This window comes from Giesbergeria anulus (genome assembly GCF_900111115.1).
Lineage (GTDB): Bacteria > Pseudomonadota > Gammaproteobacteria > Burkholderiales > Burkholderiaceae_C > Simplicispira > Simplicispira anulus.
Map to the genome: position 1 here is coordinate 570,745 of NZ_FOGD01000002.1, position 56,719 is coordinate 627,463.

Sequence of the window (56,719 nt, forward strand, 5' to 3'; positions counted from 1 at the left end):
TTTCCAGAAAGTCGATGTGCTCTTCGGTGTCATCCAAGATTTTTTGCAGCAGGTCACGCGAGACGTAGTCGCGCACGCCCTCACAGTAAGCAATGCCCTCTTTGACTGTAGCCTGTGCGCCTTGTTCTAGGCGCAAATCGCAGGCCAAGATTTCTGGCACTGTCTCGCCCACTTGCAGCTTGCCCAAGTCTTGCAGATTGGGCAGACCATCGAGCATAAAAATGCGGTCCATCAGCCAATCGGCGTGCTTCATCTCGCCAATCGACTCAGAGTGTTCTTTCTTGGCCAGCTTGTCAAAACCCCAGTGCTTGAGCATGCGGTAATGCAAAAAGTACTGGTTAATGGCAGTCAGCTCGTTTTTGAGCTGGGCTTGCAAATGGCCGATGGCTTGGGTGTCACCCTTCATAGTGCGCTCCTAATGGTTAATGGTGATAGATAAGCTTGTATTGTGCAGCGTACGCATAAAACGTGCAGCATAGTAAAAAGGTATCGAATCCATCAAAGCAATCGATTGGATGGGCCTGATGCTTTGGGCCATACTTCGTTCTGTCTTCAGTTTCAACACCCTAAAGGAAACCGCAATGTCCCTGATTAACACCCAAGTCCAACCCTTCAAGACCCAAGCTTTTCACAATGGCAAGTTTGTCGAAGTCAGCAATGAAAGCCTCAAGGGCCAGTGGTCGGTGCTGATTTTCATGCCCGCTGCTTTCACTTTCAACTGCCCCACCGAAATTGAAGACGCCGCTGACAACTACGCCGCCTTCCAAGCCGCTGGTGCCGAGGTGTACATCATCACTACCGACACCCACTTTAGCCACAAAGTCTGGCACGAAACCTCCCCCGCTGTGGGCAAAGCCAAGTTCCCACTGGTGGGCGATCCTACCCACACCCTGACCAACGCTTTTGGCGTGCACATCCCTGAAGAAGGCTTGGCACTGCGCGGCACCTTCATCATCAACCCCGAAGGTTTCATCAAGACTGCCGAAGTCCACAGCAACGAAATTGCCCGTGACGTGTCGGAAACCCTGCGCAAGCTCAAGGCTGCCCAGTACACCGCCGCCAACCCCGGCCAAGTGTGCCCCGCCAAGTGGAAAGAAGGCGCTCAAACTATCGCTCCGTCGATTGACTTGGTGGGCAAGATCTAAGTCGGCCTGCGCCGCACTTCGTTTCTCACCGTGAAGACGCCCAGGTGCCTGGCGCCTGGGTTTTTTTTACCCAAAATTTCGATTTTTCAGGAGTTTTTTCATGCTTGACGACAATCTCAAAGCCCAATTGAAGTCCTACTTGGAGCGCTTGCAGCGCCCGGTGGAGTTGGTGGCCACGCTGGACGACAGCGCCACGTCGCACGAGCTGAAAGAACTGCTGCAAGATATTGCCTCCGTCTCTGACAAGGTAACAGTGGTAGAAAACAACGACGCCGATGCCCGCAAGCCCTCGTTTTTGATTACCAACCCCGGCCAAGACACCGGGCTGCGCTTTGCCGGTGTGCCACTGGGCCACGAATTTACCTCGCTGGTGCTGGCACTGTTGCAAGTGGGCGGCCACCCCTCTAAAGAAGCGGCTGACCTGCTGGAGCAAGTGCGCAATCTGGACGGCGACTTCCACTTTGAGACCTACTACTCCCTGAGCTGCCACAACTGCCCCGACGTGGTGCAGGCCCTGAATCTGATGAGCGTGCTCAATCCGCGCATCACGCACACGGCCATTGACGGCGGCGTGTTTCAGAACGAGATCGAAGCGCGCGAGATCATGGGCGTGCCCACCATCTTTTTGAACGGCCAAAAATTCGGCCAAGGCCGCATGGAGTTGGCCGAGATTGTTGCCAAAATTGACACCGGCGCTGCCGCCAAAGAAGCCACAAAAATCAGCAACAAAGAAGCGTTTGACGTGTTGGTAGTCGGTGGTGGCCCGGCTGGTGCCGCAGCGGCTATTTATGCTGCGCGCAAGGGCATCCGCACCGGCGTAGCGGCAGAACGCTTTGGCGGCCAAGTGCTCGATACCGTGGACATTGAAAACTACATCTCGGTGTCCAAAACCGAAGGCCCCCAACTGGCCGCCGCGATGGAGCGCCATGTGCGCGACTATGACGTCGATGTGATGAACCTGCAACGCGCCAAGGCTTTGGTGCCCGCTACCGAAGCCGGTGGCCTGATCGAAGTGCAATTAGAAAACGGTGCCACGCTGCGCAGCAAATCAGTGATTTTGGCTACTGGGGCGCGCTGGCGCAACATGAACGTGCCCGGCGAGGAGCAATACCGCACCAAGGGCGTAACCTACTGCCCGCATTGCGATGGCCCCTTGTTCAAGGGCAAGCGCGTAGCGGTGATTGGCGGTGGCAATTCGGGTGTAGAAGCCGCGATTGACTTGGCCGGGCTGGTAGCCCACGTCACGGTGCTGGAGTTTGCCGCCGAGTTGAAAGCCGATGCCGTGCTGCAACGCAAGCTGCGCAGCCTGCCCAATGTCGAGGTGATCTTGAACGCCCAAACCACCGAAGTGAATGGCGATGGCCACAAAGTGACCGGCGTGACCTACAAAGACCGCACCAACGATGAGATCAAGCAAGTGGCGCTGGAAGGCATTTTTGTGCAGATTGGCTTGCTGCCCAACACCGATTGGCTCAAAGGCACGATAGAACTCAACCGCATGGGCGAGATCGTGATTGATGCCAAAGGCCATACCAATGTGCCGGGCGTGTTTGCGGCGGGCGATTGCACCACAGTGCCGTACAAGCAAATCATCATTGCCACCGGCGAAGGGGCCAAAGCCGCACTGAGCGCGTTTGACCACTTGATTCGGCACTGAGCACTGTCGCTCTTTTTAGGAAGAATAGGGCTTTGAAGCGGGTTTAGCTCTGTACAATTGTTTCCTACATGCGTCGCCTGCTGCTCACTTTCCTGTTGATGTTCCTGCCGCTCCAGAGCATCTGGGCGGCTGCGTCACCCTATTGCAGCCATGAGATTGCGCCAGATGCAACGCATTTTGGCCACCATGAGCACAAGCACCATGCGGCTGCAAGACCACTAGAGAACTCATCCTCTGTGGACAATGGGCAATCCTTCCAGCCCTTGCTCTCTGGTGCTATGAGCACGGACGTGGACTGCAATGTCTGCCACGGCACAAGCAATGCTGTGTTCGCCCAGACCGACCGGCATCCCCTGTGGGTGGCAAGTGCGCCCCCTATGCTGCACACAAAGCCCGCCCTTACAGCGCCATACCCTCACCGCCCCGAACGCCCCAACTGGCTAACCCTCGCCTGAGCGGCGAGGCGGGGCCGGGCGGCCCTTTTTTTAGCGATCTTTAGTGCTGCTCCTTTGAGCAGGCTGAGTGTGCTTCGCGCACGCTCGCATCGAGCCTTGCCGATTTCAACCACGTGGCTTGCCACAGGAGAAAAATCGGATGCACCGAATCAAAAAATCACCACGACCTCATTCTTTGCTTATAGGCTTGGGATGGGTGCTAGCCAGCACAGCCGTATCTGCCCAAATACCCACTGGGCCTTGGACACTCAAGACATTGTTTGACCAGTCTTGGCAGCGCCAGCCCGAAGCACAAGCGGGCGCGCTGCGGCGCGAAGCAGCCCAAGCCATGCGCAAGGGGGCAGACGCATGGATAGCCGAGCCAGCAGTGCTGGGACTACAGACCAAAACAGACAGACCCGGCAGCAGCCAGGGCAGCCGCGAGTATGAAGTGGGCTTGGCTTTACCATTGTGGTTGCCCGGTGAGCGTGTGAGCAAGGCTGCACTGGGGGACGCAGAACTTCAGGCGGTGGAAAACCGACGCTTGGCCGCACAGCTCGAACTGGCGGCCAACGTGCGCCAATTTTGGTGGGCTTGTCAAAGAGCACAGAGTGACTTGGACTTGGCACACGAACGCTTGCGCAATGCACAGAGCCTAGCGACAGATGTGATGCGCCGGTTCAAGGCGGGCGATATGGCGCGTGCCGATCAGTTCCAAGCCGAGGCTACTGTGGCCCAAGCCGAGGCCAGCGTGGCCGAGGCCCTAGGCGCATACGATGCGGCCCAGGCTGCACTGGCAGGGTGGGTAGGCGTGCAGGGGCCATCTTGTGGTGCGGGCGATCCCACAGGTCAGGAGCCTGCCGTAGCTGTGGCCCGTGGCACCGCGTTGCTCAATCAGCACCCCGCAATCGCCCACTGGCGCGCCCAAGCCGAGGTGGCCCGCCGCGCTGCAAGGCTGGCAGCCACGCAGAGCCGGGCCAACCCCGAAATCACCGTGGCTGCCACGCGCTCGCGCGATCAAACAGGCGAGCGTTACCGACAGTCCTTTACTGTGGGCCTGCGCGTACCTTTGGGCGGAGGTGACCGTGCCCAAGCCAAAGAAGTGGCAGCCCGTGCCGAGGCGCTAGAGGCCGAAATACGCGCCCAAGTCGAGCATGACCGGATCAGCGCTGACATCGATGCCGCTACTGCGCGCGCTAAGGCGGCGGCTAGCCAGCGCGATGCCATGGCCCGCCATGCTGCGCTGGCCCGTGAAATCTGGGTATTTGTCGATAAGGCTTTTCGTCTAGGCCAGGCCGACTGGCCTACGCGTCTACGCGTAGAGCTCGATACCGCACAGGCCGAGCGGCAGTTTGCGCGTGCCCGCATCGATGCGGCAGCAGCTGTTTCCGCGCTGCGCCAAGCCTTGGGCTTGTTGCCCGAATGATGCGGCCTGCCCTGTTTATTTGAACCCCATTCATGGTTGACTATGCAAAAAAATTCTTCTTTTACCTGCGCGTTGGCGCTGGTTATGGTGTTGGGCCTTGCGCCATTGTGGGCACAGGCTGGTGAAGGGCATGACCACGGCGAGGCACCTGCGGCTGCGTCTGGCCCAGCTTTGCCACGCTTTACAGCTACCTCCGATATGTTTGAACTCGTCGGTGTGCTTGACGGCCAACACCTTGCTCTGTACCTTGACCATGCAGGCGACAACAGCCCCGTGAAGGAGGCGCAGTTAGAGCTGGACATTGGCGGCACGCGCGTGCCCATCACTCGCGTGGCGGACGGCGAATTTAAGGCCACATTGGCGGCACCACTGGCCGAGGGCGTAAGCCCAGTTACCACCACGGTGGTGGCAGGCAATGACTCCGACTTGTTGGCTGGTGAGATTGATGTGCATGGAGTAGCGCCTGCACATGCCGCACCCTCAAGCACCTTGCGCTCTAGCGCCGTGGTGGCGGGCACCGTGGGCACAGTGTTGCTGGCACTGGCCGTTGGGTGGAGCCTGCGGCGCAGCCGCGCTGCACGCCTAGGAGGTGTCGCATGAACCGCATCATGGCCTCCTCTCTTTTTATGCCGGGGCCACGCCAGCCCTGCATAGCGACTCTGCTGCTGGTCGCAGCCCTATGCACACCTTTGTCTGCAAATGCGGGCGAAGGCCATGACCACGGTGATGCCCCGCCCGCAGCCCAAGACAATGGCCCCAAGCGTCAGCCCGATGGCAGCGTGTTTTTACCCAAACCAGCACAGCGCCAACTGGGTGTGCGCACACTGGTGGTTGCCGAGGGTCAGCACCCCAAAGGGTTTGAACTGGCTGGCACGGTAGTAATGGATCCCAACGCCGGAGGCAAGGTGCAAGCAGCGCTGGCTGGGCGGCTGGAAGCTGGCCCCAAGGGCCTACCCGGCGTGGGCCAAACAGTGCGCAAGGGTGAGGTGCTAGCCTATGTAGTGCCCACAGCGGGTGCCATTGAGCGCTCCAATCAGGTGGCCCAACAGGCCGAACTGCGCGCAGCGCGCGCGCTGGCCGAACTGCGCGTAGCGCGGCTCAAGGATTTACAGGACACAGTGCCACGCAAGGATATCGAAGCCGCCGAAAGTGAACTACACAGCCTGACCCAGCGCTTAGGTGCCGTGGGTGCGGGCCTTTCTACACGCGACGCACTGGTGGCACCGGTGTCGGGCGTGATTGCCTCGGCGCATGCCGTGGCCGGGCAGGTAGTGGATGCACGCGAACTGGTATTCGAAGTGGTCGATCCCACCCGCCTGCGCGTCGAGGCACTAGCCTACGACACTGCGCAGGCCCATAGCGTGGCAGGTGCCACACTGGCGCTGGGTGGGCAGCGTGTGCCACTGCGCTTGATGGGCGCAGCGCGTAGTCTGCGTGACCAAGCGCTGCCAATCACTTTTTCCGGAAATGCGGCTGTGCTTGGCACGCTAGCACTGGGCCAGCCGGTGCGCGTGTTCGTGCAGTCTGAGGATAAGGTGGAAGGCGTGCAAGTGCCGCTGGCTTCGCTGCTGCGCAACCGCGCAAACCAGACCATTGTCTGGGTTAAAGAGTCGCCCGAACGCTTTGTACCTAGGACGGTTACTTTCGTGCCGCTCGATGGTACCTCTGTGGCCGTGACCTCAGGCCTGAAGGCGGGTGACCGTGTGGCCACGCAGGGTGCCACGCTTATCAACCAAGTGCGCTAGGGAGCCACCATGTTCAAGTGGCTACTCGAAAACAGCCTGACCCATAGGCTGCTGGTACTGATCGCCGCAGCCATGCTCATGGCCTATGGTGCCTTTACGCTCTCGCGCACCCCGGTAGATGTGTTTCCTGACCTCAATAAGCCCACGGTTACGCTGATGACCGAGGCCGGTGGCATGGCCGCCGAAGAGGTGGAGCAGCTCATCACCTTTCCGCTAGAGACCACGATGAACGGGCTGCCCGGCGTGGAGAGCGTGCGCTCCACCTCCAGTGCGGGCCTGTCGTTTATCTACGTCACCTTTGACTGGAACACGGACATTTTCCGCGCCCGGCAGATGGTGTCCGAGCGCCTGACATCGATGGAAGAAGGCTTGCCCAGTGGCGTCACGCCGCGCATGGGGCCCATCAGCTCCATCATGGGCGAGATCATGCAGGTAGCTATCCCCATCGACGTGCAGCGCAGTACGCCCATGGCTGTGCGCGAGTACGCCGATTGGGTGCTGCGCCCGCGCCTGCTGGCCATTGCTGGTGTGGCGCAGGTGATTGCGATTGGCGGCGAGGTGCGCCAATTCCAAGTGCAGCCCCACACGGCGCGCATGGCCGAACTGGGCATCACGCATGAGCAGCTTACCGGCGCGATCAAGGGCTTCTCGGCCAACACCTCTGGGGGCTTTCTGGAGCTCAATGGGCGTGAATACCTGATCCGCAACCTAGGCCGCACCTCGCGACTGGAAGACCTGCAAAACTTGGCAATTACTGCACGTAATGGTCAAAGTGTGCTGCTGCGCCAAGTGGCTCAAGTGACGTTTGCCGCTGCCATCAAACGCGGGGATGCGGGCTTTGAGGGCAAGCCAGCGGTCATTTTGGGCATTCAGAAGCAGCCCACAGCTGACACGATTGCACTTACGCGCAGCATTGAGGCTGCGCTTTCAGATTTGAAGAAATCGTTGCCTGTAGGCATAGAGGCACCACGCGTCACTTTCCGCCAAGCGAGCTTTATTGAGGCATCAATCACCACGCTGCAAGGCAAGCTCATGGGTGCCTCGGTATTTGTGGCGGTGATCCTGTTCGTGTTTTTGGGCACGCTACGGCCTACGGTGATTGCACTCACGGCTATCCCGGTGTCAATTTTCATTACAGCTCTGGTGTTCAAGTATTTTGGCTTGTCGATCAACACCATGACGCTTGGCGGCCTAGCCATTGCTATTGGCGGCTTAGTAGATGATGCGGTGGTGGATGTCGAGAACGTGCTGCGGCGTTTGAAGATGGATCGCAGCAAGCACCCCACCAAACGCCTGCACCCGATTGAAGTGGTCAAGTTAGCGTCCATAGAGGTGCGCTCGGGCATTTTGTATGCCACGGCCATTATCGTGCTGGTGTTTTTACCGCTGTTTGCACTGCCGGGCATTGAGGGGCGGTTGTTTGTGCCACTGGGAGTGGCGTTTATTGTGTCCACGCTGGCCTCGCTACTGGTGTCAGTCACGGTTACGCCGGTGCTGGCGTTTTACCTGCTGCCGCGCATGAAAACACTCGATCATGGCGATACGCGCATGGTGGCTTGGCTCAAGGCACGCTACCGCAGTGGGCTATTGGGTGTACTGGCACGGCCCCGTGCGGCCATTGCCGTAAGTACGATGGCCGTAGTGCTGTCGGTGGTGGCGGTGCCGTTCTTTCCCACCACGTTCCTGCCGCCGTTTAACGAGGGCACGTTGCTGGTTGGTATACGCCTCAATCCGGGCGTGACGCTGGCAGAGTCAGCGGCACTGGCCAGCCAAGCCGAGGTGCTGGTGCGTCAGGTGCCCGAAGTCACGCACGTGGGCCGCCGCAGCGGGCGCGCCGAGCTTGATGAACACGCCGAGGGTGTACACGTGAGCGAGTTGGACGTGGGTTTGCTGCCTGCTACCGAGCTTAAACGCAGCATGGACGAAGTGCAAGCCGACATCCGTAGCAGACTGGCGCAGATGCCAGCAGCCATTGCCATCGGCCAGCCCATCTCGCACCGTATCGACCACATGCTTTCGGGTGTGCGCTCGCAGATCGCGATCAAGCTCTTTGGCGAAGACCTCGATACGCTGCGCGGCCAGGCCGAAGCCTTACGCACACGGCTGGCTAGCATCGACGGCTTAGCTGACCTAGAAGTGGAAAAACAAGTGCTGGCACCACAGATTACCGTGCGTGTGGACTATGCTGCCGCCGCCCAATACGGCGTGCCCGTGCCGCAGGTCATGGCGGTGCTACAAGGCTTGGTGGAGGGCGAGAAGATCACGCAGATCGTGGAGGGCAGTCGGCGCTTTGCACTGGTAGTGCGCCTGCCTGAGAGTGCGCGCTCTATCGAGGGCCTTGCGCAGATCATGTTAGAGACTCCCCAAGGCCGGGTGCCGCTGTCGCGTTTGGCTGCCATTGAGGACGGCGACGGCCCCAACCAAATCAGTCGTGACGATGGCAAGCGGCGTATCGTGCTCTCGGCCAACGCACAGGGCAGGCCGCTGTCGGAAGTGGTAGAGGACATCCGCAAGGTTGTGGGCGAGACACGCCTGCCAGATGGCTACTTTGTCACGCTGGGTGGGCAGTTTCAGGCCCAAGAAGAGGCCAGCCGCTTGGTAGGTATGTTAGCTATCGTCTCGCTGGTACTGATGTTTGTAGTGCTATACACGCGCTACCAGTCGGCCACACTGTCGGCACTCATCATGGCTAACATTCCGCTGGCACTAGTGGGTGCCGTGTTCGGGCTGTGGTTATCGGGGCAGCCACTGTCGGTGGCAGCACTGATCGGGTTTATCACGCTAGCGGGTATATCGGTGCGCAACGGCATTTTGAAGGTGAGCCACTACCTGAACCTGATGCGCGTAGAGGGTGAGAACTTTGACCACAGCATGATTGTGCGTGGCTCGCTGGAACGGTTAAGCCCAGTGCTCATGACTGCACTGGTCACGGCTTTTGCGCTAGCCCCGCTACTGCTGGAGGCAGAGCGCCCAGGCACTGAGATTTTGCACCCGGTGGCGGTGGTGATCTTCTCTGGCCTGATTAGCTCAACCCTACTGGATACTTTCCTTACGCCAGCTCTGTTTTGGTTGTTTGGTCGTCGCGATGCCGAGCGGCTGCTGAACGACAAAAACGCCGAGGCTTTCTGATTTCTCCATTTTTTTCAACCTTTAAAGGATTTCTATGAAAACCAAGCATCTTCTCGCAGCTCTCGCCCTTACCGTTTCGGGCGCTGCCTTTGCCACAGGCGACCATAGTCATGCACACCAGCCCCAGCATGGCGGCATCGTGGCCGAAGCCCACGATATCGACTATGAGCTGGTGGCTAGCTCCGACACCTTGACGCTGCACCTGCGCGATCACAATAAGCCTGCCAAGACCGAGGGCGTGAGCGCCCGGCTGACGCTGCTCAATGGCACCGAAAAGTCTGAAGTCATGCTGGCCCCAGCTGGTGATGGCAAACTCGAAGCTAAAGGCACGTTCAAGGTGATTGCGGGTACCAAGGTGGCGGCGTTAATAACCCAGCCAGGCAAGAAAACCGCCAATCTACGCTTTGCTATGAAGTAAAGAACTGTTTGATGTTCAGGTGCTTGATACCGTCCATATTGAAAACTGCATGTCGGTACTCAAAACTAAAGGAACACAACTGGCGACATTGATAGAACGCCATGTGCACGCCTTTGAGCACCTGTTCCGCCACTGAGCCTGCTTCAGGCTTGGGCGCTTTCTTCTACCGGCGCTACCGTTACACCCACATGCAGGGTGTGACGGGTGCCACCGTGGATCACGCCGCGCATCGGGGCCACATCGCTGTAGTCGCGGCCCCGCGCTACGGTCACATAGTCTTCGTTGGGGCTGCCCCAGCCATCGTGGTTGTTGGTGGGGTCAAGGTCGTACCAGCCTTGGCCGGGGTGCTCGGCGTGCAAGTCGGGCAGATAGACCTGCACCCACGCATGGGAGGCATCGCTGCCAATCAGGCGCGGCTTGCCCGGTGGCGGTGTGGTCAGCAGATAACCACTCACATAACGCCCCGGCAAGCCCAAACTGCGCAGGCAGGCAATAAAGATTTGGGCAAAATCTTGGCACACCCCTTTGCGCTGGGCCAAGGCCGTCAGGGCTGGGGTATTGAGCTCGGTGCTTTGCGCCGAATAGGTGAAGTCTTGGTAAATGCGCTGCATCAATTCGCGCGCCGCATCCAGCAAAGGGCGTCCGGGGCGAAAGCTCGGTTGGGCGTAATTAACAAACTCATGGTGCCGAGGGATGTGTGGCGACGGAAAGGTGAACTCCACCGCCGGGTCGTACACCATGCCATGCTGGTAGCGCAGGCTCTCGCGCACGCTCTCCCACGTTTGGATGCTGGTAGCGGTGGCCGGGGCTTGCGTCTGGATAGCGCTGTGCGAAACCACGCGCAGTGTTTCGTGCGGGCTTTGCATCGAAAATTGGCACAAATGGTTGCCAAACACATCGGTGCGTTCAGTGCGCGAGGCCGGATGCGGGTGGATGTCCAGTTGGTGCTCTAGCACCTGCTGGCAGGCGGTATTGATGGGGCGCAGGCACAGGACGTGCTGGGCTGTCTCTACCGCTGGCTGGTAGTCGTAGCGCGTTTCGTGGGTGACTTGTAACAACATACGTTAAGCCCCTAGGCTGCGCGAAGATTCGTGGGTGTGGGTGAAGTAGCGCAAGCTAATGCCATCGGAAACGCGCCAAGTGGCCCCAGTGCAGCGCTCGAGCAATTGCGTCAGTGCGGGCAGGGGGCCTTCGTCGTCACACAACTGCGCCAGCGCCCATTGGTTGGGGTCAGGGGTCAGTGCCAGCAGGCTATCGTCGGCATCGCGTGCCAGCTTGGTCAAGCGCCCACGCAAAGTTTGCACCACCCAGCCCAAGGAGCGCGGGTTCTCACGGCTCATCACCAACAGCTCTAGCAGTGCGGCCACATCGCGGCTGCGCTGGTATTGGGCGTGGAAGGTGATGGTGCTGTCAAACAGTGCCAACACGGCCTCAAAGCCTGCTGATTCGGCCACCGCCCCAGATTCAAAGGCGCGCGCCAGTGCCATGCCCAGAAAATCGAGCCGCTCTACTTGGCGGCCAATCGACAGCAAGCGCCAGCCATCGTCACGGGTCATGCGGTCGGTTTGCTCGCCGGTCATGGCCGCCAAATTGGGGCTGACCGAATCGAGCACGCGCAGCACATCCAAGGTGGCATAGTTACCATCCACCAGATCGGCGCAGTGCTTCATAAACTGCTGCTCTGTGCGCAAAATCAAGCCCCAGTGCTCTTGCGATAGCCGCTCGCGGATGGAGGAGGCCACCTGCCGCAGCGAGCGCAGGTTAAAGCCCACGCTGGCAGTGCTGTCGGGGTTGCCCAAACCAGCCACTAAGGCACGGGCAAACACCCGCCGGGCCAACAAGGGCGATGGCACATCTGCCGGTACCAGCGAGCACGAAGCGGCCAAGCTGCCCAGCCATTTGGCCAGCGGCAAGCACGACTGGCCTGCACTGCCCAAGGTAGAGAGGGTCAGGCGCGCCAAGCGCAAGCTGTTTTCGCTGCGCTCGGTGTAGCGGCCCAGCCAGAACAGGTTTTCAGCGGCGCGGCTGGTGACTACGCGGCGGTACTGCGCCACGGTGGCCGGAGTGATGCGCTTGTTGAGCAAGGTGGTGCGATCTACTTTGTGCCCACGTTCGGCATCCACACGCACCCACACATCGGCGCTGCTGCCACCGCGTTGCAAGCTCAAGACGCTGTCTTGCGTGCTCACGATGCGCCCCAGCCCGCCGGGCAGCACGCGCCACGATTGGGCGCCATCGGTCAGGGCAAACACACGCAGCATCACCTCGCGGGGCACGATGCGCGGCGGCTTCGATTGCGCATCCCAAGTGGGCATTTGCGACAAAGGCCGCTCTTGCTGCAAGGTAAATTCTTCGCCCGACTGGTGCAAACGCTCTAGCCAAGCGGCGCGCTCGTGGGCGTCTAGGGCGCTGCATTGCAACCCAGCAAACTGGCCATGCAGCGCCGAGCCGGTGTAGGTGGGCTTGATGGCACATTGGGCCAAGTGGGAGGTGGCCGCTTGCAGTGCGGCATGTTCGCCGCACCACCAAGTGGGCCACGATGGCAGCAACAACTCCTCGTTGAGCAAGCGCCGCGACAGCTTGGGCATAAACCCAAGCAAGCCCACCGACTCCAAAAAAGCCGAGCCGGGCATATTGGCCATGAGCAAATTGCCACTGCGCAGGGTTTGCAACAAACCGGGCACGCCCAAAGAAGAGTCTGAGCGCAACTCAAGCGGGTCGCACCACGCATCATCGACCCGCTTGATGAGCACGTCCACCGGCTCTAGGCCGCGCAGAGTGCGCAGAAACAGGCGGTTGTCGCGCACCGTCAGGTCATTGCCCTGCACCAGCGTGATGCCAAGGTAGCGCGTGAGGTAGGCTTGCTCAAAGTAGGTCTCGTTGTACGGCCCCGGCGTGAGCATGGCGATATGGGCATCCGCCCCCGCTGGCGACATACTGCGCAGGCCGTCAATCAGCGCCCGGTAGCTAGAGGCCAGCCGCTGCACCTGCAAAGACTCAAACGCTTGCGGAAACAGCCGTGAGATAGACAAACGGTTTTCTAGCGCATAGCCCAGCCCCGACGGGGCCTGCGTGCGCTGCGCTGCCACGGCCCAGCGGCCATCGGGGCCACGGGCCAAGTCAAAGGCACACACTTGCAAGCGGTTGCCCCCCACCGGGGGTATGCCATGCAGCGTGCGCAAGTAGCCGGGGTGGCCCTGTACCAAAGCTGCTGGCAGCAGGCCATCGCGCAATAATTCTTGCGCGCCATACACATCGTGCAAGATGTTCTCTAGCAGGCGCACCCGCTGCAATACGCCCGCCTCAATCTGACGCCATTCGTCAGCTTGCACGATCAGCGGGAACAAATCGAGCGACCAAGGCCGCTGCGGGTTGTTGCTGTCGGCATAGACGTTGTAGCTCACGCCGTTGTCGCGAATCTGCTGCTCTAAACTGGCTTGGCGGCGGTTAAGGTCGGCCAAGTTTTGCGTGCCCGGATGGGAGAAAAATTGCCGCCAAGCGGGGGCCATCGCAGCGTCTGCGCCGTTGTCATCGGGCAGGGCACTGCTGCCACGCAGTTCATCGTAATGCCCCGGCTGGGCCGGGGCGGCCATGGACAGGGCCAGATCGGCGGTAGAGGCGGCAGGGACTGACGCCAAGGACGGGGACGGGGGGGAGAGGATCGTCACAGCAAAAGTTTTTCAGGTACAGGGCCGGGCGTGGCGTTAGCGCGTGCGGCGCAAATCGAGTGTGAACGGAAACTCGCGGCTGCCGGGCAGTTCGATGGTGGCGGGCGGCACCTGCATCACGCCGGGGGTATGCCCCATGCGGAAAAAGCGTGCCAAGCGTCGGCTTTCGGCCTCGTAGGCATTGACCGGAAAGACGTCGTAGCTGCGCCCACCAGGATGGGTGACATGGTACTGGCAACCGCCTACCGAGCGTTTCATCCAAGTGTCTAGGATATCGAAAGTCAGTGGCGCTTGTACCCCAATGCTGGGGTGCAAACTCGACGGCGGGTTCCATGCCTTGTAACGCACCCCGGCTACGTATTCGCCCGCTACACCCGTAGATTGCAAAGGCAGCGGCTGGCCGTTGCAGGTAATCACGTAACGGCTTTGGTTCAACCCGCTCAGGCGCACTTCTATGCGCTCCAGCGAGGAATCCACATAGCGCACCGTGCCCCCCGCAGACCCCTCTTCTCCCATCACATGCCAAGGCTCTAGCGCCGTGCGCAGGGTCAGCTCAATGCCCATGCTTTGCACCTGCCCCACCAGCGGAAAGCGGAACTCAAAGTGCGGCGCAAACCAAGCATCGTCAAAGGCAAAACCGGCTTGGCGCATATCGGCCAGCACATCGGCAAAGTCCATCTGCACAAAGGTAGGCAGCAAACAGCGGTCGTGCAACTCGGTGTTCCAGCGCGTGGCTGGTGCCAGATAGGGCTGATCCCAAAAACGGGCCACCAGTGCGCGCAACAGCAATTGCTGCACGATGCTCATGCGGGCGTGCGGCGGCATCTCAAAGGCGCGCAGTTCCAGCAGGCCCAAGCGGCCTGTGCTGCTGTCGGGCGAATAGAGCTTGTCGATGCAAAACTCACTGCGGTGCGTGTTGCCCGTGACGTCAATCAAGATGTTACGCAGTGTGCGATCCACCAGCCAGGGCGGCATGTCTTGGCCGAACTTTTGCCGATTGGCATGGATTTCTTGCAAGGCAATTTCCAGCTCATAGAGCTGGTCATTGCGCGCCTCGTCCACGCGGGGGGCTTGGCTGGTGGGGCCAATAAACATCCCGCTAAACAGGTAGCTCAGGCTGGGGTGGTTGTGCCAGTACAAGATCAGGCTGGCCAGCAGCTCGGGGCGGCGCAAAAACGGGCTGTCTGCTGGGGTAGCACCACCCATTACAAAGTGGTTGCCACCGCCAGTGCCGGTGTGGCGACCATCGGTCATAAACTTCTCAGCACACAAGCGCGACTCGTGGGCGGCTTGGTACAAGAATTCGGTATGCTGCACCAATTCGCCCCAGTTGTGGGCTGGATGGATGTTGACTTCAATCACGCCGGGGTCGGGGGTCACTTGCAGCAGCTTGAGGCGCGGGTCGCGTGGGGGCGGGTAGCCCTCCAGCACAATCTGCACGCCCAATTCTTGCGCCGTAGCCTCCACCGCCGTCAGCAGGTGCAGGTAGTCTTCTAGCCGTTCAAAGGGTGGCATGAATACATACAGACCACCGCCATCACGGGCAAATTGGCCGCCGTGCAAGCGTTCAGCCTTGGGGCCGTTGGCGCGCATGGGGTCGCGGGCTTCTACGCAGATGGCAGTGCGCGTGACCCAGTGCGCAGATTCAAAACGCTCAGGGGCATGGCTGGGCATGAGCGTGGCGTGCGAGGGCTGGCCTACCCCGTGTGGATCGGCGTTGCTGGCGGCATGGCCTTGGCCTTGTACGGCCACGCTGCCACCCTCGGCAAAACCGCCACCCATGCGGTGCGGCGCATACTGCGCCCGCAATTGGCTGGCCTGTGGCAAGGCGTTGCGGGCAGCAAAGGGGTCTTGCTCGACCAAGTAGGGGTAGTCGGCTTGGCTCACCCAAGGCAGGGCATCGAGCGGCAGGCGGTAGCCCATCGGGGAATCGCCCGGAATCAGGTACATACGCTCATCACGGAACGGCCACGGGCTGCTGCTCCAACGTGTGCTGTGGGCATCGGCACCGGGGTTGGCTTGCAATGGCAACACATAGCCAATCACGCTATCGAGTTTTTGATCGAACACCCGGCGCAGCCGCATCCGCTCCATCTCATCGTCAAGCCGGGAGTCAAAGGGATCAACGTTGATAGGCAAACGACGCTCGCGCCACAGGTAATACCAAGTGTCTTCATAACCGGGGGTGACGCACTGCTTGTCTAGCCCCAGCTTGCCCGTCAAGGTGTGGATAAAGCGGCTGGCATCAGCGCTGGTGTAGTGCTGGCTTTGGCGCTCATCAGCAAACAGGGCCGGGTTGTGCCAGATGGGTTCCCCATCAGCGCGCCAATAAATGGACAGCGCCCAGCGCGGTAACTGTTCACCGGGATACCACTTGCCTTGGCCAAAGTGCAAAAAGCCGCCTTGCCCATATTCGGTGCGCAGTTTATGCACCAACTCGGTGGCATAGCCGCGTTTGGTCGGGCCAAGGGCATCGGTGTTCCATTCTGGTGCATCGCGGTCGTGGACGGACACAAAAGTGGGCTCGCCGCCCATCGTTAGGCGCACATCACCGGCACCCAATACCTGATCGACTTGATCGCCCAGCGCCAGCACCTCGCTCCATTGCTCTTCACTATAGGGTTTGGTGACGCGGGGCGACTCATAAATGCGCGTCAGTTCCATCGCATGGTGGAACTTGACCTCGCACTCGTCCAGACCACCCTCAATCGGTGCAGCTCCCGAAGGGCGCGGCGTGCAAGCCAGCGGAATATGGCCTTCGCCCGCCAGCAAGCCCGAAGTGGGGTCTAGGCCAATCCAGCCCGCACCGGGCAAATAGACCTCGCACCAAGCGTGCAAGTCGGTAAAGTCCACTTCAGCGCCGCTGGGGCCATCGAGCGATTTAACGTCGGGCTTGAGCTGAATCAGGTAGCCGGAGGCAAAGCGCGCCGCCAACCCCAAGTGGCGCAGCAGTTGCACCATCAACCAAGCACTATCGCGGCAGGAGCCAGAGCGTTTGGTGAGTGTTTCTTCGGGGGTTTGCACACCGGGTTCTAGCCGAATCAGGTAACCAATATCGCGTTGCAGGCCGGTGTTCAAATCCACCAAAAAATCTATCGTGCGCCGGGGCGTGACATCCACCTGCTCCAGATAAGCATTGAGCTGCGGCGTGATCGGCTCAGTCGCCAAATAGGGGGCCAGCTCCTCAGTGGTGGCGCTGTCGTAGCCAAACGGAAACTGCTCGGCCTCTGGCTCCAAAAAGAAGTCGAACGGGTTATAGACCGCCATCTCCACCACCAAATCTACCGTCACCTTGAACTCGGTGGTTTTTTCAGGAAAAACAAACCGCGCTTGGTAGTTGGCAAACGGGTCTTGCTGCCAGTTAATAAAGTGCTGCGCAGGCTCTACGCGCAGCGAATACGACACCACCTTGCTACGGCAGTGCGGCGCGGGCCGCAGGCGGATAAGTTGTGGCCCCAGATGGATCGGACGGTCGTACTGGTAGTGGGTAACGTGGTGCAGAGCGGCGTGTATAGACATAAGAGCAAAAGGGGAAGTGGTTTGGGCGGATGCACCCCAGGTGCGCGTTCTAAAGCAACCTTAAGCAAAAGCTGCGCCAGCGCGTGGCCGACCTAAGCTGGCCCAGTCCTTGCTTAAAACCACGGCAGGAGAAAACACCATGCTGAAATTCGACGAGATGTATGCCACGCTTCCCCCTTTGCCACACGGGGGCGGGCAGGTGCAACAACAGGGTTTGCGGTGTGGCACCAATGTGCGATCTGGTTACGCTGCCTACGCCCAATGGCTAGAGCGGCAAACCGAAGCCGCCATGCGTGCGCGCCGTGAAGAGGCAGAAATGATCTTCCGCCGCGTCGGCATCACCTTTGCGGTGTATGGTGCCAAAGACGAAGACGGCGCAGGCACCGAACGGCTGATTCCGTTTGACCTGATTCCACGCATCATTCCGGCACAAGAGTGGAGCCAAATGCAAAAGGGGCTGGTGCAGCGGGTCACGGCACTCAACCGCTTTATCCACGACGTTTACCACGATCAAGAAATTCTCAAGGCGGGCATCATTCCGCGTGAGCAGGTGGTAAATAACGCCCAGTTCCGCCCCGAAATGATGGGGGTGAACGTGCCGAACAACGTGTACTCGCACATCAGCGGCGTCGATATTGTGCGCGCCCCCGACAGTGCCGGCAACGGCCAATACTACGTGCTGGAAGACAACCTGCGCGTGCCCAGTGGTGTCAGCTATATGCTGGAAAACCGCAAGATGATGATGCGCTTGTTTCCTGAGCTGTTTAGCCAGAACCGCATCGCCCCGGTGGCGCATTACCCCGACTTGCTGCTAGAAACCCTGCGCGCCAGCGCCCCCACCGGCGCTTCTGACCCCAACGTGGTGGTGCTCACGCCCGGTATGTACAACAGTGCCTACTTTGAGCACGCCTTTTTGGCGCAGCAAATGGGGGTGGAGCTGGTGCAAGGCCAAGACCTGTTTGTGCGCGATGGCTTTGTCTACAAGCGCACCACGCAGGGGCCAGAGCGGGTCGATGTGATTTACCGCCGCGTTGATGACGACTTCCTTGATCCCGCCGTGTTCCGCGCCGATTCGGCCTTGGGTTGCGCTGGCCTGATGGACGCCTACCGCGCGGGCCATGTCAGCATCTGCAATGCCGTGGGCACCGGGGTGGCCGACGATAAATCCATCTACCCCTATGTGCCCAAGATGATCGAGTTCTATCTGGGCGAAAAACCCATCCTGAACAACGTGCCCACTTGGATGTGCCGCAAGCCCGAAGACCTGCAATATGTGCTCGCCAACCTCAAAGACTTGGTGGTGAAAGAAGTGCATGGCGCGGGCGGCTACGGCATGCTGATTGGCCCCACCGCCACGCAGGCCGAGATTGCCGATTTTGCCCAAGTGCTGCGCGCCAACCCCGCTGGCTATATCGCCCAGCCCACACTGAGTCTATCGAGTTGCCCCACTTTTGTAGAGCAAGGCATTGCGCCGCGCCACATTGACCTGCGCCCGTTTGTGCTCAGTGGCAAAACGGTGCAGATGGTGCCCGGCGGCCTCACACGGGTAGCCCTCAAAGAAGGCTCGCTGGTGGTCAACTCCTCGCAAGGGGGTGGCACCAAAGACACCTGGATCATGGAAGTTTGAGAGGAGTATGGATGTTGTGCCGAACCGCTGACCACCTTTTCTGGATGTCCCGCTACATGGAGCGGGCCGAGAATACCGCCCGTATGCTCAATGTGGGCTACGAGACCTCGCTGCTGCCGCAATCGGCTGCCGTGGCGCAAACCAACTGGCAGGGCATGCTGTCCATCAGTGAGCTGATCCCAGACTACCAAGCCAAGCATGGCGAGATCACTGCCCGCAATGTGTTGCAATTCATGGTGGCTGACGAGAGCAATCCCGCCTCCATCCTGTCTTGCCTACGCGCCGCGCGTGAAAACGCCCGTGCTGTGCGTGGCTCCCTGACCACCGAAGCCTGGGAAATGCAAAACCAGACTTGGCTGGAAGTCAACCGACTGCTGCGCAGCGGCCAGTTGGAGGCCGATCCGGGACAGTTTTTTGAGTGGGTGCGCTTTCGCTCCCACCTCTCGCGTGGCGTCACGCTGGGCACCATGCTGGCCGACGAATCGCTGCACTTTCTGCGCCTAGGCACCTTTTTGGAGCGGGCCGACAACACCGCGCGCTTGCTTGATGCCAAGTTTCATGCCTTGGACAGCGAGTTTCACGGCACCGAGAATGGCCGCGACCAAGAGTACGACTTCTACCACTGGAGCGCCTTACTAGGGAGCTTTTCGGCCTTTGAGATTTACCGCAAGGTCTATCGCGATGTGATTCGGCCAGAGCGCGTAGCAGAGCTTTTGATCCTGAACCCATCCATGCCCCGCTCCCTGCTGGCTTGCATGCTCAAGGTGCGGCAAAACCTAGACCGGGTAGCCAATAGCCAATCGCAAGAAACCCAGCGCTTGGTGGGCCGCTTGCTGGCCGATTTGCAATATGGCCGTATCGACGAGATTTTGGACACCGGCCTACACGCCTACCTAACGCAAATTTTGGAGCGCATTAACGACATTGGTGTCGGTATTGGGCGCGACTTTTTGGCGGCAGACTAAGCAGGCGCTTGGAACGGATACGACTCGCGCACACGCACCAGCGTGTGCAACAGCCGGTTAACGGGCGTAGAGATGCCCAGTCGCGTCCCCTCTTGCACGATAAAACCATTGAGGTGGTCGATCTCGCTGAGTTTGCCACGGGCCAAGTCTTGCGCGGTAGAAGATTTTTGCTGCGGCATGCTGGCAGCCAGTTGCAGCACCTTGTCCAGCGTATCGGCAGGCAGGGTGATGCCGCTGGCACAGGCTACGCTCAGACATTCTTGCACGATGTCGCGCACCACCTGCTCTACCCCGGCGCTAGCCAGCAGCGGGCCATAACTCAGATCGGTCACGGCTGACAGCGGGTTGTACACGCAGTTGAGCACCAGTTTGGCCCACAGGGCTTGGCGCACATCGTTGGATTCTTGCACCGCCACCCCAGCATGGGCCAGCGCCGCCAACAGCGGGGCATGGCTGGGGTGTGGCCCCACCAGCAGCTCACCGCGCCCCAAGTGGCGCACATGGCCCGGTGCGGCCATCGCAGCAGCCACATACACCACCACGGGCACCACCGGCTGCCCTAGCACCTGCGCCAGCCGCTGGGCGTTGTCTACGCCATTTTGCAAGCTCCACACCACGGCACCGGGAGCCAAATGGGCTGCCATGTCTTTCCCGGCACTTTCGGTATCGGTCGATTTGGTGCAGAACAGCACAAACTGCACCCTTTTTACCGCGCTGGCATCGGTGGCAGCGCGCACCGGCACCCGCCCGGTAAAGGCGGCACTTTCTAGCCACAGCCCTTGTTGCTGCTCTATGGCCTGTACATGGACAGGCCGGGCAATCAAGGTCACGCTATGGCCTGCACGGGCCAGCAGGGCACCGTAATAGCAACCCACGGCCCCAGCCCCCATCACCGCAATATGCAAGGCGGCCATGCTCAGTACACCAAGCGATCGGGTTGCAGCTCTTGCAAGATGGTGGTGGCAATCTCTTCGATGGATTTGGTGGTGGTGGACAACCAGCGGATGCCTGAGCGGCGCATCATCGATTCGGCCTCGGCCACTTCGTGGCGGCAGTTTTGCAAGCTGGCATAGCGCGAGTCGGGGCGGCGCTCGCTGCGGATTTCTGACAGCCGCTCGGCGCTGATCGACAGGCCAAAAATCTTTTTGCGGTGTGGCACCAGCGCTGGGGGCAGTTGGCGGCGGTCAAAATCTTCAGGGATCAGCGGGTAGTTGGCAGCTTTGAGGCCGTGCTGCATAGCCAGATACAGGCTGGTGGGGGTTTTGCCGCTGCGGCTGACACCCACCAAAATCACATCGGCCCCGGCCAAATCGCGGTTGCTCTGGCCATCATCATGGGCCAAACTGAAGTTGATGGCCTCAATGCGGCTGTGGTACTCCTTGCTTTTGCTGATGTCAGAAAAGCGCCCCACGCGGTGGTGCGACTTAACGCCCAGCTCCTCTTCTAGTGGATTGACAAAGGTGCCAAACATGTCCAGCAACATGCCTTTGCAGTTTTCTTGCAAAATTTTCAGCACTTCCATATTCACCAGCGTGGTGAAGACGATGGGGCGCTTGCCCTCAATCTCGCCGGTATGGTTGATTTGGCGCACGGCCTGATGGGCTTTGTCCACGGTATCCACAAAGGGCAGGCGCACGCGGCGCGGCACCATCTCAAATTGCGCCAAGATGGCATTGCCAAAGGCTTCAGCGGTGATACCAGTGCCATCAGAGACAAAAAATACGGTGCGTGTGTGCATTACATTTTTCCAGAGTAGGGGCCTACAATCGCGGGATTATCCAAATTCTGCGCCCAGCTGAAGCGCGCTGCGATAAAAATGCCCATGCCAGTGAGATAAATGACACGGACATCTGTTTTCACCACAGCGAATGAGCTTTCAACTCGCTGGCAGCACGAGCCTCATCTTCCAACATTCCAAAACAACGCCCCCGATTTCCCCTCGGCACAGAGATACTCCCATGCCTTGGCATCGTAATGGGATGCACTAGGAAACGGTGGCATCACTTTGGTGGGACGCTCAAAGGGCAGCGGATGCACGATCCGCCGGGCCAATCAACCTGTTCAGCCCGTAGATCGACGCCCGCATAGTGCCGACCTGTGGCGGCTGCGACGATGCCACGCACGCTACCACCTGAGAACGGATCAAGAACCAATTGGCCCGGCGCAGAGAACCAGCGATAGATCAGTTCACACAGAACCGGATCAAACACACTGGTTCCCTGCTGCTTCATCTGTTCGGGATGTGCTGCCGCAAATTCGGCCCAAGTTGCTTTACGGCCTAGTGCAGCTTCAAACGCATTTTTGGCTGTGTAGGTTGCTGGTGGCTGTGCTGATGCCGAGTACAGCAAATTGTCACACCGGCCCAATTCGGACTGGATGCCCGTGGCCAGCCAAGCGGCCTTTCGATCACGCCACCAGCCAGAACGGGCATCCAGTAGCGAAAAGGGAACTGACAAATAACGGTCGGCCAGCGTTGGGCGACTGCTGCTGGCAACAGTATGGGTGTCAGGTGGAGTGAATTTTGGAAAGCAGGTCGTCATCGTTCGAGCAGTTCAATGGTTTGACGCTCGGATGGCGTTCTGTAGAAGGGGCGCTCTGGGCACTCAATTGGTTAAATGTTCCACAACGGGAACATTTGATAGACAGGCGCTGGTAGATACCTTCGCCCAATTTTTTGCGGCAAGCGCCACACCGGATTTCATACATTTTTTGCAAGCCTTTTCTTTGTGGTGAAAATTTTTGGTAGGCTTGGCACGCTCTCGCGAGAGTGGCGGGCCTTGCCGGGCTTGCAGGGTTGCTCTGCATGTTTGGGGCTTGGTTTGGTGTTACAGCACCCAACCAAGTTGCCCGTCTTTTTTGTCTACACCTCTGCTGTTACATAGCTGAGCGTCGGTGCAGGGCCTTCGATTGCGCCATCGCGCACAAAGACACGCTGGCCCACCGTGACTGTGCCACGGGCTTGTAGCAATCCACCGCCGGGTAGTTGCACCGTGGCCACGCCATCCGAGATAGATAGCACATCACCTACCAGCAATGGGCGCTCAGGCAACAAGTCTAAAAACTGTCGGTGCAAGTTAAGCATGGGTCTCTATTCGCAGGGTTTGTCGTAACACTGGGCGGTTCCAGTCAATCGAAGTACCTCGAACAATGCCATGGTACGCCTTGTCATGTCCAATGTAGCGCACCACTTTTCCCGGCAAAATCACCCCGGTTTCTGGCAACACCTGCATCTTCAGCGTGATGATTTCCTGCTTCCCTGTATCTGACAGTTCCGCAATGCCACGCTGGCGATGCGCATCGGCATGGGTAATGAGAGGGTGCAGCACTTGCGGGGCTAGTACGTTGCCTGTGGTGCCTGCACGGGTGACGGGGCCAAAAACGCCTACACCTTGGCCCCCGACATAGACCCCGTTGTACGCTGGTTTGTCGAGGTACTCCGTGTCCTCGATTTCCCCGATGTCCGCCGGAAGTTCAAAATCCGGTGTGAGTAGCGTTGACCAATCCCAAGGCGGGTGCGGATACTCGGGCAGGATGCGCAGCACGGGGTCAGTGTTATGCGGCTGCACATAGCCGCACACGCTGCTAGCAACCTCGATCAGGGCATCCATGTAGCTACCCTGCATTGTCCAGCCAGCTGGTACTAGCCAATCCGCAATTTGCCAGTCCAAATCCCATCCCAACAGCACCCCGTTGACTGTCAGCACATCTTGGGCCAGCTGCTGCGCCATGCGGTTTTGCGTGTTGCCAAAGCTCATTTTTGCAGCCCAAGGTGCCGCCAGCGTTGCTGCCAGGCCACGACCACTGACGGCCCAGCGCGTGGGGTTAAAACGCCGATCACGCGATCGCTTTTCTAACCGCAGCCGAAACAGCGTGCCGTTCACACTGGCCACCAGCACCGGTGGATCGCCTTGGTCATCACGGCCCAAATGGTCGGCGGCATCATGGTGCAAGCTGGCCGACCACTGCCACGTCCAGCTCTGGTAATCCAGCGACATAGAAAACCCATGCGCGTGCAGTTCTGCGCCGGTGTCGAGCCGGTGCAGGGTGATGGAGTTAATCACGATATAGGCCCTCCTGCGGGCGACAACGACCCGCGCAGGAGCGGCGGTAGATGCACAGGTAAAAAGCAAGTGCAGGGGTAGCGTGGTATCAGCAGCATCGGTAAAGAGCAGCTCAAGAGGTAGCTGTGGGGCATAGCAGGGCAGAGGATTGGGAGGCACCACCACAGGAGGTCGGGCACCGGACTGGGGGCGGGTGGCCTGTTGGGCGTGGTCAGACAAGGCCATAGCCCACTGCCGCGCCGGGCCTGCATGGCGCTGCACAGGCCGGTGTAAGCTGCGCGCCTGCTGGGTGGTATCGGCCACGGCATGACGCAGGAGCTGGGCATCCTCAAATCTTTGGGCAGTACCAAGGTGCAGACTGCGGGCCTGCTGGACATATTGCAAGGTTGCGGCGCGCACAGGAGCAGCGTCCTGCCATTGCTGCGCCGTCGGGCGATCCGTGTGCTGTGCCTGCTGGGCGCGTACCTGTGTGGCGCGGCGTAGGCGCTGGCTGTCTTGCCATTGCCCATTGCTGGGGATGGCCCACGCCTGTGCTTGTTGCTGGTGCGAGAGCACGCTGGTCGATAGCTGCCCAGTTTGCTCCAATCGCACACTGTGCGGCACAGCAACGGCTTGCGCCAGTTGCGCCCTGCGCTCAGTGCGCCCAACCAAGGGCCGCTCGACATTGACGTTGTACGCCAGCGCCATGCAGCCACGTAGACCAGAGAGTTGTCCTGTACCGTGCAGCACAGCCCCCAAGCGCAGCACGGCATGGCCACGCAGACCGGAGATACTGCCACTGGTGTGCAATGTGCTGGCAAGGTGCAGATGGACATGGCCGCGCAGGCCCGATAGTGCTCCGCCGCCCTCCAGTGTGACTGGGGCAATGGCTGGGGCCTCATCATCGCCAAAGACCAGATCGACCGGCCCCGGTGTGGGCACTGGCGTAGCAGCAAAAAGCAGGTCTGTAGTGGCCACATTGCCGCTCTCAGGTCAGCGTGAGTGTGCCAAGCAGCACCATGCCACCCGCATACAGCATCGGGCTGTTGTCTCCTTGTGGTGTTGCACCACCAGCGACACGAAAATCCCCTTGGTGGGCCAGATCGCTGACAGTGCCATCGGTCACTAGCAGGCCATCGCCGCGCACCCAGCGGCCCCAACGGGGGATGCCGTTGGCCAGCACCATAGTGCCCCCTGCATCAGCTGGATGCAGCACCAAGCCCGATGTGGTCAAAGTAGCGCAGGGCTTGGCCAATACGACCTCGGCCATTGGGCTACCGCCAGCATCGGCCCCTGTAGCGGGCTGCTCAGTGGCATACATCAGGATGCGCGAGGGTTGGGTAGCACCGTCGGCAAATGCGATGGTCGCTGCTAGTTGTGCAGTGGCGTGTTCTGGGCCAATGGCAAACATTACATGTCCTCCGGCACGATCTGGTCGGCAATCACAGCGCGGTGCTGACTGGTGTGATCAAACGTGCAGACGAAATACAGCACTCCGGGGCCACCTTTGATGTTGTTAAAGGTGTAAACGCCAGTGGTGGCGTCGCTCCACGTTTCACGAATCAGACGGTTGTCGCGTTGGTTGTAAAGTTGCACGCGGCGGCGCAGTAGCAGATTGGGTGTGCCTTTGAGCTCTACGGTGCCGTAGATGCGGTAGGGGCCGAAATCCTGGACGTCATGAGCGATTGCCGAACCGTATATGACTGGGGCGGCAGGGCCAGAGATGCCGCCAGACAATTGAATGGGGCTACTCGATACGCTCGTGCGCAATGGTGACGGCCCGATTAGAGAACCGGCTCCAGTCTGGGGGAGTGGTGCTGACGGTGGTGTGAAATCAGCCGTATAAAGCGCCTCATTCTTGATGCGCAGGTCTTTTATGTATCCAGAGAACGCTGGGTTGGCGTTGTCGTAAACGCGCCCGATGTAACAGTGATTCGTGACCTTCACATCAGTATCTGCTACCTCAGCACCCTTTGTTCCCGCAATAAACAGCCTAGTAACGCCAGATGCTCGGCAAATAGCAACGTGAGTCCAAGCGCCCAAAGGAACAGCCGAGGATGTGCTTATCTCTCCAGCATAGTAATACCCAAGATTGCGTGCAGAATTTAGCTTAAATAAAACACCTCCGGCACCACTGGCTTGACTGCGAATATCACATATAGCTGCATAACCACCGCTAATTCCAGTAGGAATAAAAATCCGTGCTTCTATCGTGAAGTCGCCTGTACCAAAGGCAAAGTCCACTGAGGTGCCAACCTTTGCATAATCTGCACCTGTACCGGGAAAATATCCAGATGAGGTGCCATATGGCTTTTCCGCTGTGCTAATTTTTGCGCCGCCATGTACCGTAACCGCCTTTGCCGACAGGCTCTTATCAGTGAAAGTCGTGCTGTTGTTAGCCCCTTCAAAAGGCATAAGCAGAATTGTCTTACCAAAATTGGGGTCGCCGCCTTCTGGCAAATCTTGCAATGCGTTCGGCCCCGGCCATACCAGTCCGACGGGAGATTCCAATGTTGTCCAGTTCGCGGCGTCGCTGTAGTATTGAATTACAGCGCGCTCCAGAAATTCGGAGTTAATCGCACCTGAACCGAGCCGAATCGAGGACACGTCGGCAGTTTTTCCCGCACCGAAATCCCACACCAGCGCAAAGCCGGGGGCTGAGACATCCAGCCATCGGCAAACCGTGGCTGTGTTATCGTCTTGTAGTGATCCCAGCGTACCCGATGACGGCTCAATGGTGCTGGCAAGGGTAGCAGTAGCATCGACGCGAGTGCCACCAAGGTAGAGATGAAAGGCGGATAATTCCAAAGCCTCATCTGCTTCATGCGTTTGCAGGCCAATGGCCCGCCAATATCGTGCGGCAGGCATAGGTTATATTATTCCCACGGGCCAGTGATGTCGATGAACACCACGCCTGTGGACGATATGCCCGCTGGCGTACCGCACTTGATAGCCAGCAACTTTCGTCCTGCCAGCACGCCTTGGCCGTCTATTTTGTCGCGCCAGTTGAATGCGTTGTGGCAGTTTTGAGGAATGACGTAGAGGCCGCGCTCCATGCCACGACGGCAAACACCGTTTTCGATGATGAGCTTTTTCGACAGTATCTGGCTGTTATCTGGCCCATTGGGTGATGCAGGTGCCGTGGGCTGGTTTGCTGCACCAGAAACGCCTCCAGCAAAATACTCGATAGGCGCGTGGAGTCCGGCTACAGAGCCGCCCAATGTCGTGAACGAACGCGGTAAATACGTTCCAACTTGCGGTGTCTGGCTGTTGCAATACTCAAAATGCCCAACACCACCGCCGCCTAAAGTATTTGTCGCTAGATCAGTGCTGCCGCACTGTAGGCTGCACGCATACGCATCCCCCGGTTTCAATGATGCAAAGTCGCCAAATTTCCATAGAGAGCCTGACACACCCTGTCCAGTTGATACCGTATGAATGTGCAGCAAAAACCCCTTGCTGTCAGCCACCAGCGTCCACGCCCGCGCCGTAGCGTTCGCAGCGTTGGCTTTGGGCCACCAGCCACCACCACTGATCTGTGTGGCAGCTGGAAAAGGCCCAGTGCCGGTATTGATGTCCGTCATCGCTTCGTAACCAACGACACGCCCATTGGTGGTGCTGGTGTCGTCCACGCGCAAATACATGCGGGTGCTTTCTACGCTGCTGGCTCGATATGCGGCCAAATTGGTACCGCTAAACTCCTTGGCCCAGCCCGCTGGGGCCATTTTTGCAGTGATGGTGCCAGTGGCCGCACCATCAGCCACGCCAGCGACGGCAAAGGTCACAGTGTTGGTGCTGGTGGTCAAAATGCGCTTTTCGCCATTCAACCCTGCGGGTGTTGCCCCCGCAAACAGAGCGATAGTGTCTGGCTCAAAGCTATGACCACTGGCAAAGTTGGCCGTAGCGATGCCGCTGGCCACGGTCACGCCGCTGGCTGTTTGTAGGCCGAAACCGGTAGTCAGACAGGCATCCAGCACCGCAATCAAGCTGCCAGCGGTGCCATTCAAAATAGGAGCGCCGGTCATGGCACTATGAAAGTGTTTAACAGGGGTAGGCATAGATGTTTTACTCAAGAAATGGTGGCAGGCAGGCGATCCAGATTGACCCGTGTGAGCAGCTCAAAATGGTGGTCTAGCGTGATGGCCGTGCTGGGCTGCACGGTGCGGATGGCGGCATAGGCATAGATGGCCCCGACAAAATGCAGGAACTGCACATTGCCAGCCGCCCAACCTTGACCCCAGCCGATAGCGCGCAGCACAAAGTAGGGGGCACCGCTGATGGGGTTGATGGGCGCAAAGTCGGTGTTGACATTGCCAACACCGATATTGCCGACGTGCTCACCAATGCACTCAAACTCCAAGTTATTCTTGAAGCGCAGGGCAAATTTCTCGGTCAGTGCCCCGGCATTTGTCACTTCGACTGGGGCCAAGGCGTCGTTGTAGGTGGCGCTGGCGGGGTTGCCCACTAAGTTGTCGGCCCAAGTGATGCCATCCCAAGTGTGTTGATCCCACTGCGCCGACAAATGCGCTTGCAAGTCATCGGCCATGATGGCGCTGCTGACGATAGCGCCGACGGGGTAATCGTGGCTGAGGTCTTTCGCTAGGGTCAGCGTGCCGTCAATCTGCACGTCCTGCAAACGGGCCATTTCCTCAATCACATGGCGTACTTTGACGGGTTGCACCCAGCCGGTGGTGTCATTGATCGTGACCATGCCCGCGTCCAAATCGGCGCTGTAGCCACTGGTGATTAACGCGCCATTGCCACCGACAAGATGCACCCGTGCCAGCCGGGGGCGGGCACAGTTAATGGTCTGGCCCGCGCTCAGGGCAGCGGCTGGGATGTCCGTGCTGTGGCTGATGACCACAAATTTACCGCGCCGGTAAATGGGCACCCGGCCATCAGGTGGTAAGCGCACCGGATCGAGGCCGAGCAGTTCGGCATCAAGTGGCAGGTAAACATAGGTGACGGAGTTAATCCGCAGTGAGGTCGGATCGACGGGCCAAGGCCGCCAGATTTTGAGCGGCTGTACTGCGCCCACGTCCGCTGGGCGATACCACCATTCCTGCTTTTGCGCCTCAGTCAAGCTGCTATCGAGCACAAAGTCGCCAAATTGGAGTTCACCCACGCCGGTTTCGTAGTCAAATACGCCCCACATATGCTCACCTTGGAACTGGCCGTCCAAAGTGCCGGTAGCGGTCATGGCGTTGCCTTCGGCATCTACCATCATGACTGTGATGGCCGTGGGCTTGACCGGGGCAGCAGGGGTGCGGAAAAACACGCTAGCGGTCTTCCACGCTGTGCGCCGAGTCCATAGGCTTTGCAGCACAAAAGCCCCCGGTGCAACCACATAGTCCTCTATAAGCGCAATACTGGACAAGTAATTGACACTGCCGCAATCAAAGCCGGTGGTAGTACTGGTGCGGCCACGGTACAAGCGGCCCTCAAAATCTTGGTAGGTCTCGCCCATCCACTGGAATTGCAAGCTTCCGGGAACGATGGCATCGCTGGTGTAGGGGCACAGGTCAATTACTACAGCGGGTGGCGTGTAGCTTTCTGTGACGCTGCTGGGGGCCAGCGGCCCCACTTGGTAGCGCACCAGCACACTGCCCAGCATTTGCTCGCCCACGGCGGTGGTGCTGTAGTCGCCGCCCTTATTGGTAGTGTTGCCCGGTGGGGTTGGGTTGGTCGAGTTGGTAAGTATTTCCTTAAACTGTCTGGCGTCTTCGTAGTCCGATTTGTAGTTTTCGGTGCTGCGGTCGTGGCTGACTACTTTGACGTTGAGCGTTTTGCTCGCATACAGCACTGCCCCCATGCCGTTGATGAAGCCTCCAGCACCATCGTCGGTCAACACATTGATCGTGATGGTGCGCCTGCTGCTGTTGGTGTCGCGCACTGTGGTGCGTTGCAGCGTAGATTGGGTTTCAGTGACTGATTTGACACGGGTGCTGTACCCATACTGCGAACCATAGCCGGGGGGCGCTGATGTCACAGGGCCACCATAAAATGTTCCACCCTCCCATACCCCAACTGCATCCCCGGTAACCCAGTGGGTGTTGATGACACCCAGCACCTGTTCTGTCGCGTGAATTTCGTCGGTTTTGCTAGACGCTTCGGTCAGTGTGGCACCGCTGGTGTGACTGACTTCTTGGGCGATGGCCCACTGCACCTGCACTGAGCCAGCTAAGGGCTGTTGCGCAGTAGTGATAGTGGTAAAACCTGCTGCATCGACGGCCAGCCCCGTAAAAATCTCCTCGTGCATCGGTGCACGTTGGTAGGTAATTTGGAATTGCCCGCCAGCGTCGATCATGTGCGGGGTGCGCAGGCGCACACCGTTGCTGGGGTAGTCAATATCGCCCGTGCCGTCTCCCGTCCATTGCCCGCTGCCGTTGTCGGTCACGGTGCGTAGTACACCGCCCGATGGCCAAGTCATGCTGATGGTGCCGGGGACGGCCCCGTCTTGCTGTAGCGTGAAAGCGTACTCTGGCTGTCGCACCTGCGCACCTTGACCAGAACGGTTGGTATAGGCACTGCGCTCGGCATATTGAATGATGATGGAGCTACCTACATCGGGCATGGCATCAAAGTCCACGCCTAAACTGCCAGTGGCGTAGATGGCCTGCCCAGACCCACGGCCTGTCAATTTGCCTGCACCGTCATCGGTCAGGGTGTACCAGTTACCCATGCTGCGGTAGCTGATGATGATGGTGCCCGCCTCTGGCAGAGGGCGCAGTTGCGCTACAAATGAGAAACCCACGTTTTGCTGGGTCACACGGATGCGCCGGGTATGTGCGGCCACGGCCACTTCTACCGCACGTGGGCTGGTCGCCAAGGTCAAGGTGCGCGCAGCCGCTGGGCGCTGGTCTACCGTGGCCGTTTCAGTACGGCTATTGGGCACAATTTGGCTGTAGATGCTGCCCACCTGCACGGTGCGCTGCTGCATCTGGGCCACGGCGGTGATGGGGCTGGCCCCGTAGTACTCAGCCGCATCAGCCACGGTGGTGACACGCACGCGGGTTTTGTTGGCAGCACGATCAAATCCACGGCTCGGTGGACTGCCCGGAAATGCGTAGCGCAGTGGGTCGGTTAGCTCACAGCGCGACACGAGCGCTTTGTAGTCTGCGTAGCTACCGCCAGTGCTATAGGTGAACGTGCGCTCTTCTTGCTCGACGCGGGCCACGCGCACATACTGGCTGATCTGGGTGGGTAGCCCTTCGTTATGCACCAGATAAACCGTATCACCCGGCGTGGGAGCAGGGGTGCCGGGGCGGTGAAAGAGATTGATCGAACGTTGCCGCTCGACGTGGTCTTCGAGCAAAAAACCGCCCCACTCCACCGACTGAATCAGGTATTCAGCAATGGCATTGGCAATATCGGTGCGCCGGTGGAATAGCCCGCATTTTGCCAGCGTGATGCTGATGTTGGGGTCGCTGGGGGGCTGCGACAAAATGATGTTGACCCCCAGCGCTGGTTCGGTGTTCGGGCTTTGGATGGCAGCATGGAGCTGCCGAATCGAGACATCGCCGCCAGCGCGGTCGGGTTCGGTCACATCCCGAAAGATGCCATTGCTGCCGCCGTAAGCGATAGCCCGGCCCGTGGGGCCACCGCCACCGTTGGGGGTGTCGGCCATCACCTTGCTTTCTAGCAACACAATGTCGGATTCGTGGAGCGGGGGCATGGGTCAAATTTCCAAAAAGCGAAAAGTGGGCAGGTAAACAAGATCGGAGGTGATTTCGCCATCGAGCAACTTCCAGATCGGTCGGGCACTAAAGCCGCCCTTGGCGTGGTCAAAAATCACATTGCGGGTGATACCGCGCAAGGTCAAAACAAATTCAGCGCCGGGTAGCGCTGCCCATGTTTGCAATGTGATGCAGTCGGTGCGCTCTATCCACGCCTTGGTATCGGTGCCCACCAAGGTGATGGGCCGCCCCGACTGCTTGACAGCCACGTCGATCAGCAATGCGCCAGTGGTGCTGTAAGCACTGGCTTGATGGACGGGACTCCACTCAAACTCATCCGTCCAATCGAGGCGGTCGCTGATGTCTAGCGTGGTGCCGTCGTAGGCAAGGGTGATGCTCATTGGGCTACTCCAGCGGCGCTGGACAGGGCGCGCAGCATGGTTTCCATTTGCGCTTGCTCGGTGGGGTTGTCAAACTTGGCAGTGGTGCGGCCCACGCCGGGGATGCTGATATTGCTCACGTAGGTGGGCGCAGGGGTAATAGATGCGCTGCCACCATTCCCATCCCACCCGCGCGGCGCTGGGGCTGGGGCTGGGGCTGGGGCTGGGGCTGGGGCTGGGGCTGGGGCTGGGGTGGATGTCGGTGCAGGTGCGGGGGGCTTGGGTGCAGGGGTGGGGGTAGGCACCGGATCAGGCGGTGGCGTGGGAGAAGGTGCAGGCAGGGGCTTTTCCTTGGGAGCGAGTTTTTCTCTCATGAACGCCTCATTGATGGCCTTGTTCACAGCAGAAAACCAGTCCATGCCAGAGCCTTGGTAACCCGATGGTGAGTTGTTTTGCCAGAACTCTTCCACTAGCTTCTTTGCCGCCTCTTCGCTCAAGCCTTGGGCCATAGCGGTGTCGTAGATGTAACGTTGGTATGGGACGGATTGCTCCATTTTTTTGCCGTCTTTGTCCACCGTAAAGCCGTCTTTGTCTACGCCACGTTTTTTGCGCTCAACTTCCGCAGCCCGCTCGTCCAGCTCGATGGCCTTTTCTTGCGCTGCGATTCCGCGCTCTCTTTCGGAGTTCAGTGCTTCTAGTGCTGCTGTGGATTGATTGATCGCGCCGGTGTTGTTGTTGTAGCCGTTAGTGCTGCCTTGCAGGGATTTGATTTCCTGTTCGATCAAGCGAACTGATTCGCCACGGGCCTTAGCACCATTGATCTTCGCTTGAGCGGACTTGATTTCGGCCTCTAACTCGTCCTTCTTTTCTGCGGTCAGGCTGCCCGATGCCCTAAGTTCTGACATCTTGGCTTCGGCCACCGAGATAGAGCTTTCCGCTTCATCTATCTGCGCTTTCACCGTGGCTTGGATGATGGCAATCTCAATCTTTTTCTGCTCGATCTTGAGCTTGATGACTTCAGACTCTTTGCCTTGGGCTTGGGCGACGGCAATGGCGCTATCAATCTCAGACTTGCGCAGATTTAGGCCAGACAGCACGAGGTCGTTGTCCGCCTTCATCGCCGCCGCTTTGACCTTGGCCGCCTCCCCCGCTTTGGCAAAAGAGGCAGCTAGGCCGTCGGTGGCTGTCACCAGTTTGATGGTGTTCTTGCCGGTGTCATCTACTTCGACTTTGTAGCCACGCAGCGCGGCTTCGGCTTTGATAGCGGCAGTGGCTACACCGTTGTTGGCAGCGATGGCTTTTTCAGCGTAGGCGGCAAAAGCCTCGCTAATCTCTTTGGCGCTAGCTGTCCCACTGTTTTTAACGGTCTCATAGGCTTTTTTAGCCTTCTCTGCCGTCATGCTGAGAGTTTTTTCCGATGTCAGGCCCAGCTCTTTCATGGCCTCTTCCACGCTGTTGATACCAGGCTTGGCCTTATCCAACTCGTCTTTTAGCGCCTTGGCTTTTTCTTTAGCTTGGTCAAGCAAGCCATCTGCTGCTTTAGTGCCCAACTCTTTGCGCAATGCCTCAATGCGTCCACGGATGGCATCTAGTTCAGCCTGATTTTTGGCACCGTCGATCATCCGGTTCAGGGCCTGCCCCACCACAGTGGCTGTATCGACACTTGCCGCTTTGAGTTCGGGCAAGCTGCGCACTAGCACGTTCAAATCACCCTGCGACTTGGTAAACGCTTCGCTGACTTTGTTAAAAGCCAAGGGCACATCCACGCCCAAGTTCTTTGCAGCCTGTTCTGCAATGAGGGTAAGGCCGGTGCGGGTGCCTTGTTCAAAGCTGGCCACCTTGGCGCGCAAAGCGTCAATTTCTGCTTGGGGCTTATCAGTCTTGATAGCTTCTTCCAGCGCCTTTTTGGCTGCGTCCATTGCCAAAATGAACTCGGCGCGAAACTTCACCAGCTCTGGGCCATTGAGCTTACTGATGGCCTCTGGCATATTCTTGCGCAGCAGAGCATCCAGGTCTTCGCCGCGCATCTTGGCGTTTTGCAGTTCGCGTGCAATGTCGGCCAAGCCATTGTCGGCAGGGGGCTTTGTGTTGATGGCTGTAGCCAGCCCAGACAATGCAATGCGGGCCTCATCTGTTGCTTTGCCGATATTGGCGATTCCAGTGGCCCCTGTGGTGCCTGCGCCTGCTGCCGCCGCACCTGCTGCCGTGGCCGCAGTGCCCATTGCGCCTACTTTTCCTGTAGCGCTGTCTGCTGCGGCACCAATCTTGGCCGGGGCCTTCTCGGCATCGGCATACATATCTCGGTAAGCGTTGCCGATTTCGATGTTGCGCTTGACGTACCGATCCAGCGCTGCGCTGATGGTGTCCTTGGTGAAGACGGCGGCCCCAGCCTCTTTCACCAGTTGCAGGTCATTCACGATTTGCGTGAAAAACTCTGATGTCCCAACGCCCAGTTTGCGCGCCAGCTCCGAGTTCTCGCGCAGCATCTCCCCTAGCTGATAGCCCAACTCAAAGCCTACCACCGCAATGGTGATCTGTACCGGGCGGCTCAGTTTGTCCAGATTGGTGCGCAGCAAAACCGCAGCGCCACCCGTAGCGGCCATTTCTGCGGCTGCGGTGCGCATGGCGGCGGCAGCTTGGACGGCAAATGTGCCCACCAAGGCGGCACCTGTGGCAGTTGCAATGCGGGCTAGATCGTCCAAGTGGTTGGAGATCGAGGTAATGCCCGCAGCCACGCTAGAGCTGGCACCCGTGGTTTGATCTAGCGTGCCGACAAACTTGAGCCACTCCGTTTGTAGGTTCTGCACCGAGCGCCCAATGGTGATGGGCAACGACCCAAACTCTTTATTGAGCGTCTCGGTCTGGGTTTGCAGGGCACGGATGATTTTGGAACTGGTCAGTTGCCCTTCTTCAGCCAAGCCGCGCAGGGCGCTCATGGGCACCTTCAGGCCGTCGGCCATCGCTTGGGCCAAACGCGGCGATTGCTCCATGATGGAGTTGAACTCATCACCACGGATCACGCCTGATTGCAGGCCCTGAATGAACTGCGTTACTGCCGCTTCAGAGGCTTGCGCCGATGCCCCGGACAGCTGGATGGACTGGTTGATGGATTCAGTCAGGGCCAGCGCCTGCTGCTGGCTGACCCCCATCGCCTTGCCTGCGGTGGCAATCTTGCCGTACAGGGAGGCAGTGGCGTCTAGGCTGGTGTAGGTGCGCTTGGCCACCGCCTCCACGTCGGCCATTGCCTTGTTGATGTCAGTCTGTGGCCCTAATGCCAGTTGTAGGCGTGCCTTCAGGTTGACCCACTGGTCGGCCAATTTGCCAACCTCTTGGGCAGTCTGGGCAAACCCCTGCACACCGACAAAGGCCAACAGCTGATTTTTGGCGTTGACTATCTGTGCAGAGGCAGCATCCATCCCTTGGCCTAGGCTCTTGGATGCGTCAGCGATGACTCTTGTCTGTTGAGCTGCCTGCCCAGCGGCGGCGGCTTGGGTGCGCAACGACTTGGCCAGATTTTCAGACGCTTGCAGCTCCTGCATTTGCGCTTGCGTCAGCGGGCCAACAGCGGCCAGTTCTTGACGTCGGGCGGTGGTGGTGGCATCAATGGCAGCGGCTTCAGCGCGCTTGCCACGGGCTACCAGTTGGAGCTGCTCGGACTCGATAGCTGCCAGCCGGTTGCTAGCCTGCATGGCGGCAGCCTCATCGCCCCGCGCTTTGGCGCTTTGCAATAGGGTCTGCTGATGGTCTTTCTCTAGTGCAAGTATTTGGCGTTGCAGCTCGATTTCAGACTGCTCTAAGGCCAATCCTTGCTTGATGGCACTGGTCTTTTGCTGGGTGGCCGTAGCCTGCGCTTGGGTGCTGGCTGCCAGTTGCTGATGCTGTGCAGCGGCAGCGCGGGCGGCATCCGCGTTTGCTGCCAGTGCTGCCTGCACTTCTTGGGCACTTCTAGCCATCGCCGCTTGTTGCGTGGCTAGTTTTTGAGTTTGCAGGCCAGCCTCGGACATGGCTGATCTGGTTTGGTCTAGCTCGCGGGTAATGTCCTGATAGGCTTGCTTGGCATCACCCACTGCTTTACGGGCGCGCTCAAACTCGGAGATTTGCTTTTTGGTAGGCGCTTCGGTCTGCGCCAGTGCCTTACTCAGTTCTTGGGCATTGCGCTGTGCATCGTCCAATGCTGTAGCTGCTGCGCCACTGGCCCGTTTGAGTTGGCCGAACTGGTCAATCAGCGCTTGCTGCTGGCGCAAACGGGCCAACTCAGACCCCAGGGCTTGGGCGGCCTTTTCAAACGGGGCCACATCTTGGCCCGCATTGCGCATGGTTTGCAGCAACCGGTCGAGTTCTTTGTCCCCGGTAGTGCCGACGGCAACTTCAATCTGGACGCGGTTGTTGCTGGCCATGTTTTCGCTGTGCAGTTGCCGATTTACAGGTGAATCGTCCGCATATAGCGGCTAATGCCCACACCAACTTTGGTCGGGTCTTGCAGCAGGCTGCCTTCAATTTCCAAGGCGGCAAAGCCTTTGGCCTGCAACAGCGCCAGTTGCTTGGTCACACTTTGGCTGACGCGGTACAAATCGACAATCACCGGGCGGCCTGAGTCGGCCTCATTCAAGCCGCCAAAGCGCAAGGTCAGTTCTGGGGCCTTGGCAGTCAAGGCTTCGATCACTACTTGGTCAGCGTGGTCGTAACCGACAGTGATGACATCGCCATCAGTTAAGACTGCGGCATCAGCGCGGATGCGGATGCCTTCGGGAAGCAGATCAAAGTTGCCTAGGGCCGCGACCGGCGCACCGTTTTTTTTCACCACCAAGTTGGTCACGCCCACATGGGGCAAGGGAATCAACGCGCCACGTTGCACGGTGTAGGACTTATCCGCCACCGTGCCCGCATCTTGGGGCAAGGCCGTACCCAGCACCGCGCGGGCCAAGTTGGCGATGTTCAAATCGGCCAGTTTGGCTTTAAAGTTGATTTCGGTCACGCGACGGCGCTCGCCGTGCTTGCCGCCACCCAGTGCCGTCATGTCTTCTTGAGATTCGACGGCCTCTTTGTATTCCACACCGGCTTCCAAAACGTTGCCAACCGGGGTCAGGTTGGCTACCCCATAAGGCGCTGCATAAATTTGCCCCACCAGTGCAGTGGGGGCATAAATGCGTTTGACGATGTCCATAGCGGCCATTGCGCTCTCCTATCTATTCAATGAATTTGTGAAAAACGGTCTCAGCCAGAACGGCTGATGGCAGGTACTGAAACCCGCTTTGGTAATGCGCCGCTGGTGGTGAAACCAACTTCAGCGTCTTGGTTGCCCCCAACACGCTCGCCCCAGCCAGCGCCCTCATGACCCGTGCTGCCAGCACCCCGGCATCCCGGCGGGCTGCTTTGCCCGTGCGTACAGCAGCAACATTGCGCACCGCTGCCACCGCGTACCATGTGTGCTCCAGCATCCAACTGGTGCCCCTGTCTTCGGTGATCTGATAGCCGCCATAAATCACATGGACGGCAGGTGTTTTCTGTTGGCTTTCCAGCACATCAGCCAAGTCGGCTGCTGTGAGTACATGAACTGCCGGAGTCATGCCCGCTACAGCAGCACGCACCAGTTCCACCAAACGAGGCTCCAACGCCATAAAGTCGTTGGCCTCCTCCTTGCTCAGGCCGTTGGTGCTCATGCAAAGCCTCGCAGGCTGTCATCAGTGCATTGGCGTGGACTGAATTGGTAGAACACCTCTGCATCGCCGGGGGCATTACCAGCCACCAGTAGCCCCGGCACACCACCCCAAGGGCAGGCCAGTACGGCTTTACCATCGGCAATCGCCTGCAATTCGCGTTCGGCAGCCTTGTAGCGCAGGTACACCTCGTGTTCGGGTGCCAGCGCTGTGTACAGGTAGTAACGGGCCACGTCGCACACGATGCGAGTGAGCTGCGGCGGCGGCACATAGGTGACAGCACCCGCATCCCCCGGCAGCGGCGTGGGCTTGGAGCAGCCCGGCAGCGGCAGCCGGTAAGCACGCCCAACAAACGCGTCAGCAAAAGCCTGTGCATCGTCGATGGCACGCTGGGCCTTAGCAACTTGCACGGACACAATCTCCGGATCAGTGAGCTGGATCATCTCCGGTTCACCGAAGCGGTCGCTCATGTCCTGAACGGTGGCGTACATCATGGCTGGCGCTTAGGCGTGGCTATGGCGCAGCAACTGCACCTCAATCAACTGGCCCACTTGCGTAGCCGCACCCAAAGCGCGGCCCGCATGGTCGGCACTGGTGCCCACGGTGGCCTTGCCAATGGTATCGGGCTTCACCAGTGCGCCAAAGGCGATAGGCTCGGCCACTTCCACTAAGGCGCTGTAGCCGGTAATCGCACTGACGGCCTCTCCCACGGCGGCGGCGTGTTCGGTCACGCCCTGTGCGTCCTTGGCCCCGCCAGCCGGAGTGGGGTAGCCCCCGTCATAAGCCACCCAGCGGTGAGCGGCCAACGCAGCGGTGGCCACCACCGTGACAGCGTGGCGCTTGTCGTACTGACGCCCAGTGTTGTTCTGTGATGCCATCACAACTCCCGTTATTCAGCCGCAGCCACAGTGGCCGCCTTGCCGCTGGTTTTGGCTTTGGTGGCAGGTTTTTCGGTGGCTACCTCGATGGAGGTTTGGGCGTCCTGCACCGCTTGGCGCTCGGCCTCAAACTGCGCTTGGGCCTGTGCCGCCTCACGTTGCTGGGCTTGTTCTAGTGCGGCGGCATCTTCGGTATTGGTGGCAGGTTTTTCCGTGGCTACCTCGGTAGAGGCTTGGGCTTCCTGCACGGCTTGGCGCTCGGCCTCAAACTGCGCTTGGGCCTGTGCAGCCTCACGCTGCTGGGCTTGTTTCAGTGCGGCGCTGTCTTCGGTATTGGTGGCGGCCCCGGCTTGCAGCAGGGCGCGTTCGTCGTGGTTTGTCAGGCGCGGCAGGGGTTGGCCGGGCTGGATAATCACACGATCGCCATTGACGACGACGGCAGTGGGCACTTGGGCAATGATGATGGACATGGTGTTCACTTCGTGTTGGTAAAGAGGAAAGCCGCGCCGTTGTAGGCAATGTTGGGGCGGCGCTCATAGGTCGCGCCATAAATCCAGCTCTTGCTGCCGTTCTCGTAGTACGGTGTTTCAGCAAACGGGTGGCCTTCGATCACATTGGTAAAACCAAAGCCGGGTTCAGCCAAGCTGATGTCGGCACCATTGCCACCAATGCGTGGCACATAGGCCAGCACCGCGTTGTTGCCCCAGACGTCGCGACCCGTGTCGCTGTCGTCAATCCAGACCGCATCACCCACGACAATCTCGGCCACGTTCAAAATGGTTTTGAGTTGCTCTAAGGTGGCTGGGCCGGTTTGGGTGTTGGACAGGTACGACTTCACCTCTTTGTTAAGCGTGATGGCCTGCAAGGCATCCGCACTGAGGGCCAAATGGTTTGGGCGCTTACCAATCTTCTTGCGGATAGTGTCGGCCGCAGCGCGGATGTCCGTCACCGGCGTGCCTGTGTCGGCGCTCCACTTGGTGCCACCCGACAAGGCGAGTACATGGCCGCTGGCATAGCTGTCCGGATTGGTTGCCAGTTGGGCCACCTCGGCTTCATAGTCCAGCGCTAGGATTTCGTTGGCCGTGACCATTGCAATGCGCGAGATGTCCAGATAGTTGCCCACTTGCAGCTTGCGCGATTCGTCGGCTTCACGCAGCAGCTCACGCGGAATGGGCACATCCACCGCATACTGATCCACCGTATAGGTACGGCCTTCATACTTGATGTTGACGCGTTTGGTGGCCGCGCCCGGAGCGCGGCGCAAGTTGTAGCGGCGCAGGCGCTCGTCACCCATCTGCGCCAACTGCACACTGCTCAACACTTGGGGCAGACGCGGGAAGAGTCGCTCGGCAATAAAGGTGCCTTGCCCCAAGCCCAGCAATAAGCTGGTCAGGATCGGGTTCTGCTTGAGGCGAATTTGTTCGGGGGTCATCATGTCGATGCTTCCTTGTGGTGGTCAGGCGCTGGTGGTGAAACTGGACGTCACGGCAGTGAGCGCCTCGGCGTAACAAACTTTGTTTTGGCGGGCGTAGTGCTGGGCTGCCTGGTCAATCTCGGCATCCGACTTGCCACGGGCCGTGCCCAGCTGCGTTTGTTGGCCACCAGTGCGCGCAAATTCGCCAAAGCTGACCACTGGCGCAGCACGGGAAATCAGGTCTTGCAGCCACTGCGCGGGGCTAACCTTGCGTGTGGCGTCGCCTTCGGCAAACTCCACGGGTTGGGCATCGGCCAGCACATTCAAGGTGGCAGCGGCCATGTCTTGGTCTTTGGGCAGCAGGCGGCCTGCTTGCACCTGTGCCTGCGCAAACGAGACAAACCCGGCATGGCGATCAGCACGGGCTTTTTCTGCAAACGACGCGGCTTGGGCTTGGGCCTGCTCGGCGGCTTGCTGGTGGGTACGGGCCTGTGCTTCGGCGTTTTCACGGGCTGCCTTTTCAGCGGCAGCTTGGGCCTGTGCTTCCGCAAGCTGTTCTTGAATTGTCTTCATAGAGGTGTCGTGTCCTTGTGTCAGCGGTTCGGAGAAGTGAATGGCGTCGCCGGTAGCGTCACCTTGAGAAAACTGGATGTCTTTCAGCCCCGGCACTGCTGGCGGCTGCGCGCCAAGGAAGGCCACATGGCGCAAATACCATTGGCCGGGCGTAGGGTTGTGCGGAGAGGCAGGCGGATAAAACGATGCGCTGCGCTTTTTGAAGCGCCCGGCAGCCACCATCTCGGCAAACTGCGGCTCGACTTGGCTGGCATTCATGGCTAGCGTGCCAGTAGGCGTGGCGCTCAAGGACTGCACCCAGCCATAGGCGGGCAGGTTGTCTTTGGGGTGACCTACGGTCAGCGGAGCCTCACGAAGCGTGGGCCGGTAGCTGCTGGCCATTGCTGCCAGATCAGCTTGGGAGAAATGGTGCGCTACACCCGCATCATCAATGTGCGTACCAGCGCGAAAAATCTCGATGCCATCGGGCAGCAGTGCCGATGGCGGGGTCTGTGGGGGTGTAACAGTGGGTGCAGGGCTGGGCATACCTGCACTGTGGCTTGTGCCCCGTGTTTGTCACCAATGGCAGGCGACAAATTTAGATGACAGACCAAAAACCAAAACCCCGCACACGCAAAGCGCGGCGGGGTGTAGTCATACAGGCAGGAAACTCAATCCAGAAGCAAACAGCCTTGACGTGCTGCCATCTGCTGGCGACGCTGCTTGGTCTCAATTTTGCGAATGCGTGATGCCGTCAGTCCAGTAGCCTTTGCCACCTCATGGTAGCTTTGGCCTTGCCCTAACAATGCCATGACGTGCTGCGTTCTGGCATTGACACTCAGCCGTTCACCACTTGGGATGTATGGTTGAGTACCACTCATGTCTTGCGCAATGCCACGAGCCAATTCCACGGCCAAACTAGCCAACTTGGGCATAGGCACCTCGTTAGCCCCCGGTGCCGACAGCAAGGTCAAGTAATGACTGGTGGCAAAGTCGCGCCACACCTGCGGCCACTCCGGCATCATCAGCGCCTCTAGTGGCTGCAAACGTTCCGCGCCTACAGCACTCAAGTCAATGCGATCAAACAACCTTTCCATCATGTCCACGCTCCTGCCATTGTTTTAGCGCCTCAATCAGCGTATCCAACTGAGCACCAGTAGCGAAGCGTAACGCACTGATATGCACGGTGCGCTCTACCCAAGCATTGAGCGCCTGCGCGCTGGTGTTGCTCAACAGGCCATCGCGTCCCAACTGGTGCCACAGTGCCCATACCTTGCGCTCCTTTGGGCTGGCATCCTCCTTGGATTGGGCAAAGGCCGCAGCCGACATGGGCCGCCGCGCAGTAGCCGGGGCCAATCCCATACGCTCGGTCAGATGCTGCAAATGGTCTCGCACCTGATAGCGTTGGGCCTCGCTCATGGCTTTGCTGCTGATTTTTCCCGTGAGTTGGTACAGCAGCGCCCGGTAATCGTCATCTGATAGCTGCAACTTGGACTTGAGTACATGGATAGCGGCAATATGCTTGGACATAAGCAAAACCCAAAAAAGGCCCGCAGGGCCGTTAGAAAGTGTTGGACTGGCGCATGGCCATCTTTAGCCTTTTGGAGGCTAAAAATGGCCTAGGAATCGCTATGAATCAGGGTCTCACACAGCGGCTACATCCAAACTGATGGGAAGGTATTCACCCGTGGCCTCGTGGCGCTGGTAAAACCGGATGTACGGCTTGGTGCTGGCCGTTTGCATACTGTCAGCGATGGCCTGCATGGCCTGCTGCCAAGCCTCATCTTTGATGTCCAAACGGCGCAGGCTCAAAACCCGGCCCGTGTTGATCTTGCCCTCCTTGTCGGTCTGAAAGGCGTGGTTGACCAACACACGGATGTTGTCACTGGCCCCTTGGCTCCAAGTTTGCACGCATTCGTCAATCAGGGCCTTGGCTGCCATCAGCTGCTCGCCAAAGACAATCCGGTCTTGCATTTGGCGCACCAACTTGAACTTGCCATCAAAACTCACCAGCGTGACATTGCCCTTGTTGCCGCCACTTTTCACGCCGTACTGTTCTAAGCTGGTGGCGACCAGTGCCGCTACCTCTTGCATGGCATCCAGTTTGAACTTAGCCAAGCTCGCAGAGCTGTCTTGGGCCATACGGCACAAATCCGTCACCACTTGATGGCGCAGTTTGTCGATGTCCTTGATCTTGCTCTCGGGCACCAAGTTGCCATTGGCATCTTGCCAGTAGCCGGGGGGGATGGTTGTGGTTTCAGTCATGTCAGATTTCTCCTATAGGTAGTGGGTAAAAGTTGAAGGTCGGCGTGTCAGCCCCGCACATAGCTGCCCCGATACGCTAGGCGCTCATCGCCCCGGCGGCTGGGTGCGCCCAAGTGCTCCTGTGCCCCTGCCCGTGCAGGCTGCCAAGAGTCCGGGGCGTAGTGCCCCGCCATCACCTGCACCTGCCGGGGCGGCACGATGGCGGCAGGTAGTGCCTCCTGTTGCGTTGCGCTGTACCAGCATCGGGTAAGGCCATCACCGCGCACCGTTAATCGCCCCTCACGGGCCAGCCCATTGAGGCTTTCAACCAGCCCATTCAAAGCGCCATCACTGAAGTAATGGGAAAAACCAAACACCACTTCTGCCAATTCCGGTAGGCGGCAGCCATACGGTGCCCGGCTGGCAATATGCTCAAGAAGGCGTTGCACGCGCATGGCATGGGGGTTGCGTTGTGGCATGGGGGTGGTGCTGGAAGTCATGGGGCATCTTTCGGACAAGGGTTTGAACAAGCGCGGGAGGTATCAATGCAGTCAGGCGGTCACGCCACTGGCTAGGCCAACATCGCCAGCGCAAGGCCACGTTTCGGAGGTGTTGCCATTGCAGGAGGGGTAAAACAGCAGTGTGGGCAGGCAGTGCTGCTGGAAGTGCTGGGGGAAGTACCACCGGCTGGCTGATAGGTGGCACTGCGGTAGCCACCGCCGGGGCTGCTACAGCTTGGGTTTGGATGGCCGCTGTGGCGGGCAGGGCCAGCGTCCACAGCAAAGCCGCCATCAACTCCAGCAGCAGGCTTTGCACCAAAGCCGAGACCAACGCCACCGTACCCACTTCCAGCCCGGTGATAGATGCCAGGCGGGCATCGACGGGGTCGGTGGCTTGTGTTGCCCGCTGGCGGTCTTGCCCAGCAGCAGCATCGGCCAGTTGGGTGCGCAGTGCAGCAGCACGCTGGGCGCTAGAGCGCTCGTCTTGCAGCGCTTGCACCCGTGCGTCGGCAGCCAACACACTGGCTTGGGCGCTGTGGCAACGTTCCCCCGACTGAGCCGTGCACCGTGCCAACCCGGCTTGTGCCTGCGCCAATTTGGCACTGGCTTGGGCCAGATCAGCTGCCACGGCAGGCACAGCACGGGTGGCCGCATGAGCCTGCAACTCAAACTGCAACGCCTGTGTGTGTCCGCTGGGTGCTACCACTGCCGCCCGTTGCACACCGGCCCGCTCTTGCACCCCGGCAAAGTAATGGGCATGGTGATACAGCGTTGCTGCCACACAGCCCATAAACAGGGCTTGCGCCAAACGGTTGCGCCGTGCCAGCGCTGGCAGCATATGGGCACCCAGTACCAGTGCCACCGCCACGGCGGTCACCACAGTTCGGTCGTCGCTGGTAGCTGCCCGCTCGACAGCCGCAGCAGCGGCCATCACGGCACACACCCCCGACACCGCCAACGCCAGTGCCGCACATAGGCCACGGCGCACGATTGCTAGGGTTTGGCTCATGGCGTGACACCTTTTGGGCGGAGCATTTCTGCCCACCGCTGGCGCACCTCCTCTGGCATGGCCCCTGCTTTTCGGCTATCGGCCTCTATTTTCAGCAGCGCCGGATCGCGTTGCAGCGCATCAGCAATAGCCACCCCTTGGCCCCGCACGGTGACGGCGGCAGGCCGTGGCGCAGTACGCTGTTGCAACTGCTGCTCTTGCTCTTGTGCTGCCTCATGTTTGTCGGCCTGCCCCGCCAGAATCGCGTACAGATAGCCATGCCCCTTCATAGGCAGTTCCAGACGCCCGGCATCACGGGCCGCCAGCATCTGCTCAATGGCCTGCCCCCATGCAGACCGAGGTAGCAACCACTCCCGGCCTTTGTAGTTGATGGCTCCGCGTTCTAAATCTGGCAGCAATTGCAGCAACAGCTTGATTTTCTTGGGCAGGGTCAAGCGGGTTTTGGGTGGTGTAAACAGGCTGATGTATTGCAGCACCTGCTGGCCCAGCGGTACGCTGATGGCAATCAGGCGCTCCACGGCGCGCTGATCGACTTCATGGGCAAACAAGGCCATCAACTCTAGGTGTGTCCCACAAGCGGGGCAATGCAGATCGGTCGTCATATCAGCACCCCGCAATCACTTGGGCATCCACCTGCGGCCAGCCTGTGCGGGCGGCGGCATTCATGGCGCGGCAAAGCAAGTTGTTCACCACCAGCGGGTGGCAAATGCTGCGTGCATCCGAGGCGCGGCCACCACGGGGCATATGAATCAGGCGGGCGCGGATAGCATCTGCTGCATCCGGTGCCATCACGGCGTCGTACTGGATACCAAAGCGGCCCAACTTGTGGCGCAAGTAGCCTTCCAGTTCGGTATCCAGCGGCTCCAACTCCACCACTTCACAACGCTGCACCACCTCGCGCAATTCTGCGTTGTGGCCGCTGAGACGCTCGCGCAGTTCTGGCTGACCAATCAAGGCGATGCCCAGCAGCCGCTGCATCCCATCCTTCAGCTCCAAAAAGCGCTTGAGGTGTTTGAGCGTGGGTGTTGGTAGGCAATGAGCCTCCTCAATCAGCAGCAAGTGGTGACGCCCTACGTTGCGGCTGGCCTTGAGCAGGCTGTGGATGTGGGCAAACCGCTTCTGTGGGCTATTGGGCAAAACCGCCGTAGAGTTCAAGGCCCGCGCAATCGACTCGGCAATCGCATTGCTTTTGAGGGTCTTGCCCTTGCTGTCGGTTTCTTCCATCGCCAGCACATAGGGCCGGATGATGAGCACATCGCGGCGCTCGGCCTTGATGCGCTCTTCCAAGTCCTCGGCCAGCGTGGTTTTGCCTGCGCCACTCTCGCCTACTACCGCTAAGAAGCCGTGGTGCTGAGCGCAATCCATCAGCGCCGCACGCACATAGCGCACGCTGGGGGTTTGATAGACATCATCCGGGCTTTGCACATCGTCCACAAACGGATTGCGCGGCAAAGCAAAGTGCTTGCGGGCTTCGGGGGTTAAAGATTCGTTTTGCAGTAGCATCGGGTCTTCCTCATTGCTAGGGTTGATTTGGGCCTCCAAAGAGACCTCGGGGACGGCATTGCAGGTGTGCGAGACCTGCAATGCCAATTTCTTTGTGGGGGTGCTGGCAAACAGGGCCATCAGTTGTTCGGCGCTGGCACCGTGCTGGCGCAAGCACTGCGCTAGGCGCTGGCGTGCTTGATGGGGATTGCGGTCAGGCCATTGCCCTGCATTGATACGGCTCACGGTGGACTGACTCAACCCCGTGTGCAGGGCCACTTCGCGCTGGCTCAGGCCCAATTGCTCTAAGGTCAGGTTGAGGCTCATAGACCACCCCCAGCCACTACACGCAACCTGCCGCGCACGGTCAAGCGGTCTTCTAGGGCATCGAGTTCATCCTCTGGCACCCCATCGGGATACTGGTTACGCAGCGTGGCCACAAGCTCTTGGCTCATCGTCATGCCACGGGCCACCAGCGCTTGGGCTGCTTCAAACTGGCTCAAGGTACGCACACGGGTCGGCATCCGGCTGCTGCTGGCATTGGGGGCCAGCTCGGTGCCGCGTTTGGGCAGATAGTTGCGTTCAGGCGTTTGGTCGATCACTGCAAAGGGATCAATGCGGCCACCAAAAGGCACGGCCTTGGCTTTGCGCTGGGCTTTAGCCTCTTCATCGGTAGTCGCATCCATCGCAAAGCGCTCCACCTCTTGGCGGTTGGCTTCCAATGCCGTGTTGGCCGGACGTGTCCAGTCTTCACCAATTACATTGGCATCCACCCGGAATCCGGCCTCGTTGCGCGCCACCAGTGGGATGGTGTGCAACAACTCGTTGCCATCGGCATCGGTATCCACCACCGTGGCAGCATTGGGCACATAGGGGTTGAGGGCAATGTGCAGCTTCTCGCCCACCATCACCTTTGGTACATGGCGCACGTCATATTCATTGCCCTTGAAGCTCACCGTCAGGGTGTCGCTGACTTTGCGCTGCTCCGGCGTATGTGTCAGCAATTCTTGGCACATCTCTAGCGGCGGGGCCAGCCGCAACTGCTCGGCAGTAATGGTCAGCCATTGGTCATACCGGGTTTTGCCGTGGCGGGTGTGTACCTTGTTGGCGTTGTACCAACGCGCCCAGCGTTGGGCTTGGGCATTCAGGTCTGTCAGGTCAGCCACGGGACGCAAGCGCAGGCCGCTTTCAAAGCTGCGCTCAATCAGGTCACGGGCCTTTTCTACCTGCCCCGTGGCGCGGGCATTGCCGGGGGCGTGGGCAATGAGTTTGACCTGTAAGCGCCGTGCCAAATTGGCAAACAAGCCGCTGGTGTTGGCACTGCCCATGTCCATCATCAGGATGAATGGGACACCGTGGAACGGGTCGCCATCCCGCTGCTGAATAGCTGCCATAAAGCTCTCGGCCAGATTGACCCCGCTCTCGGCCCCCAGCACGTAATGCACAAAGATCGTGCTGCTGTAGTGGTCAGTGACCTCATACGACCACACCCGGTCGGACTCGATGCGCTTGAGGTTGGCAGGCTTGTTCTTATAGAACTGATCACGCTCCATCACTTGCAGGCCCGATTCGGCGGGGGTGCGGGCGTTGAGGTAATACAACACGCACAGAGAGGCATCAATTTGCCAAACGTGGTTGGGGTGCAAGCTCTGGAGTTCTACAGCGGGTTCCGGGCGATTGAGCTGGTCGGGGTGCAGGCTGTAAGCGCGCAAGGCACGGGCAATGGCAGAGTCCGACAAAGGCTTGACTTCGCCCGTGGCCGGGTCAATGCGCTCGGCCCGCACTTCGCCGTTGGCGCGCAGCATGTCCACGGCTTGGCCGATGGACATCAGGCGCTTGTTGGTTTTGCGGTGGCTGACCATCAGCATGGCGCTGATGGCAATGGCCTCGTCGCGGGTGAGTGAGACATCGCCCGCATCGCTGCGTTGTTTGCGTTCGGGTTTCACGGTAACTTTTTTCAGGTAACGGTGGAGGGTGGCGCGGCTCACGCACAGCTCACGGCAGGCGGCGTCATAGATGGCTTGCTTGCCGCCACTCGGGGCGGCTGCGGCAGCCTGGGCGATCTGCGTCAGGCGCTGGATTTGCACGGGGTTGAGTGGCATCGTGGCGGTGCGTATGCAGCTTATTTAGACCATTGCGCCACTTCGGCGGCCAGGGCGGCATCGGCAGCAGTGCTGACATCAGGCAAGTTGAATTCCTCACGCAGCGCATTCAGATCGGCCTGCACCTGCCCCACCAAACCAGCCATAAACACCGTCTTGCCTGTGCCATCGGGGGCGTCGTTCAAGGCTTGCAGTGCTTGGCGCAGGCCACCCCGGATAGCCCCCAGCGCATCGCGGGTGATGGCGGTGGCCTCTTTCATGGTCTTTTCTAAGGCTTCGTCAGGCGGTAGCTTTTGGATGAGTTGTTTTTCGCGTTCAAGCTGGTCAATCTTGGTGTTCTTGTTCACCATCAGCTTTTCGACGGCCTCTTTTTCGCCAGACAATTCGCGTACCTTGGCCCGCAACTGGCTGGCGCTCAGGCGGTCGATGTCATCAAGTTCGGCCACGCTTTCCAGCACGTCGTCGTCATGGGTAACCAGTTCTAGGAATGCGCTGGCACTTTTGACCTGCGTGCTCAAAAGTTCCAATTTGGAACTTTTGATGGTTTTTGCTGCAGCCTGCATGAACCGAAAAGCCGTCGTCTTGGCAAATCCCAACATCTCTACGCGCTGTGTAAATTCACCGTGCGGGGTCAATTCCTTCAAGATCAGCAGGCGTTTGCCCGTTTCCAAAATAGCTTCGACCGTGCGCTTTTGATAGAAGCGGATTTCATCTTCCAACGCACCCACGGTCATTGCGCCTTGGTAGCCCATGTGATGGGCCACTTCTTTGGCTTTGGTGCTGGCATCCATAGTCAGGATGGCCAACTTATCCACCGGGTTGGTGGCATTCAAAGGTAGGTCAATGGTGCGGTCGTCAACGACCGCAACTTGGGGGGTGGGGGTATGGCGAGCCATAGATAAATCTCCAAAAAATAAGGGCTAGGGTTAGCGGGGGGTGCGCTCAGCCAACGCTTCGGCGCTGTGGCTGTGTGGGCGATAGCGTTGGTCAATGCCAGCGGCATCACCGACGGGAACGCTATAGCGCTGGCTGAGGTCGTCCAGTTGGCGCTTTGCCGCATTTAGGTTGCTGCCCACGGTGACCGCGATGCGGACAAACTGCACGCCCAAACGCCAGCGTTTGGTATGGGCTACCTGTTCTACAAAACCTGTGCTGGCGAGTGCAGGCAGGTTCTGGCTTACCCAGCTTGGTGCTACATCCAGCCCCTTGGCAATTTCTCCGGGGGCCAAGCCCAGTACCTCGTGACCTGCCAAAAGGCGAAATAGCTCACAAGTTTTGCGAATAGGGCCTGCCAAGGTGGCAGCCGATTCATTCGTTGCAGATGCCATGTGTGAAAATCCTTCGGAATAAGTAGTTGGAGATGGGTCTCAGGCCGTGGTCTTGGTCTGGTCTGGCTTGAGTCCCAGCTTCACGGCGATGTCGTGGGCTGCCCCTCGGGTGCCCTTGTCAAAGCCGTTGAGCACGCGCAGTACTTGGTTGGGCCGATAGTTGTGGTCTTTGGCCCACTGGGTGAAGGTTTCACCGCGTGCACGGAACTGCTCTTTGATTTGATCGGGGGTCATTGCGTCCTTTCGTATGTCAAATTGATTTGCTATGTGGTGGATTATGGGTAAAAAATTACCCATTTGCAATAGTCAATGGGAATTTATTTATGCACACTGGTGAACGAATCAAAGAAGAGCGCGAACGACTGGGCCTCAGTCAGGCGGACTTCGCAGCACTTGCAGACTCCACGCGCAAAACACTTTTCAATTGGGAAAGTGGTGCAGCTACACCCAATGCAACTGTCCTTGCAGCTTGGGCCACCCACGGTCTGGATGTGCTGTATGTGGTGACAGGCCAGCGCAGTCCCTCAATGCCTGCTACTGATCCTGCCGAGCAGGTGTTGCTGAACAGCTACCGCCGCTGCGGTGCCCAAGCCAAACAAAACCTCATCCAAACGGCGGCCCTGCTCAGCGCTGGTTTGGGCAGTTCGGCTATAGCTACACCAGCCCCCAGTAGTAAATCCCGAACTAGGAGCGCAGCGGGAGGCCGGGGCAGCATCCGCATTGATGGCACTGTGCATGGTCATGTGGTGCAAGGCGATGTGGTGCAACACGGGCCGGTATCGATGGCGCAGGCTAAAACCTAAGCACTAGGGGGGTTGCATGGGTTGGAAATTCCAAAAACGCATCCAGCTGCCGCCCTGTTTCACACTCGGCCTGGACATCGGAAAAATAGACTAAGAGGTGAGGCGATGTACTCTGCCCATCCTTTGGCTACCTGCCTGCTGGATGCGACACGGCTGCGGTCTTCGCATCGCCTTGACTATCAAAAAGATGTGCGCTGGCTTTTCCAATTGCGGCTGGAGCAGTGGCAAACAGAGCTGGGAGCACCACTGCGCTTGCAGCAGCCTAAGTCTCTGATTGCGCGACTTAGGCGTGACGATGCGCGTGTGTTTGACGAAGCACCGTACACCTATGCCACTGGCCTAGAAGCTGCTCCCTTTAAGACCATTGATGCAGGCTTCTGCATTGGGTACGGGTTTGATGACTACAGCATGAGAGCGCTGAATTACGCCTGTGTCAAACCTTGGCAATCAGGGCCAAGCAGCTATCTGGGGGCAGGTGCTGCACTATTGGGCAGCTTTGCGGTAATACTTGACCGCAAACCTATGGGGAACGTTCCCTGCCTACCTGACCCGGCTGTTCAGTGCGTGGCCCGCGTGGAATGGCCGCACGGTAAAACGCGCAGTGTGCAGGCATGGCAAGGGGTCTGGATAGATGAAAAACGCTTGCACTCAACACTGGCACAAGCATTGCGAGCAGTGCCCATAGATGCCGTGGTGTGGGCTGCAACAAGATGGCCCCCTGTTTCTGCCAATTACATGAGTCTGTTCATGGAACACTATGGTCACTTGGATGCAGATGAGGTCGCATTGCGTAAGCGGCTGGGATTTCCTCCCAAGGGCAAGCCAGTGGGCGAGGAGATTCTCTACCGCTCGGTATGCGAGGCGTTCACGACTGAACCTGTGTTGCGTCGGTATCGAGGGCGGGAAATGGAAAGACTGGAACTGGACATCTTTCTGCCTGAGCGTCGTCTAGCATTTGAATATCAGGGCGACCAGCATTTTCGCCCTCTCAAGCACTGGCAAGGAGAAGATGGCTTTGCAAGGCAACAACAGCGCGATGCTCGTAAACGTGTTCTATGTGCCGAATTGAATTACCAATTGGTGGAGATGGAATCCGGGGATGATTTGCGACGTGAGGGAGTCATAGAAACCCTGCGTCGCAAGCGCTTCATAAAACCAGAGTTTTGTTAGCGCAGAAGAAGAACCGGGATAGCTGTAAAACTTTTACCACAATCACAGGAGCGACACATGAAGACCTTGGTAGTCATAGCTGCAATCGCCAGCAGCATTGCCTTCGCCCCAGCTTGGGCCATCAACAAATGTACGGGCGCTGATGGCAAGGTCACGTATCAGGAGGCAGCGTGCTCCACGGATGCTAGAGGTGCCTTACAGAACCCGTCCCCCGCCCCACCAGCAGACCACCGGGTAATGAATCCAGCAGATGTGGCCCGCGCACTGGATGCGCAGATGAAAGGAGACATTCTTGAGGAAATTGGAAAAAATGCACAAGTGCGCGCAAAGGAAATGCAGGGATACAAACCAGCACCGCTTGAGTCCCCACCGCCTAGTGTGGTGTCAGTGGGAATGTTGCCCAGCCAAGTAAAAGCCGCTTGGGGAATACCCAGCGCAATTAATGAAACGATGACTGCTTCAGGCAAAAGTGAGCAATGGATTTACAGTCGTGGAAGTCAATCTGCTCAATACGTTCATTTCTTCAATGGGGCAGTGATTTCTGTATCGACATATCGGTAACAGTCAACATTGACAACCATTAACTCACCTATACAGAACATCGACCCATGAAACAGGAGTAAACGGGACATGACCGCTATCGGCCACACAGGCAGGCAGAAGCTCAATCGAGACTTTCAGCGCAAACTGCTGGAGCAGCTTGCCAACTATTACCCGCACTCTCACGTAGGCTGTTGGACAGAACTACATGAAGATGAGGCGACCGTCAAAGTCAACTTGTTCTATCTGCAAGATCACGGTTTGCTGGAGACAGATGCCCGCGTTGAGCGGAATTTTGGTGGTGGGTTTGCCTATGTATCAAGCAAGATCACTCAGCGAGGATTGGACTTCCTTGAGGACGATGGTGGCCTGAGCGCCATCCTCGGAGTCCAGATCATCAAACTGCACGATGACACTATTCGCGAGTTGATCGCACTCAAGATCAACCAATCTGACTTATCTCCTCCTGATAAGCGCAAATTGCTTGATGGGCTTCGAGAGCTGCCCGCCGAGTCCATAAAACACCTCGCCATGAAATTGATTGACATGGGTCTGGACAAGGCCCCAGACGCATTTCAGTGGCTATCCAGTCTCTACTCCGGTTAATGCCACTAGGCGAGACCACACGTTCAAAGCGCATCCACCCCACTTGCTGCACTTGCAGCCAGAAAAATGGAGTATCGCCCATCCCTGAAATTACCCGCCCATTGGGATGCAACACAAGGGATTCGATTTTCGGGCTTGTGGTGTCCGTGGTAGGTATGGGTGATAGAGCGTGCATAGAATCCCAACAAAGGGTGCTCACCAATCAAGCGCTCGGGCGTTCTGCTGGCAGGCATAAATAGGGGGCAAGTTTTCCGGCCATGTTGGAATGATGGGGGCGGGCCACCCCCCTGTGAAAATGATGCGCTCCATTGATTGAAAACGGTCTGCCCGCAGCACCATGCGGGCATGACCACCCCATCCCCACGCCCTTCCAAAATTCCCCGCCCCCGCCTGTGGGGCTGGCTGCTCATCACCTTAGTGCTGCTGACTGCTGTTTGGCTGATTGCCCCCCAGCAGTTGCCCGTCAGCCTGTACAAACTCAGCCTAGTCACCCTCGCTGCGGTGGTGGGCTACTGGCTCGACCGCAGCCTCTTTCCTTACGCCCGACCTGATGCCTTTTTGGCGTTTGAAGGCGAACCGGAACCAGTCCCTAAAGAAGACCCTGACACCCTGTTGGTTCAACTCACGTCAGACCAGCCACTGCTCCATATCATGGGCATTGCAATGCTGCGCCGCGCCATCATCGTTGGCTGTGCCATGCTGGCAATGGGCTTGGGGGCCTGAGCCATGTTGTGGTGCATCCTACTGGCATGGTGTGGCTTTTTCGGCCCCACCGCCCAAGCCCAGCCCATACCCGCACAAGCCCCACGCTACCGCTTAGAACTGGTGCGCGCTGCCCACAGCCAATGGGGGCTAGACGCCCCTATTGCGACACTAGCCGCGCAAGTTCACCAAGAAAGTGGCTGGGATCCACAGGCTATCAGCCAAGTAGGGGCGCAAGGCATGGCCCAGTTCATGCCCGCCACCGCTCGCTGGTGGTGCCAACGGCAAGGCATCACCACTCCCCAATGCCAACCCCAAAACCCCACTTGGGCACTGCGGGCCTTGGCGGGCTACGACAGATACCTTTTTGACCGAACGCCCACGTACTTGAGCGACTTTGAACGCCTGTGGGTGGCGCTGCGGGCCTACAACGGCGGCCTCGGCCACTGGCAAGCGGAGGCAGCAAGTACCGGGCTTGCGCGGCCCACGCGCAGCCAAGTCGATGCAGCCTGTGGCAAAGCCCGACGCCATATCAGCCACTGCCCTGAAAACCTGCGTTACCCCCACCGCATTCTGTTGCTGCTCCAGCCCCGCTACAGCACTTGGGAGCCGGGCCTATGAGCCGTGCCGCCATCGCCCTTGGCTTGCTCTTACTGGCACTGGCCACTGCTGCCGGGGGTTACTGGCAAGGCCAGCGCGATGGGCAAGCCGCAAGCGTCGCCCGCCAAGATGCCCAAACCGTACAAGACCTGAGCGCACAACTGACCGCCCACGCCGACCTCATCAAGCAATCAGGTGCCGCCAGCCGCCGCTTGCGCCAATCACTGGCCCAGCGCGAACAAGCCGACCAGCAAACCACCAAGGAATTACGCCATGCCCTGGCCACGACTGCCGACAGCCGTACTGGTTGTGTCTTTCCTGCTGGCGTCATGCGCAGCCTTGCCGACGCCCAAACCCGTGCTGCCCAAGCCGCTGCCAGCGGAATTGGCCGTGCGCTGCCCACCACCGATACCAGCCCCACAGGACAGCGGTGAAGTCGATGCCGTCGCCCTCACCCTCAAAACCATGTACGACCTCTACGGCACCTGCGCTGGGCGCTTGGTCGATTTACTGAACTGGATGGACTCAGAAACACCATGACAGATGAGATTGACCGCGCCAACGAGCGTATGCAAGAAATGCTGGGCGATGCCCTGCGCGATCAGGCCCGGCGCACCGGCTGGGCCGGTAAAACGACTGCGGACTCTGCGCATTGGTGCCAAGCCGACGACTGCGATGCAGAAATCCCCGCAGCCCGGCGTGCCGCTATCCCCGGCTGCCAGTTCTGTGTCGCCTGCCAAGCACAGCTGGAAAACAAGGGGAAGCGCCCATGACGCTGCAAGTTGAATTCTGGCAACTGCTGGGCCTACTGCTATCGGGTCTGGGAGGGCTGTGGGCTGTAGTTAAACATGGCCTAGGTCAATCACAACGCCATCTTGACGAACGATTTGCCCTGCAAGACGCCACCCGAGAAGCCAACCACAAGGCGCTGGCCACCCGCTTGGATGGCATGGAACAAATCAACCGCGATGAAGCGGCGCAATGGCAGCGCATTGAGCGTGACCTATTGAAGATGCAGGCCGACATGCCCCTGCACTACGTGCGCCGCGAAGACTACATCCGGGGCCAAAGCGTCATCGAAGCCAAGCTCGATGCGCTCGGCTCCAAGCTGGAAGCTGCCCAGCTCCGCGCAGCTACTGGAGGACACCATGCAAGCCATTGACCATCCCCGTCTACGCCGCGAAGCCCTGCGCTGGCTGATTTTGCTCACTCTCAATAACGCCCGTCCTGTGGGTGCATTTGAATTGCTGGTGCTATCGGTAGCCCAAAGCGAATACCCCGACGCCACCGCGCTGGAGCTGCGCCGCGAACTGGACTACCTGCATGGCCGGGAGTTGGTACATGTGGACAAACAACCCAGTGGCAAATGGTTTTCCGAACTCACCCGCCACGGCGTCGATGTAGCCGAATACACCGTGGCTTGCGAGCCGGGCATTGCCCGCCCAGCCAAATACTGGTGAACAACATGGGCCGTAAAAGCACCATCAGCCGCTTGCCGTCGGAGATCAAAAGCTATATCGAAGCCATGCTGGCCACGGGCGGGCAGACGCTGGACGAGCTGATTGCTGACCTGCGCGAGCGCTTCCCGGCAGAGGCCCATGCAGGAGACCTGCCCAGCCGCAGCGCTATTAGCCGCTATGGTCAGAAGCTAGAGCGGCGTTTGTCTGCCATTCGGGCCAGTACCGAGGCGGCTAAATTGATTCAAGCCCAAGCCGGTGATGACAAGGATGCACGCAGTGAAGCATTGACCGCCCTGATACAGACCGAACTCTTCGAGGCCATCTTGGCATTGCAAGAAGCGGACGACTCAGACGATGACAACAAGATCGACCCCAGCGAACGTGTCGGAATGCTCAGTACAGCGGCCAAAAATATCGCCACCTTGACCCGCTCCAGCGTCAACCTCAAGCAGTTTCAGGCCAAGGTAGAAGAAGAAGCCCGCCAGCGCCTGCTGCAAGAACAGCGGGCCAAGCTCGATGCGATGGACAGCAAAGGCGGCGTGACTGCGGAGACCAAAATGGCAATCCGGGAAGCGTTGGGGATTTTGTAATGGGCAAGATCAAGGGTCGCGCCAAAATCATCCCAGCAGATCGGGACGCCATCTTTCTGCCCTTCCAAGCCAAGTGGATCAAAGATACAGCGCGTATCAAGCTGATGGAGAAGTCACGGCAAATTGGCATCAGTTGGTCTACTGCATATGGTGCCGACGAACGCGCTGCTGCTCAAGGTGCTCGCTTCGACGAATGGGTCAGCAGTCGTGACGACATTCAAGCTCGGTTGTTTATTGAGGATTGCAAACTTTGGGCAGGCATCATGGGCATGGCTGCTAAAGACCTAGGCGAGGTAGTCCTTGATCCAGAGAAAAAACTCAGTGCCTATGTATTGCAATTTGCCAGCGGCAGACGCATTCACAGCATGAGTAGCAATCCGGACGCTCAGGCAGGCAAACGTGGCAGCCGTATCTTGGACGAATTTGCTCTTCATCGTGAACAACGCAAGATGTGGGCGATTTCTTATCCTGGCATTACATGGGGCGGCAGCATGGAGTTGGTCAGCACCCACCGGGGTTCGCACAGCTTCTTTAACCAACTGGTGCGGGAAGCCCGACACGGGGGCAATCCCAAGCGCATCAGCCTGCACCGGGTCACACTTCAGGATGCGTTGGAGCAAGGATTTTTGTTCAAACTCCAACAGGCTCTACCCTTAGATGCCGAGCAGCAAGACATGGATGAGGCTGCCTACTTTGAGTATGTCAAAAACGGCGCTGCCGATGCAGAGTCATTCGAGCAGGAATACATGTGTGTTCCTGCGGACGATGACAGTAAGTTTCTGGAATATGGACTCATCACAGCGTGCGAATATCCGGGCCACAACATTTGGCTGCGGGGTCTGGAAGACCTCTTTCAAGGGCGCTTGTTTGCAGGCGTAGACATTGGCCGCAAAAAAGATCTGACCGTGTTGTGGGTGCTAGAACAACTCGGTGATGTCTTTTTCACCCGGCGTGTCGAAGTGATGGAAAAGATGCGCAAGAGTGCTCAGGAAGCCATCTTGTGGCCCTGGTTTGCTCTGTGCGACCGCATCTGCATTGATGCCACGGGTTTGGGGATTGGCTGGGCTGACGATGCTCAGGACAAATTCGGTGCCCACCGTGTAGAAGCTGTCACATTCACCGCCCCCATTAAAGAAGCACTGGCCTACTCGCTCAAAGGAGCGATGGAAGATCGACTGGTACGCATCCCGGACGACCCCAGAATTCGCGCCGACCTCCGCAAAGTGCAAAAAACCACCACAACGGCAGGCAAC

At 58.9% G+C, this 56,719-nt stretch carries 56 protein-coding genes (2 of these 56 running past the window's edge); 22 read left to right on the plus strand and 34 right to left on the minus strand.

What is annotated here, in order from left to right:
* On the minus strand, positions 1–406 hold the 5' portion of the coding sequence (gene bfr, locus BMX55_RS06590) for a bacterioferritin (protein WP_091454601.1). The gene continues 71 nt to the left of window position 1, outside the view; 406 of the gene's 477 nt are visible here — the first part of the coding sequence; the start codon lies at positions 404–406; the stop codon falls past the left edge of the window.
* A gap of 175 nt (positions 407–581) precedes the next feature.
* Between bfr and ahpC the strand changes: the two genes are divergently transcribed.
* The 7 genes from ahpC to BMX55_RS06630 all read left to right on the plus strand — a co-directional run bounded on the left by ahpC (position 582) and on the right by BMX55_RS06630 (position 9,954).
* A complete protein-coding gene (ahpC, locus tag BMX55_RS06595) occupies positions 582–1,145 on the plus strand; it encodes an alkyl hydroperoxide reductase subunit C (protein ID WP_091454605.1) in 564 nt (187 codons plus the stop codon).
* A gap of 100 nt (positions 1,146–1,245) precedes the next feature.
* Positions 1,246–2,802, plus strand: coding sequence for an alkyl hydroperoxide reductase subunit F (gene ahpF / locus BMX55_RS06600; protein ID WP_091454625.1), 1,557 nt, complete (start codon positions 1,246–1,248; stop codon positions 2,800–2,802).
* Positions 2,803–3,396: 594 nt separating this feature from the next.
* Positions 3,397–4,662 (plus strand): TolC family protein, encoded by a 1,266-nt coding sequence (locus tag BMX55_RS06610; protein WP_091454631.1) that lies wholly within the window; start codon positions 3,397–3,399, stop codon positions 4,660–4,662.
* A gap of 42 nt (positions 4,663–4,704) precedes the next feature.
* Entirely contained in the window at positions 4,705–5,262 is a 558-nt protein-coding gene (locus BMX55_RS06615) for a hypothetical protein (protein ID WP_091454634.1), read from the plus strand.
* Between the two features lie 26 nt (positions 5,263–5,288).
* Entirely contained in the window at positions 5,289–6,407 is a 1,119-nt protein-coding gene (locus BMX55_RS06620; RefSeq protein WP_091454637.1) for an efflux RND transporter periplasmic adaptor subunit, read from the plus strand.
* 9 nt (positions 6,408–6,416) lie between these two features.
* Positions 6,417–9,536: an efflux RND transporter permease subunit gene (locus tag BMX55_RS06625; RefSeq protein WP_091454640.1), complete on the plus strand. Its 3,120-nt coding sequence runs from the start codon at positions 6,417–6,419 to the stop codon at positions 9,534–9,536.
* A 34-nt stretch (positions 9,537–9,570) separates the two neighbouring features.
* The gene (locus BMX55_RS06630; protein ID WP_091454644.1) at positions 9,571–9,954 is read left to right on the plus strand and encodes a hypothetical protein; all 384 of its coding nucleotides are present in this window, start codon (positions 9,571–9,573) and stop codon (positions 9,952–9,954) included.
* Between the two features lie 143 nt (positions 9,955–10,097).
* Here the strand turns inward: BMX55_RS06630 and BMX55_RS06635 are convergent, their stop codons facing one another.
* The 3 genes from BMX55_RS06635 to BMX55_RS06645 form a co-directional block, all read right to left on the minus strand.
* Positions 10,098–11,015 (minus strand): transglutaminase family protein, encoded by a 918-nt coding sequence (locus BMX55_RS06635; protein WP_091454647.1) that lies wholly within the window; start codon positions 11,013–11,015, stop codon positions 10,098–10,100.
* A gap of 3 nt (positions 11,016–11,018) precedes the next feature.
* Entirely contained in the window at positions 11,019–13,547 is a 2,529-nt protein-coding gene (locus tag BMX55_RS06640; RefSeq protein WP_091454949.1) for a circularly permuted type 2 ATP-grasp protein, read from the minus strand.
* A 111-nt stretch (positions 13,548–13,658) separates the two neighbouring features.
* The gene (locus BMX55_RS06645; protein WP_091454650.1) at positions 13,659–17,141 is read right to left on the minus strand and encodes a transglutaminase family protein; all 3,483 of its coding nucleotides are present in this window, start codon (positions 17,139–17,141) and stop codon (positions 13,659–13,661) included.
* A 139-nt stretch (positions 17,142–17,280) separates the two neighbouring features.
* Between BMX55_RS06645 and BMX55_RS06650 the strand changes: the two genes are divergently transcribed.
* Together BMX55_RS06650 and BMX55_RS06655 are read left to right on the plus strand one after the other, a co-directional pair.
* Positions 17,281–18,768, plus strand: coding sequence for a circularly permuted type 2 ATP-grasp protein (locus BMX55_RS06650; RefSeq protein ID WP_091454651.1), 1,488 nt, complete (start codon positions 17,281–17,283; stop codon positions 18,766–18,768).
* 11 nt (positions 18,769–18,779) lie between these two features.
* Positions 18,780–19,733: an alpha-E domain-containing protein gene (locus BMX55_RS06655; RefSeq protein ID WP_091454654.1), complete on the plus strand. Its 954-nt coding sequence runs from the start codon at positions 18,780–18,782 to the stop codon at positions 19,731–19,733.
* Here BMX55_RS06655 and BMX55_RS06660 read toward each other — a convergent pair.
* The 30 genes from BMX55_RS06660 to BMX55_RS06800 form a co-directional block, all read right to left on the minus strand.
* On the minus strand, positions 19,730–20,647 hold the full coding sequence (locus tag BMX55_RS06660; protein WP_091454658.1) for a ketopantoate reductase family protein: 918 nt from the start codon (positions 20,645–20,647) through the stop codon (positions 19,730–19,732). The two genes, BMX55_RS06655 and BMX55_RS06660, sit on opposite strands and share 4 nt — an antisense overlap.
* Before the next feature lie 2 nt (positions 20,648–20,649).
* Positions 20,650–21,471, minus strand: coding sequence for a posphoenolpyruvate synthetase regulatory kinase/phosphorylase PpsR (ppsR, locus tag BMX55_RS06665; RefSeq protein WP_091454661.1), 822 nt, complete (start codon positions 21,469–21,471; stop codon positions 20,650–20,652).
* Positions 21,472–21,733: 262 nt separating this feature from the next.
* Positions 21,734–22,189, minus strand: coding sequence for a DNA methyltransferase (locus tag BMX55_RS16100; RefSeq protein ID WP_177172835.1), 456 nt, complete (start codon positions 22,187–22,189; stop codon positions 21,734–21,736).
* Positions 22,190–22,238: 49 nt separating this feature from the next.
* Positions 22,239–22,538, minus strand: a complete 300-nt coding sequence (locus BMX55_RS06670; protein WP_342707676.1) for a Com family DNA-binding transcriptional regulator — start codon at positions 22,536–22,538, stop codon at positions 22,239–22,241.
* 55 nt (positions 22,539–22,593) lie between these two features.
* Positions 22,594–22,815 (minus strand): hypothetical protein, encoded by a 222-nt coding sequence (locus BMX55_RS06675; protein WP_091454670.1) that lies wholly within the window; start codon positions 22,813–22,815, stop codon positions 22,594–22,596.
* Positions 22,808–24,751 carry a hypothetical protein gene (locus tag BMX55_RS06680; RefSeq protein WP_091454673.1) on the minus strand — a complete coding sequence of 648 codons (1,944 nt, stop codon included), beginning with the start codon at positions 24,749–24,751 and terminating at the stop codon, positions 22,808–22,810. Before BMX55_RS06680 ends, BMX55_RS06675 begins: the two co-directional genes overlap by 8 nt.
* Positions 24,752–24,761: 10 nt before the next feature.
* Positions 24,762–25,184, minus strand: a complete 423-nt coding sequence (locus BMX55_RS06685; protein WP_091454677.1) for a hypothetical protein — start codon at positions 25,182–25,184, stop codon at positions 24,762–24,764.
* Positions 25,184–26,641: a LamG domain-containing protein gene (locus tag BMX55_RS06690; protein WP_091454680.1), complete on the minus strand. Its 1,458-nt coding sequence runs from the start codon at positions 26,639–26,641 to the stop codon at positions 25,184–25,186. Before BMX55_RS06690 ends, BMX55_RS06685 begins: the two co-directional genes overlap by 1 nt.
* 8 nt (positions 26,642–26,649) lie before the next feature.
* Positions 26,650–27,831 (minus strand): hypothetical protein, encoded by a 1,182-nt coding sequence (locus tag BMX55_RS06695; protein ID WP_091454684.1) that lies wholly within the window; start codon positions 27,829–27,831, stop codon positions 26,650–26,652.
* An 11-nt stretch (positions 27,832–27,842) separates the two neighbouring features.
* On the minus strand, positions 27,843–31,448 hold the full coding sequence (locus tag BMX55_RS06700; RefSeq protein ID WP_091454686.1) for a hypothetical protein: 3,606 nt from the start codon (positions 31,446–31,448) through the stop codon (positions 27,843–27,845).
* A gap of 3 nt (positions 31,449–31,451) precedes the next feature.
* Positions 31,452–31,850 carry a hypothetical protein gene (locus tag BMX55_RS06705; protein ID WP_091454690.1) on the minus strand — a complete coding sequence of 133 codons (399 nt, stop codon included), beginning with the start codon at positions 31,848–31,850 and terminating at the stop codon, positions 31,452–31,454.
* Positions 31,847–36,226 (minus strand): tape measure protein, encoded by a 4,380-nt coding sequence (locus BMX55_RS16835; protein WP_091454692.1) that lies wholly within the window; start codon positions 36,224–36,226, stop codon positions 31,847–31,849. The genes BMX55_RS06705 and BMX55_RS16835 overlap by 4 nt, the downstream gene beginning before the upstream one ends.
* A 23-nt stretch (positions 36,227–36,249) precedes the next feature.
* The gene (locus tag BMX55_RS06715) at positions 36,250–37,002 is read right to left on the minus strand and encodes a phage tail tube protein (protein ID WP_245751305.1); all 753 of its coding nucleotides are present in this window, start codon (positions 37,000–37,002) and stop codon (positions 36,250–36,252) included.
* Between the two features lie 13 nt (positions 37,003–37,015).
* Positions 37,016–37,489, minus strand: coding sequence for a phage tail terminator protein (locus BMX55_RS06720; protein ID WP_091454695.1), 474 nt, complete (start codon positions 37,487–37,489; stop codon positions 37,016–37,018).
* Entirely contained in the window at positions 37,486–37,980 is a 495-nt protein-coding gene (locus tag BMX55_RS06725) for a gp436 family protein (RefSeq protein ID WP_091454699.1), read from the minus strand. The genes BMX55_RS06720 and BMX55_RS06725 overlap by 4 nt, the downstream gene beginning before the upstream one ends.
* A gap of 9 nt (positions 37,981–37,989) precedes the next feature.
* Positions 37,990–38,364 (minus strand): DUF2190 domain-containing protein, encoded by a 375-nt coding sequence (locus tag BMX55_RS06730; RefSeq protein WP_091454702.1) that lies wholly within the window; start codon positions 38,362–38,364, stop codon positions 37,990–37,992.
* A gap of 11 nt (positions 38,365–38,375) precedes the next feature.
* Positions 38,376–38,834, minus strand: a complete 459-nt coding sequence (locus BMX55_RS06735; RefSeq protein WP_091454704.1) for a hypothetical protein — start codon at positions 38,832–38,834, stop codon at positions 38,376–38,378.
* A gap of 5 nt (positions 38,835–38,839) precedes the next feature.
* The gene (locus tag BMX55_RS06740; RefSeq protein ID WP_091454707.1) at positions 38,840–39,799 is read right to left on the minus strand and encodes a major capsid protein; all 960 of its coding nucleotides are present in this window, start codon (positions 39,797–39,799) and stop codon (positions 38,840–38,842) included.
* Positions 39,800–39,820: 21 nt separating this feature from the next.
* On the minus strand, positions 39,821–40,876 hold the full coding sequence (locus BMX55_RS06745; RefSeq protein WP_091454711.1) for a hypothetical protein: 1,056 nt from the start codon (positions 40,874–40,876) through the stop codon (positions 39,821–39,823).
* A 125-nt stretch (positions 40,877–41,001) separates the two neighbouring features.
* Positions 41,002–41,430 (minus strand): Mor transcription activator family protein, encoded by a 429-nt coding sequence (locus BMX55_RS06750; RefSeq protein ID WP_091454714.1) that lies wholly within the window; start codon positions 41,428–41,430, stop codon positions 41,002–41,004.
* On the minus strand, positions 41,411–41,860 hold the full coding sequence (locus BMX55_RS06755; protein WP_091454716.1) for a regulatory protein GemA: 450 nt from the start codon (positions 41,858–41,860) through the stop codon (positions 41,411–41,413). Before BMX55_RS06755 ends, BMX55_RS06750 begins: the two co-directional genes overlap by 20 nt.
* A 114-nt stretch (positions 41,861–41,974) precedes the next feature.
* A complete protein-coding gene (locus BMX55_RS06760; protein ID WP_091454719.1) occupies positions 41,975–42,595 on the minus strand; it encodes a DUF3164 family protein in 621 nt (206 codons plus the stop codon).
* A gap of 47 nt (positions 42,596–42,642) precedes the next feature.
* A complete protein-coding gene (locus tag BMX55_RS06765) occupies positions 42,643–43,074 on the minus strand; it encodes a hypothetical protein (RefSeq protein WP_143059586.1) in 432 nt (143 codons plus the stop codon).
* Positions 43,007–44,083: an HlyD family secretion protein gene (locus BMX55_RS06770; protein ID WP_091454725.1), complete on the minus strand. Its 1,077-nt coding sequence runs from the start codon at positions 44,081–44,083 to the stop codon at positions 43,007–43,009. Before BMX55_RS06770 ends, BMX55_RS06765 begins: the two co-directional genes overlap by 68 nt.
* On the minus strand, positions 44,080–44,685 hold the full coding sequence (locus BMX55_RS06775) for a hypothetical protein (RefSeq protein WP_091454728.1): 606 nt from the start codon (positions 44,683–44,685) through the stop codon (positions 44,080–44,082). The genes BMX55_RS06770 and BMX55_RS06775 overlap by 4 nt, the downstream gene beginning before the upstream one ends.
* Position 44,686: 1 nt before the next feature.
* Entirely contained in the window at positions 44,687–45,892 is a 1,206-nt protein-coding gene (locus BMX55_RS06780) for an AAA family ATPase (RefSeq protein ID WP_091454732.1), read from the minus strand.
* On the minus strand, positions 45,889–47,667 hold the full coding sequence (locus BMX55_RS06785) for a DDE-type integrase/transposase/recombinase (protein ID WP_091454736.1): 1,779 nt from the start codon (positions 47,665–47,667) through the stop codon (positions 45,889–45,891). Before BMX55_RS06785 ends, BMX55_RS06780 begins: the two co-directional genes overlap by 4 nt.
* 20 nt (positions 47,668–47,687) lie before the next feature.
* Positions 47,688–48,563 (minus strand): hypothetical protein, encoded by an 876-nt coding sequence (locus BMX55_RS06790; protein ID WP_091454739.1) that lies wholly within the window; start codon positions 48,561–48,563, stop codon positions 47,688–47,690.
* 30 nt (positions 48,564–48,593) lie between these two features.
* Positions 48,594–48,995: an IclR family transcriptional regulator gene (locus BMX55_RS06795; RefSeq protein WP_245751306.1), complete on the minus strand. Its 402-nt coding sequence runs from the start codon at positions 48,993–48,995 to the stop codon at positions 48,594–48,596.
* 39 nt (positions 48,996–49,034) lie between these two features.
* A complete protein-coding gene (locus BMX55_RS06800) occupies positions 49,035–49,229 on the minus strand; it encodes a DNA-binding protein (RefSeq protein ID WP_091454743.1) in 195 nt (64 codons plus the stop codon).
* Positions 49,230–49,318: 89 nt separating this feature from the next.
* On the opposite strand from BMX55_RS06800, the gene BMX55_RS06805 reads away from it, so the two are divergent.
* The 13 genes from BMX55_RS06805 to BMX55_RS06860 all read left to right on the plus strand — a co-directional run.
* Complete coding sequence (locus BMX55_RS06805) at positions 49,319–49,798, plus strand: helix-turn-helix domain-containing protein (RefSeq protein WP_091454745.1); 480 nt, start codon at positions 49,319–49,321, stop codon at positions 49,796–49,798.
* Between the two features lie 105 nt (positions 49,799–49,903).
* Complete coding sequence (locus BMX55_RS06810) at positions 49,904–50,968, plus strand: hypothetical protein (RefSeq protein ID WP_143059587.1); 1,065 nt, start codon at positions 49,904–49,906, stop codon at positions 50,966–50,968.
* A 57-nt stretch (positions 50,969–51,025) separates the two neighbouring features.
* Complete coding sequence (locus BMX55_RS06815; protein WP_091454751.1) at positions 51,026–51,529, plus strand: DUF4124 domain-containing protein; 504 nt, start codon at positions 51,026–51,028, stop codon at positions 51,527–51,529.
* A gap of 69 nt (positions 51,530–51,598) precedes the next feature.
* Entirely contained in the window at positions 51,599–52,114 is a 516-nt protein-coding gene (locus tag BMX55_RS06820) for a hypothetical protein (protein ID WP_091454753.1), read from the plus strand.
* Between the two features lie 345 nt (positions 52,115–52,459).
* Entirely contained in the window at positions 52,460–52,837 is a 378-nt protein-coding gene (locus BMX55_RS06825; RefSeq protein WP_091454756.1) for a putative holin, read from the plus strand.
* 3 nt (positions 52,838–52,840) lie between these two features.
* Complete coding sequence (locus BMX55_RS06830; protein ID WP_091454759.1) at positions 52,841–53,437, plus strand: transglycosylase SLT domain-containing protein; 597 nt, start codon at positions 52,841–52,843, stop codon at positions 53,435–53,437.
* Positions 53,434–53,850 carry a hypothetical protein gene (locus BMX55_RS06835; protein WP_091454761.1) on the plus strand — a complete coding sequence of 139 codons (417 nt, stop codon included), beginning with the start codon at positions 53,434–53,436 and terminating at the stop codon, positions 53,848–53,850. The genes BMX55_RS06830 and BMX55_RS06835 overlap by 4 nt, the downstream gene beginning before the upstream one ends.
* Complete coding sequence (locus BMX55_RS16400) at positions 53,807–53,956, plus strand: hypothetical protein (protein ID WP_177172815.1); 150 nt, start codon at positions 53,807–53,809, stop codon at positions 53,954–53,956. Before BMX55_RS06835 ends, BMX55_RS16400 begins: the two co-directional genes overlap by 44 nt.
* Complete coding sequence (locus BMX55_RS06840; RefSeq protein ID WP_091454764.1) at positions 53,953–54,189, plus strand: TraR/DksA C4-type zinc finger protein; 237 nt, start codon at positions 53,953–53,955, stop codon at positions 54,187–54,189. The genes BMX55_RS16400 and BMX55_RS06840 overlap by 4 nt, the downstream gene beginning before the upstream one ends.
* Positions 54,186–54,578 carry a hypothetical protein gene (locus BMX55_RS06845; protein WP_091454767.1) on the plus strand — a complete coding sequence of 131 codons (393 nt, stop codon included), beginning with the start codon at positions 54,186–54,188 and terminating at the stop codon, positions 54,576–54,578. Before BMX55_RS06840 ends, BMX55_RS06845 begins: the two co-directional genes overlap by 4 nt.
* A complete protein-coding gene (locus BMX55_RS06850) occupies positions 54,565–54,876 on the plus strand; it encodes a hypothetical protein (RefSeq protein WP_091454769.1) in 312 nt (103 codons plus the stop codon). The genes BMX55_RS06845 and BMX55_RS06850 overlap by 14 nt, the downstream gene beginning before the upstream one ends.
* 5 nt (positions 54,877–54,881) lie before the next feature.
* Positions 54,882–55,466, plus strand: a complete 585-nt coding sequence (locus BMX55_RS06855; RefSeq protein ID WP_091454956.1) for a phage protein Gp27 family protein — start codon at positions 54,882–54,884, stop codon at positions 55,464–55,466.
* A protein-coding gene (locus tag BMX55_RS06860; RefSeq protein WP_091454772.1) for a phage terminase large subunit family protein crosses the window boundary here: on the plus strand, positions 55,466–56,719 show its 5' portion. The gene runs 162 nt beyond the window's last position; the window shows 1,254 of its 1,416 coding nt (coding positions 1–1,254); the start codon lies at positions 55,466–55,468; its stop codon lies beyond the right edge, outside the window. The genes BMX55_RS06855 and BMX55_RS06860 overlap by 1 nt, the downstream gene beginning before the upstream one ends.

Excerpts from the sequence above, each read along its gene's own strand:
- BMX55_RS06770 (WP_091454725.1), bottom strand. The coding sequence starts at position 44,083 with ATGAGCCAAACCCTAGCAATCGTGCGCCGTGGCCTATGTGCGGCACTG.
- BMX55_RS06615 (WP_091454634.1), top strand. The coding sequence starts at position 4,705 with ATGCAAAAAAATTCTTCTTTTACCTGCGCGTTGGCGCTGGTTATGGTG.
- BMX55_RS06830 (WP_091454759.1), top strand. The coding sequence starts at position 52,841 with ATGTTGTGGTGCATCCTACTGGCATGGTGTGGCTTTTTCGGCCCCACC.
- BMX55_RS06805 (WP_091454745.1), top strand. The coding sequence starts at position 49,319 with ATGCACACTGGTGAACGAATCAAAGAAGAGCGCGAACGACTGGGCCTC.
- BMX55_RS06745 (WP_091454711.1), bottom strand. The coding sequence starts at position 40,876 with ATGCCCAGCCCTGCACCCACTGTTACACCCCCACAGACCCCGCCATCG.
- BMX55_RS06800 (WP_091454743.1), bottom strand. The coding sequence starts at position 49,229 with ATGACCCCCGATCAAATCAAAGAGCAGTTCCGTGCACGCGGTGAAACC.
- BMX55_RS06810 (WP_143059587.1), top strand. The coding sequence starts at position 49,904 with ATGTACTCTGCCCATCCTTTGGCTACCTGCCTGCTGGATGCGACACGG.
- BMX55_RS06635 (WP_091454647.1), bottom strand. The coding sequence starts at position 11,015 with ATGTTGTTACAAGTCACCCACGAAACGCGCTACGACTACCAGCCAGCG.
- BMX55_RS06640 (WP_091454949.1), bottom strand. The coding sequence starts at position 13,547 with ATGGCCGCCCCGGCCCAGCCGGGGCATTACGATGAACTGCGTGGCAGC.
- BMX55_RS06780 (WP_091454732.1), bottom strand. The coding sequence starts at position 45,892 with ATGAGCCTCAACCTGACCTTAGAGCAATTGGGCCTGAGCCAGCGCGAA.
- BMX55_RS06630 (WP_091454644.1), top strand. The coding sequence starts at position 9,571 with ATGAAAACCAAGCATCTTCTCGCAGCTCTCGCCCTTACCGTTTCGGGC.
- BMX55_RS06685 (WP_091454677.1), bottom strand. The coding sequence starts at position 25,184 with ATGTTTGCCATTGGCCCAGAACACGCCACTGCACAACTAGCAGCGACC.
- BMX55_RS06840 (WP_091454764.1), top strand. The coding sequence starts at position 53,953 with ATGACAGATGAGATTGACCGCGCCAACGAGCGTATGCAAGAAATGCTG.
- BMX55_RS06650 (WP_091454651.1), top strand. The coding sequence starts at position 17,281 with ATGCTGAAATTCGACGAGATGTATGCCACGCTTCCCCCTTTGCCACAC.
- BMX55_RS06670 (WP_342707676.1), bottom strand. The coding sequence starts at position 22,538 with ATGCAGAGCAACCCTGCAAGCCCGGCAAGGCCCGCCACTCTCGCGAGA.
- BMX55_RS06775 (WP_091454728.1), bottom strand. The coding sequence starts at position 44,685 with ATGACGACCGATCTGCATTGCCCCGCTTGTGGGACACACCTAGAGTTG.
- BMX55_RS06695 (WP_091454684.1), bottom strand. The coding sequence starts at position 27,831 with ATGCCTACCCCTGTTAAACACTTTCATAGTGCCATGACCGGCGCTCCT.
- BMX55_RS06735 (WP_091454704.1), bottom strand. The coding sequence starts at position 38,834 with ATGTCCATCATCATTGCCCAAGTGCCCACTGCCGTCGTCGTCAATGGC.
- BMX55_RS06690 (WP_091454680.1), bottom strand. The coding sequence starts at position 26,641 with ATGCCTGCCGCACGATATTGGCGGGCCATTGGCCTGCAAACGCATGAA.
- BMX55_RS06655 (WP_091454654.1), top strand. The coding sequence starts at position 18,780 with ATGTTGTGCCGAACCGCTGACCACCTTTTCTGGATGTCCCGCTACATG.
- BMX55_RS06705 (WP_091454690.1), bottom strand. The coding sequence starts at position 31,850 with ATGAGCATCACCCTTGCCTACGACGGCACCACGCTAGACATCAGCGAC.
- BMX55_RS06825 (WP_091454756.1), top strand. The coding sequence starts at position 52,460 with ATGACCACCCCATCCCCACGCCCTTCCAAAATTCCCCGCCCCCGCCTG.
- BMX55_RS06850 (WP_091454769.1), top strand. The coding sequence starts at position 54,565 with ATGCAAGCCATTGACCATCCCCGTCTACGCCGCGAAGCCCTGCGCTGG.
- BMX55_RS06820 (WP_091454753.1), top strand. The coding sequence starts at position 51,599 with ATGACCGCTATCGGCCACACAGGCAGGCAGAAGCTCAATCGAGACTTT.
- BMX55_RS06855 (WP_091454956.1), top strand. The coding sequence starts at position 54,882 with ATGGGCCGTAAAAGCACCATCAGCCGCTTGCCGTCGGAGATCAAAAGC.
- BMX55_RS06660 (WP_091454658.1), bottom strand. The coding sequence starts at position 20,647 with ATGGCCGCCTTGCATATTGCGGTGATGGGGGCTGGGGCCGTGGGTTGC.
- BMX55_RS06795 (WP_245751306.1), bottom strand. The coding sequence starts at position 48,995 with ATGGCATCTGCAACGAATGAATCGGCTGCCACCTTGGCAGGCCCTATT.
- BMX55_RS06625 (WP_091454640.1), top strand. The coding sequence starts at position 6,417 with ATGTTCAAGTGGCTACTCGAAAACAGCCTGACCCATAGGCTGCTGGTA.
- BMX55_RS06730 (WP_091454702.1), bottom strand. The coding sequence starts at position 38,364 with ATGGCATCACAGAACAACACTGGGCGTCAGTACGACAAGCGCCACGCT.
- ahpC (WP_091454605.1), top strand. The coding sequence starts at position 582 with ATGTCCCTGATTAACACCCAAGTCCAACCCTTCAAGACCCAAGCTTTT.
- BMX55_RS16835 (WP_091454692.1), bottom strand. The coding sequence starts at position 36,226 with ATGGCCAGCAACAACCGCGTCCAGATTGAAGTTGCCGTCGGCACTACC.
- BMX55_RS06845 (WP_091454767.1), top strand. The coding sequence starts at position 54,186 with ATGACGCTGCAAGTTGAATTCTGGCAACTGCTGGGCCTACTGCTATCG.
- ahpF (WP_091454625.1), top strand. The coding sequence starts at position 1,246 with ATGCTTGACGACAATCTCAAAGCCCAATTGAAGTCCTACTTGGAGCGC.
- BMX55_RS06725 (WP_091454699.1), bottom strand. The coding sequence starts at position 37,980 with ATGATGTACGCCACCGTTCAGGACATGAGCGACCGCTTCGGTGAACCG.
- BMX55_RS06755 (WP_091454716.1), bottom strand. The coding sequence starts at position 41,860 with ATGTCCAAGCATATTGCCGCTATCCATGTACTCAAGTCCAAGTTGCAG.
- BMX55_RS06645 (WP_091454650.1), bottom strand. The coding sequence starts at position 17,141 with ATGTCTATACACGCCGCTCTGCACCACGTTACCCACTACCAGTACGAC.
- BMX55_RS06720 (WP_091454695.1), bottom strand. The coding sequence starts at position 37,489 with ATGAGCACCAACGGCCTGAGCAAGGAGGAGGCCAACGACTTTATGGCG.
- BMX55_RS06700 (WP_091454686.1), bottom strand. The coding sequence starts at position 31,448 with ATGCCCCCGCTCCACGAATCCGACATTGTGTTGCTAGAAAGCAAGGTG.
- BMX55_RS06675 (WP_091454670.1), bottom strand. The coding sequence starts at position 22,815 with ATGCTTAACTTGCACCGACAGTTTTTAGACTTGTTGCCTGAGCGCCCA.
- BMX55_RS06835 (WP_091454761.1), top strand. The coding sequence starts at position 53,434 with ATGAGCCGTGCCGCCATCGCCCTTGGCTTGCTCTTACTGGCACTGGCC.
- BMX55_RS06785 (WP_091454736.1), bottom strand. The coding sequence starts at position 47,667 with ATGCCACTCAACCCCGTGCAAATCCAGCGCCTGACGCAGATCGCCCAG.
- BMX55_RS06790 (WP_091454739.1), bottom strand. The coding sequence starts at position 48,563 with ATGGCTCGCCATACCCCCACCCCCCAAGTTGCGGTCGTTGACGACCGC.
- BMX55_RS06715 (WP_245751305.1), bottom strand. The coding sequence starts at position 37,002 with ATGGCCGCTATGGACATCGTCAAACGCATTTATGCCCCCACTGCACTG.
- BMX55_RS06610 (WP_091454631.1), top strand. The coding sequence starts at position 3,397 with ATGCACCGAATCAAAAAATCACCACGACCTCATTCTTTGCTTATAGGC.
- BMX55_RS06620 (WP_091454637.1), top strand. The coding sequence starts at position 5,289 with ATGCCGGGGCCACGCCAGCCCTGCATAGCGACTCTGCTGCTGGTCGCA.
- BMX55_RS06760 (WP_091454719.1), bottom strand. The coding sequence starts at position 42,595 with ATGACTGAAACCACAACCATCCCCCCCGGCTACTGGCAAGATGCCAAT.
- BMX55_RS06765 (WP_143059586.1), bottom strand. The coding sequence starts at position 43,074 with ATGACTTCCAGCACCACCCCCATGCCACAACGCAACCCCCATGCCATG.
- BMX55_RS06750 (WP_091454714.1), bottom strand. The coding sequence starts at position 41,430 with ATGATGGAAAGGTTGTTTGATCGCATTGACTTGAGTGCTGTAGGCGCG.
- BMX55_RS06740 (WP_091454707.1), bottom strand. The coding sequence starts at position 39,799 with ATGATGACCCCCGAACAAATTCGCCTCAAGCAGAACCCGATCCTGACC.
- ppsR (WP_091454661.1), bottom strand. The coding sequence starts at position 21,471 with ATGCACACACGCACCGTATTTTTTGTCTCTGATGGCACTGGTATCACC.
- BMX55_RS06815 (WP_091454751.1), top strand. The coding sequence starts at position 51,026 with ATGAAGACCTTGGTAGTCATAGCTGCAATCGCCAGCAGCATTGCCTTC.